This is a genomic window from Streptomyces sioyaensis, assembly GCF_004122735.1.
Classification (GTDB): Bacteria; Actinomycetota; Actinomycetes; order Streptomycetales; family Streptomycetaceae; genus Streptomyces; species Streptomyces sioyaensis.
In genome coordinates this window covers 1-54,690 of the sequence record NZ_SDIF01000041.1, presented here as the reverse complement: position 1 = coordinate 54,690, position 54,690 = coordinate 1, and the positions used below count along the sequence as shown (strand labels likewise).

48 protein-coding genes are annotated in these 54,690 nt (G+C 70.2%); 33 read left to right on the top strand and 15 right to left on the bottom strand.

Features of this window, described 5'->3' with window-relative positions; all coding sequences use genetic code 11:
* The 9 genes from EST54_RS16560 to EST54_RS16525 form a co-directional block, all read left to right on the top strand.
* Positions 1-4,593: toxin glutamine deamidase domain-containing protein (locus tag EST54_RS16560; protein WP_244942537.1), on the top strand; the 4,593-nt coding region annotated here is incomplete at its 5' end.
* Positions 4,594-4,595: 2 nt separating this feature from the next.
* Positions 4,596-4,946: a toxin-antitoxin system YwqK family antitoxin gene (locus EST54_RS16555; protein WP_129248402.1), complete on the top strand. Its 351-nt coding sequence runs from the start codon at positions 4,596-4,598 to the stop codon at positions 4,944-4,946.
* 205 nt (positions 4,947-5,151) lie between these two features.
* Positions 5,152-5,466, top strand: coding sequence for a hypothetical protein (locus EST54_RS16550; RefSeq protein WP_129248401.1), 315 nt, complete (start codon positions 5,152-5,154; stop codon positions 5,464-5,466).
* Between the two features lie 386 nt (positions 5,467-5,852).
* The gene (locus EST54_RS16545) at positions 5,853-7,301 is read left to right on the top strand and encodes an NACHT domain-containing protein (RefSeq protein WP_161989294.1); all 1,449 of its coding nucleotides are present in this window, start codon (positions 5,853-5,855) and stop codon (positions 7,299-7,301) included.
* 343 nt (positions 7,302-7,644) lie between these two features.
* Entirely contained in the window at positions 7,645-7,782 is a 138-nt protein-coding gene (locus EST54_RS34070; RefSeq protein ID WP_154074021.1) for a hypothetical protein, read from the top strand.
* A gap of 202 nt (positions 7,783-7,984) precedes the next feature.
* Positions 7,985-9,244, top strand: a complete 1,260-nt coding sequence (locus EST54_RS16540; RefSeq protein ID WP_129248399.1) for an ABC transporter substrate-binding protein — start codon at positions 7,985-7,987, stop codon at positions 9,242-9,244.
* Positions 9,245-9,303: 59 nt separating this feature from the next.
* Positions 9,304-10,251 carry a carbohydrate ABC transporter permease gene (locus EST54_RS16535; RefSeq protein WP_167511552.1) on the top strand — a complete coding sequence of 316 codons (948 nt, stop codon included), beginning with the start codon at positions 9,304-9,306 and terminating at the stop codon, positions 10,249-10,251.
* Between the two features lie 57 nt (positions 10,252-10,308).
* Complete coding sequence (locus tag EST54_RS16530) at positions 10,309-11,145, top strand: carbohydrate ABC transporter permease (RefSeq protein WP_129248398.1); 837 nt, start codon at positions 10,309-10,311, stop codon at positions 11,143-11,145.
* Between the two features lie 300 nt (positions 11,146-11,445).
* Positions 11,446-12,375 carry a TauD/TfdA dioxygenase family protein gene (locus EST54_RS16525; RefSeq protein WP_129248397.1) on the top strand — a complete coding sequence of 310 codons (930 nt, stop codon included), beginning with the start codon at positions 11,446-11,448 and terminating at the stop codon, positions 12,373-12,375.
* A gap of 56 nt (positions 12,376-12,431) precedes the next feature.
* Here the strand turns inward: EST54_RS16525 and EST54_RS16520 are convergent, their stop codons facing one another.
* The 4 genes from EST54_RS16520 to dusB form a co-directional block, all read right to left on the bottom strand.
* A complete protein-coding gene (locus EST54_RS16520; protein ID WP_129248396.1) occupies positions 12,432-13,277 on the bottom strand; it encodes an ArsR/SmtB family transcription factor in 846 nt (281 codons plus the stop codon).
* A 585-nt stretch (positions 13,278-13,862) separates the two neighbouring features.
* Positions 13,863-16,643: a pyruvate, phosphate dikinase gene (gene ppdK / locus EST54_RS16515; RefSeq protein ID WP_372448102.1), complete on the bottom strand. Its 2,781-nt coding sequence runs from the start codon at positions 16,641-16,643 to the stop codon at positions 13,863-13,865.
* Between the two features lie 543 nt (positions 16,644-17,186).
* Positions 17,187-17,759, bottom strand: a complete 573-nt coding sequence (locus tag EST54_RS16510) for a MarR family winged helix-turn-helix transcriptional regulator (RefSeq protein ID WP_167511551.1) — start codon at positions 17,757-17,759, stop codon at positions 17,187-17,189.
* 265 nt (positions 17,760-18,024) lie between these two features.
* Complete coding sequence (gene dusB, locus EST54_RS16505; protein ID WP_093483130.1) at positions 18,025-19,152, bottom strand: tRNA dihydrouridine synthase DusB; 1,128 nt, start codon at positions 19,150-19,152, stop codon at positions 18,025-18,027.
* Between the two features lie 163 nt (positions 19,153-19,315).
* Between dusB and EST54_RS16500 the strand changes: the two genes are divergently transcribed.
* Positions 19,316-20,797, top strand: a complete 1,482-nt coding sequence (locus tag EST54_RS16500) for an MFS transporter (protein WP_129248393.1) — start codon at positions 19,316-19,318, stop codon at positions 20,795-20,797.
* A gap of 110 nt (positions 20,798-20,907) precedes the next feature.
* Here the strand turns inward: EST54_RS16500 and EST54_RS16495 are convergent, their stop codons facing one another.
* Positions 20,908-21,762, bottom strand: coding sequence for a helix-turn-helix transcriptional regulator (locus tag EST54_RS16495; RefSeq protein ID WP_129248392.1), 855 nt, complete (start codon positions 21,760-21,762; stop codon positions 20,908-20,910).
* 203 nt (positions 21,763-21,965) lie between these two features.
* Here EST54_RS16495 and EST54_RS16490 point away from each other — a divergent pair, with 203 nt between their 5' ends.
* The 3 genes from EST54_RS16490 to EST54_RS16480 all read left to right on the top strand — a co-directional run bounded on the left by EST54_RS16490 (position 21,966) and on the right by EST54_RS16480 (position 25,613).
* Positions 21,966-23,516: an MFS transporter gene (locus EST54_RS16490; protein WP_129248391.1), complete on the top strand. Its 1,551-nt coding sequence runs from the start codon at positions 21,966-21,968 to the stop codon at positions 23,514-23,516.
* A 297-nt stretch (positions 23,517-23,813) separates the two neighbouring features.
* Positions 23,814-24,818: an aldo/keto reductase gene (locus EST54_RS16485; protein ID WP_129248390.1), complete on the top strand. Its 1,005-nt coding sequence runs from the start codon at positions 23,814-23,816 to the stop codon at positions 24,816-24,818.
* Positions 24,819-25,031: 213 nt separating this feature from the next.
* On the top strand, positions 25,032-25,613 hold the full coding sequence (locus EST54_RS16480; protein WP_129248389.1) for a TetR family transcriptional regulator: 582 nt from the start codon (positions 25,032-25,034) through the stop codon (positions 25,611-25,613).
* Between the two features lie 161 nt (positions 25,614-25,774).
* Here the strand turns inward: EST54_RS16480 and EST54_RS16475 are convergent, their stop codons facing one another.
* Both EST54_RS16475 and EST54_RS16470 read right to left on the bottom strand, forming a co-directional pair.
* Positions 25,775-26,413 carry a response regulator gene (locus EST54_RS16475; RefSeq protein WP_129248405.1) on the bottom strand — a complete coding sequence of 213 codons (639 nt, stop codon included), beginning with the start codon at positions 26,411-26,413 and terminating at the stop codon, positions 25,775-25,777.
* Between the two features lie 29 nt (positions 26,414-26,442).
* Positions 26,443-27,669, bottom strand: a complete 1,227-nt coding sequence (locus EST54_RS16470) for a sensor histidine kinase (RefSeq protein WP_129248388.1) — start codon at positions 27,667-27,669, stop codon at positions 26,443-26,445.
* Between the two features lie 175 nt (positions 27,670-27,844).
* On the opposite strand from EST54_RS16470, the gene EST54_RS16465 reads away from it, so the two are divergent.
* Positions 27,845-28,285: a hypothetical protein gene (locus EST54_RS16465; RefSeq protein WP_129248387.1), complete on the top strand. Its 441-nt coding sequence runs from the start codon at positions 27,845-27,847 to the stop codon at positions 28,283-28,285.
* Positions 28,286-28,537: 252 nt separating this feature from the next.
* Here EST54_RS16465 and EST54_RS16460 read toward each other — a convergent pair whose 3' ends face one another.
* Positions 28,538-29,920 carry a glycine--tRNA ligase gene (locus tag EST54_RS16460; protein WP_129248386.1) on the bottom strand — a complete coding sequence of 461 codons (1,383 nt, stop codon included), beginning with the start codon at positions 29,918-29,920 and terminating at the stop codon, positions 28,538-28,540.
* Between the two features lie 210 nt (positions 29,921-30,130).
* Here EST54_RS16460 and EST54_RS16455 point away from each other — a divergent pair, with 210 nt between their 5' ends.
* The 7 genes from EST54_RS16455 (at position 30,131) to EST54_RS16425 (ending at position 35,982) form a co-directional block, all read left to right on the top strand.
* Positions 30,131-31,093 carry a metal ABC transporter substrate-binding protein gene (locus EST54_RS16455; protein WP_129248385.1) on the top strand — a complete coding sequence of 321 codons (963 nt, stop codon included), beginning with the start codon at positions 30,131-30,133 and terminating at the stop codon, positions 31,091-31,093.
* Positions 31,094-31,125: 32 nt separating this feature from the next.
* Complete coding sequence (locus tag EST54_RS16450; RefSeq protein ID WP_129248384.1) at positions 31,126-31,905, top strand: metal ABC transporter ATP-binding protein; 780 nt, start codon at positions 31,126-31,128, stop codon at positions 31,903-31,905.
* On the top strand, positions 31,905-32,804 hold the full coding sequence (locus EST54_RS16445) for a metal ABC transporter permease (RefSeq protein ID WP_129248383.1): 900 nt from the start codon (positions 31,905-31,907) through the stop codon (positions 32,802-32,804). The genes EST54_RS16450 and EST54_RS16445 overlap by 1 nt, the downstream gene beginning before the upstream one ends.
* Positions 32,805-32,935: 131 nt before the next feature.
* Positions 32,936-33,364 carry a Fur family transcriptional regulator gene (locus tag EST54_RS16440; protein WP_129248382.1) on the top strand — a complete coding sequence of 143 codons (429 nt, stop codon included), beginning with the start codon at positions 32,936-32,938 and terminating at the stop codon, positions 33,362-33,364.
* A 389-nt stretch (positions 33,365-33,753) separates the two neighbouring features.
* Entirely contained in the window at positions 33,754-34,110 is a 357-nt protein-coding gene (locus EST54_RS16435; protein ID WP_129248381.1) for a WXG100 family type VII secretion target, read from the top strand.
* Positions 34,111-34,254: 144 nt separating this feature from the next.
* Positions 34,255-35,301, top strand: coding sequence for an NlpC/P60 family protein (locus tag EST54_RS35030; RefSeq protein ID WP_203525293.1), 1,047 nt, complete (start codon positions 34,255-34,257; stop codon positions 35,299-35,301).
* Positions 35,302-35,406: 105 nt separating this feature from the next.
* Positions 35,407-35,982: a hypothetical protein gene (locus EST54_RS16425; protein ID WP_129248380.1), complete on the top strand. Its 576-nt coding sequence runs from the start codon at positions 35,407-35,409 to the stop codon at positions 35,980-35,982.
* Positions 35,983-36,084: 102 nt separating this feature from the next.
* On the opposite strand, the gene EST54_RS16420 is transcribed toward EST54_RS16425, so the two are convergent.
* The 3 genes from EST54_RS16420 to EST54_RS16410 form a co-directional block, all read right to left on the bottom strand.
* Positions 36,085-36,903 carry an isoprenyl transferase gene (locus EST54_RS16420; RefSeq protein ID WP_129248379.1) on the bottom strand — a complete coding sequence of 273 codons (819 nt, stop codon included), beginning with the start codon at positions 36,901-36,903 and terminating at the stop codon, positions 36,085-36,087.
* A 96-nt stretch (positions 36,904-36,999) separates the two neighbouring features.
* Positions 37,000-37,746: a DNA repair protein RecO gene (recO, locus tag EST54_RS16415; RefSeq protein ID WP_093488665.1), complete on the bottom strand. Its 747-nt coding sequence runs from the start codon at positions 37,744-37,746 to the stop codon at positions 37,000-37,002.
* 48 nt (positions 37,747-37,794) lie between these two features.
* On the bottom strand, positions 37,795-38,016 hold the full coding sequence (locus EST54_RS16410) for a hypothetical protein (protein ID WP_129248378.1): 222 nt from the start codon (positions 38,014-38,016) through the stop codon (positions 37,795-37,797).
* A 112-nt stretch (positions 38,017-38,128) separates the two neighbouring features.
* Here EST54_RS16410 and EST54_RS16405 point away from each other — a divergent pair, with 112 nt between their 5' ends.
* From EST54_RS16405 to EST54_RS16370, 8 genes are all read left to right on the top strand, one after another.
* Positions 38,129-38,950, top strand: coding sequence for a helix-turn-helix domain-containing protein (locus tag EST54_RS16405; RefSeq protein WP_129248377.1), 822 nt, complete (start codon positions 38,129-38,131; stop codon positions 38,948-38,950).
* The gene (locus EST54_RS16400; RefSeq protein WP_129248376.1) at positions 38,947-39,159 is read left to right on the top strand and encodes a DUF397 domain-containing protein; all 213 of its coding nucleotides are present in this window, start codon (positions 38,947-38,949) and stop codon (positions 39,157-39,159) included. The genes EST54_RS16405 and EST54_RS16400 overlap by 4 nt, the downstream gene beginning before the upstream one ends.
* A gap of 242 nt (positions 39,160-39,401) precedes the next feature.
* Positions 39,402-40,883, top strand: a complete 1,482-nt coding sequence (locus EST54_RS16395) for an ATP-binding protein (protein ID WP_129248375.1) — start codon at positions 39,402-39,404, stop codon at positions 40,881-40,883.
* Positions 40,880-41,308, top strand: coding sequence for a roadblock/LC7 domain-containing protein (locus EST54_RS16390; protein WP_129248374.1), 429 nt, complete (start codon positions 40,880-40,882; stop codon positions 41,306-41,308). Before EST54_RS16395 ends, EST54_RS16390 begins: the two co-directional genes overlap by 4 nt.
* Positions 41,305-41,667: a DUF742 domain-containing protein gene (locus EST54_RS16385; RefSeq protein WP_006605714.1), complete on the top strand. Its 363-nt coding sequence runs from the start codon at positions 41,305-41,307 to the stop codon at positions 41,665-41,667. The genes EST54_RS16390 and EST54_RS16385 overlap by 4 nt, the downstream gene beginning before the upstream one ends.
* 28 nt (positions 41,668-41,695) lie before the next feature.
* Complete coding sequence (locus tag EST54_RS16380) at positions 41,696-42,274, top strand: GTP-binding protein (protein ID WP_129248404.1); 579 nt, start codon at positions 41,696-41,698, stop codon at positions 42,272-42,274.
* Positions 42,271-43,653 (top strand): cytochrome P450, encoded by a 1,383-nt coding sequence (locus EST54_RS16375; RefSeq protein ID WP_129248373.1) that lies wholly within the window; start codon positions 42,271-42,273, stop codon positions 43,651-43,653. Before EST54_RS16380 ends, EST54_RS16375 begins: the two co-directional genes overlap by 4 nt.
* Entirely contained in the window at positions 43,569-44,804 is a 1,236-nt protein-coding gene (locus EST54_RS16370; RefSeq protein ID WP_129248372.1) for a cytochrome P450 family protein, read from the top strand. Before EST54_RS16375 ends, EST54_RS16370 begins: the two co-directional genes overlap by 85 nt.
* A 73-nt stretch (positions 44,805-44,877) precedes the next feature.
* Here the strand turns inward: EST54_RS16370 and EST54_RS16365 are convergent, their stop codons facing one another.
* From EST54_RS16365 to leuA, 3 genes are all read right to left on the bottom strand, one after another.
* Positions 44,878-45,585 carry a TerB family tellurite resistance protein gene (locus tag EST54_RS16365; protein ID WP_129248371.1) on the bottom strand — a complete coding sequence of 236 codons (708 nt, stop codon included), beginning with the start codon at positions 45,583-45,585 and terminating at the stop codon, positions 44,878-44,880.
* A gap of 260 nt (positions 45,586-45,845) precedes the next feature.
* Complete coding sequence (locus EST54_RS16360; protein ID WP_239012358.1) at positions 45,846-46,913, bottom strand: SGNH/GDSL hydrolase family protein; 1,068 nt, start codon at positions 46,911-46,913, stop codon at positions 45,846-45,848.
* Positions 46,914-47,127: 214 nt separating this feature from the next.
* Complete coding sequence (gene leuA, locus EST54_RS16355; RefSeq protein WP_129248370.1) at positions 47,128-48,906, bottom strand: 2-isopropylmalate synthase; 1,779 nt, start codon at positions 48,904-48,906, stop codon at positions 47,128-47,130.
* 325 nt (positions 48,907-49,231) lie between these two features.
* Between leuA and EST54_RS16345 the strand changes: the two genes are divergently transcribed.
* The 4 genes from EST54_RS16345 to EST54_RS16330 all read left to right on the top strand — a co-directional run bounded on the left by EST54_RS16345 (position 49,232) and on the right by EST54_RS16330 (position 53,468).
* Complete coding sequence (locus tag EST54_RS16345) at positions 49,232-50,317, top strand: M4 family metallopeptidase (protein ID WP_129248369.1); 1,086 nt, start codon at positions 49,232-49,234, stop codon at positions 50,315-50,317.
* 157 nt (positions 50,318-50,474) lie between these two features.
* Positions 50,475-50,741, top strand: a complete 267-nt coding sequence (locus EST54_RS16340; protein WP_129248368.1) for a protealysin inhibitor emfourin — start codon at positions 50,475-50,477, stop codon at positions 50,739-50,741.
* 112 nt (positions 50,742-50,853) lie between these two features.
* Entirely contained in the window at positions 50,854-52,230 is a 1,377-nt protein-coding gene (locus EST54_RS16335) for a GH1 family beta-glucosidase (RefSeq protein ID WP_129248367.1), read from the top strand.
* A complete protein-coding gene (locus tag EST54_RS16330) occupies positions 52,227-53,468 on the top strand; it encodes an MFS transporter (RefSeq protein ID WP_129248366.1) in 1,242 nt (413 codons plus the stop codon). Before EST54_RS16335 ends, EST54_RS16330 begins: the two co-directional genes overlap by 4 nt.
* A gap of 28 nt (positions 53,469-53,496) precedes the next feature.
* On the opposite strand, the gene era is transcribed toward EST54_RS16330, so the two are convergent.
* A complete protein-coding gene (gene era / locus EST54_RS16325; protein WP_372448095.1) occupies positions 53,497-54,444 on the bottom strand; it encodes a GTPase Era in 948 nt (315 codons plus the stop codon).
* Positions 54,445-54,690: the final 246 nt, after the last annotated feature.

Below are 54,690 nucleotides of genomic sequence, written 5' to 3'. Positions count from 1 at the left end.
ACCCCCGAACGCCCTCCGCACAACCCCCGCCTGGACGGCCCTCTCCCTCAGGACACCCGTCCCGACGGCTCCCGTCCTGAGAGCACGGGCCCCGAGGGGACGCACCCGGACGGCACCCGCCCCGACCCATCGGGGCCGGACGCCTCCCGCCCGCACAACGACGCCACCACCACCGACCAGGCCTCGGCACCGCACCAGGACACGCCGCCGTACCCTGCCGACCCGGGTTACCAGCCGCACCCCAACCAGCAGCCCCAGCACCCGAATTACCAGCAGCCGTACGCGCAGCAGCCGACACCCCAGAACCCCTACGCGCAGCAGCCGGCACCGCAGAACCCCTACGCACAGCAGCCGGCACCGCAGAACCCGTACGCGCAGCCGCCCCAACAGCAGGCTCAGACGCCGTACACACAGCCGCAGCAGGCCCCGCAGCAACCCCACAACCAGCAGCCGCACCAGCAAGCCCCACAGCAGCACGCCCAGCAGCAGCCGGTGCAACAGCCACACCAGCAGCCTCAGCACCACCAGAACCAGCAGCACCCTCAGCAGGCCCAACACCAGCAGGCTCCGCCGCCGCCACACGTTCCTCAGCAGCAGTCCAACGGCCTCCCGGCCGACGCACCGCACTCCCTCAACCGCATCCGCCACGACCTCCAGGGCGGCCCCCAGGGCCTGCTTCCGGCCCGCGCCATCGACCAACAACTACTGGCCGATGCCGTACCACGCCACCCCGACGGCACCCCGGTCCGTCACCCGGACCCCTTCCAGCCCTGGGCGCAGCTCCAGAACGACGGCGGCCTCGTCATCCCCGGCCGCTCCAACAACTGCGTCGACTGCAGCCGTTCCTTCCTGGAGACCTGGTTCGGCAATCCGCAGGTGTCCGCCCCGCGTACCTGGGACACCAACCCCGACGGCAGCCTCGACCGCCGTACGGGCGAGCGCAGCGGAATCCACAACATCAACCGCTGGGCCAACACGCCCTTGCGCCACTCCGGGAACACGGCCGAGGGCTACGCCCGCGTCGCCCAGGACCTGCACAACGCCGGGCCAGGCGCCGGAGCCATCATCGTCGTGGCGTGGAAGGACGGCTCGTCCCACGCCTTCAACGCCGTCAACCACAACGGCAAGGTGGTCTGGGTCGACGCGCAGTCCGGTCAGGTCAGCGCCCAGCCCATCCACACTCAGGGCGTAGACGTCTGGCACCTCACCCTCGACGCCAACCGCCAGCCCTACGTCCCCCAGGCCCAGCCCCAGCAACACCCACAGAACCAGCAGCAGAACCCGCAGACGCAGCACGCCCAGCAACAGCAACAGCAACAGCAACAGCAACAAAACCCGTACGCCCAGCAGCAACAGCACCCGCAGTACCAGCAGGCGCCCCACCAGCAGTCGCAGCCCACACCGCACCAGCAGCAGCCCCCGCAGCAGCCCGCGCCCTACCAACAGGTTCCCCACCAGCAGCAGCCGTACCAGCAGGCGCCGCAGCAGCCTTCGCCGTACCAGCAGCAGCCCCCACAGCAGGCTCAGCACCAGCAGCAGCCTGGGCCGTACCAACAGCCCCACCAACAGCAGCCGAGCCCGTACAACCAGCAGCATCCGCAGCAGCCCTCGCCGTACCAGCAGCACCCACAGCAGTACCAGCAGGCGCAACCGCACGCCCAGCAGCAACCTCACCAGCAGGCTCCGCAGCAGCCCCACAACCAGCAGAGCCCCTACGCCCAGCAGCAGCCCGGGCCGTATCAGCAACCCCACCAGCAGCAGAACCCGTACGCCCAGCAACCGCACCAGCAGCCAGGGCCGTACCCGCAGACACAGCAGCCGGGCCCACACGCCCAGCCGCACCAACAACAGCCGAACCCCTACACCCAGCAGCAGTCTCAGCCGAACCCATACGCCCAGCCCCAGCAACCGCAACCGCAACAACAGCCGCAGCAGCAAACCCCCTACACCCAGCCGCCGCAGCAACAGACTCCGCAGCAGCAGCCTGGCCCGTTCCCCCAGCCCCACCAACAGCAGAACCCGTACACCCAACAGCCCCAGCCCACGCCGCAGCCGCCGAGCCCGCAGCAGCAGGCGCCCCAGAACCAGCAGCAGCCACAGCAGCAGGCAGTACCCCAACAACAGCAAGCACCCCAGCAGCAACAGCAACCGCAGCAGCAGCCACAGCAACCGACCCCCAACGCTCAACCCCAGCACCAGCCGCAGCCCCAGCCCCACCACCCGCCGCAGCCGTCGCCGGACGTGCCTTCCCAGGACCTGCCCTCCCAGGACGAGCCGTCCGCCGGGGAAGAGGGCGCGGCGACCCCGCAGAACTCGCAGGAGGATGCCAACAGCCTCGGTGCGATCCGGAACGACCTCGATCAGGACACCGGCGGCCTGCTCCCTCCGCACCCCGACGACCAGGAACTGTTGGAGAACGCGCACCCGCGCAACCCCGACGGCACGCCACAGCAGTTCGCCAACCCCTTCGACCCCTGGGGTCAGCTCCAGAACGACGGCGGCAACACCGTCCCCGGACGCAGCAACAACTGCGCCGACTGCTCCCGTTCCTTCCTGGAGACCTGGTACGGAAATCCACAGGTTTCCGCTCCCCGTACGCCCGACACCGACGAACACGGAAACCCGGACACCTGGTCTCCGGAGAACAACGCAAACGAGAACCAGATCCGCTGGAGCGGCGCCACCCATACCTATGCCGGCGCGGGCAACGACCCCAACACCCCAGCCCGCATCGCTCATGACCTGCAGCAGGCCGGTCATGGAGCAGCAGCGATCGTCCAGGTCGACTGGCCCAACAACGGCGGCGGCCATGCCTTCAACGCCGTCAACTACCACGGCAAGGTCATCTGGATCGACACGCAGACCGGGCAGGTCAGCCACGACCCCCTCCACATCTCCCAGGCAGCGCACGTCTGGCACATCCCCCTCGACGCCAACCGCCAGCCGTTGCACGCCGATCACGTGGTGGCGAAGCCGGACGGCACCCCCTCCGAGCAGACCGACAGCAAGCCGGAACACACCGCAGACCCACAGACCGAGAACAAGCCCGACCACACCGCAGACCCACAGGCAGACCCGCAGACCGAAGAAACGGCTGACGACACTGCGGACGGCACCGCGGACGGCTCTGCGGACGGCTCTGCGGACGGCTCTGCGGACGGCTCTGCCGGCGACCCTGCGGACACCCCCTCAAATCCCACCGACCACACCTCCAGTGATCCGGCGAACCCACCTGTCGACCAGGTGGCGGCGACGCGTCCCGAGCACTCGCCCACCGATCAGCAGCAGTCACCCGCCGCTACGGGCGGACGCGAGAGCACACCCGACAACCGTGGTGCGGACGTCTCCCACCACCTCGCCGATGCGCTCCGCCACGACCAGAACCCATGGCTGTACGGCAAGCCCACCGACGACCCGGCCGCGGACACCCCGGCCGCGGACAGCAGTGATCGCCCTCGCCCGGACGCACCGGCCTCCCCTGCCGGCGACCACCACGATCCCGCACACGAGGCACCGGAACACAAGGCGCCCGCCGACCCGGCAGGGAAGCCGGACCCGTCGGTCGAACACGACGACGCCGACGACGACAGCAACAGCGACAACGACAGCCACACCACCAACGACAGCGACAGCGACAGCCACGAGCATGAGCACGACGCGGGTGATGATCCTGCCGAGCGCTACAAGGCGCCGTCGGCAAGTGATGTCCCCGTCGACGAGCCGCCCCACTTGCCGGACGCGATCGACCCCGGCGACACGCCTGACACCCATGACCTGGACTCCGGCGTGGAGGACAAGAGTCGTGGTGGATTGGTCGAACAGATCGATCTGGACGACACGGACCGCGTGCACGTCGACGACGATGGCCTGATCACCAGCATCGACGGGAAATCCGTCAAGGATTACCTGCAGGAACTCTCCGAGGCGCGGGCAATCAGGCACGCCGAAATGCGGTCGCCGCTTGAGGGGCCCTGTTCGGCCCTGGCGATCGACCGGCGCACCGGAATGATCACTGAGGGTCTCAACGGTGCGCTGACGGACGTCATCGATCTTGAGAACCTGCATCCGCTCCTGCGGGACAATTACCTGGGCCTGGCCACCTGGATGCATCCGATCATGGCGTCGGAGAATGAAATCCGGATGGGCAACAAGCTCGCAGCGGACGGCACCGCGGAGCGGGACGAAAACGGCAAGGTGATCCCGAACTCGGAGATGGTCTTTACCGGGAGGGCCTACTTCGACGATCCGTTGCGGCACGCCGAGGTAAAGGCCGTGAACGAGCTGCTGTGGGCCCGTCAACGTCAGTTGGAGAAGGAATGGCGCGACGCCCACGGGGATGACTCGACCCCGCCCCCGCTGAGCCGTGAGACACTGAATGACATGCGATTCGACCCGCGATGGATCGAAGACAAGCGAGGGAAGGGGAAGAACAAGGGGAACATCATCCACCTGCCCGGCCAATCAGCGCCAGCCTGCCCGAACTGCAACGGGATGCTCAGGGACGTACCGAGCTACGGCGGTCGCCAGCAGTACTCGATTGGGGATTACCGGCGCCAGGACGAGTCAAACCAGATACCTCCCGTAACGGATTAAAAATGCGCATCGAATACGAAGACTCTTACCTGGACGACGACATGCGCGTCCACTACGAAGATGAACTCTTCACGGGCGAAGTCGTCCACCGGGACGGCGCGGGCCGAGTGATCGCAGAAATCTCCTACGTCGAGGGAGTTCCCTCTGGGCCGCAGGCCGAGTGGTATTCCGACGGCACGAAGAAGAACGAAGGTCAGGCCACATTCGGGCTGGCCGTCGGAGACTGGCGCAAATGGCACCCCAATGGCCAGCTGGCCGAGCACTCGGTCTTCAGCCCGCAGGGCAGGCGAACTCATCGCCGGCGATGGGACAAGGACGGAAATCTGACGGAGGACAAGTCGTTCGCGTCTTGACGGAGGGAAAGTCATTCGCGTCTTGACGGAGAACAGGTCGTTCGCGTCTTGATCACCGACTGCTCCAGCCATCCGGTGAGCGAGCCGCCGCGCCGCGAGAATCGCATAGACCTGCATGGATCTGCGTTGGCCTGCATTGACCTGCGTTGACCTGCATTGACTGCATTGCCCTGCGTTGATCTGCATGGATCAGGAGAGAACCGTTATGCCCCAGGACGTTCCCACGCCGCCGAGCACCCCTGAGCAAGCGCTCGCCATCGTCCGCAGCCGCTACGCCCAGCCCAAACTGCCGGACGGCTCGCCCGCTCCCCTGCACGTCCACGAGTTCGACATCGGCTACCTGGTGTACGCCACCTTCCCTCGGGCCACGGAGACCGACGCGGCGGGAAATCCGCTGCCGGCACCGCCGGGTGGGGCGAAGATCGTGGTGTCCAAGGACACCGGGGAAACCGTCACCGTCCCCAACTTCCCCACCGAAGCGGCCATCGCGCTCTACCGACAGCAGCGCCTGAGTTCGTGAACCCGGGGCCCGCCCTGCGCCTGCCGAGACCGGTGCGGCGCCGGCCGAGCGCCGCGGCGTGAACTGCTGGAACGGCCGCTTCCCGCCCGGGAGGGACCGACGCGTCCCCCACCCCTGGAACGCACAGAAAATGTCGGCGAACTCTGTTTCCAACAACGCAAGTTGACCGTACGTGCGTTGCTATCGTCTGCGCTGACGATGAGCACTGTGGGGGCATGATGGGGAGACCTGGACGGCGGCCGGGGCATCGGCGTCTGGCGTGGGGCGCCGGGGGATTGTTCATCGCCTTCGTTCTCTACCTCTGCCTGGAGACGGCGGCGGGGCTGTTTCCGGACGTACTGAAATCCGTCGTGGGGGAAAGTCCGCGGCGGGTGACAGTTGCCTGCGTGCTGGCTCTGATCCTGGCGGGGGCGGCCCTCTACATTCGGCACCTCCGAGCACGGCTGGCGGACTCCTCGGACCGTGCGGAGGCGGATGCCGGGCAATTGCAGCGAGGGCGTAAGGCGCTGATCCACCAAGTGCACCGCACCTGGACGAACGGCCTTCAATTCCGCTTGACCGAAGCCGTCCGCCTCGAAGTCGGTCTGCAGGACTTTCCGTCCGCCGTCCATGACCCATGGGGGTCGGGCGAGCTCACCATCGAGGCCGGCACGCCACTTCCCACCGACACCGCCCTGCGGACCATGTTCGAGCAGCATGACCAGCAACTGCTGGTACTCGGCGCGCCCGGCGCCGGCAAGACGGTGCATCTGCTGGAACTGACGTCCGCTCTTATCGAAGAGGCCCGGGCCGACGCCGAGGCGCCCGTCCCGGTGTTCCTGCTCCTGACCAACTGGCGCGGCGGCCCGCTGGACGACTGGCTGATCTCAGAACTCCACCATCGATACCGGACATCCGCCGGCGTCACCCGCACTCTGCTGGCGCAGGGGAAAATCTGCTTCATTCTTGACGGCTTGGACGAGGTGGACCTGGAGCGGCAAGAGGAATGCGTCTCCAGGATCAACGCCTTCATTTCCGCCGACGGATATCCGCAGTGCGCCATCGCCGTCTCGTGTCGCCTCATCGACTACCAGCTCCTGTCACAGCGGCTCACCGTGAACGGCGCCGTGACGGTGCAGCCGCTGCCGGTCAGCGTCGTGCACGGCATTCTGCGTGAGGCAGGAGCCCGGGTGCGGGGATTACGCGCGGCGGCCGCGGCCGACCCCGACCTCGCCGAGCTGCTCACCACCCCCCTCATGCTCGGCGTCGCCGTGCTCGCCTACTCCGGGGTGGACGAGCACGCGGTCCGCAGCGCCGGCACCCTGGAAGAACGGCGCGGGCTGGTCTACGACGCCTTTCTGACACGGATGGTCACCCGGGACCGCACGCTGCGCGGAGACCACAAACCACCGCGATTCAGCGTCGACCAGGTGGAGGGCCGCCTGCTCCTCATGGCCAGGGAAATGCGCAAGTACCAGGTCACGGTCCTCTACCCGAGCGACCCGTTGCGGGTCATGCTCCAGGCCTCGCCCGAGGTATTGGAGCAAGTGCACAGCGGCAGCCGGCTCTTGCTGACGACTGTGAAGGTGCAGATCGTGTACTTGAAGCTCATCTCCTCCACCTCACCGTCCCGCCTGCTCTACAAAGCCACCCTCCGTCTGGCCCAGTACACCTCCCTCTTCCCCTACCTGCGCAAGGACTTCGTGCGCTTCGCCTGTGAACGTGCCCTCCTGCGACGCTCGGGAGACGGTGTGGCCTTCATCCACAAGACCTTCCAGGACCACCTCTCGCAGCGGGCCGACAGCATGACGCCGCAACAGCGCGGAGCGCTCTACCGGCAGGCCATCACCTCCTGATCCGGGCTCCGCCCCGCGTCCCCGTTACAGCCGGCCGGACCGGCGGGAATTCATCCCGTCGCAGAACCAGCTACTGTCAGCAGAGGGGATACTTCTCGCAGGTCGTGCCGCGTGCGGACGCCGTTCTGTACGGACACCGTTCGGTACGGACGCCGTTCGGCACGGTCCGGACCTCGTTGCGGCAACCCGCCAAGTGCTCCGTCCGCAGCCGGCTTCGTCGCTTCCGCGCCCGGCGGCCGTCCCGCGCCGGACTGCCGCAGGAACCGGGCCGAGGCGGCCGGCAGCGCGGACGGCGCTCCCCCACCACCACCCTGCTGTGTACAGCCACAAGACCGGAGACCGCATGAATCCGTCCCTGCCCCGCCCGGCCAAGCCCGACTACACCTCGGTGTTCATGGAACCCGCGTACTCCGGCGGCGAGCCGTACGAGAGGCCCGAGAACGACGACGAGAAGGGGGACGACGACGAGGACGCCCGGTAGCGGCGGTACGGCAGCAACGCCCCCGCCGGGACAAACCACCGCCCGCCCCCTGCCGGCCGTCCCGGCGGGGCCACTCGGCCGGCCCGGCCGCCGGATTCGTCCGGATGCAATGCACCCGTCACGCCCGTGCGGCAGAGTGGACGGTCGCACCGTCGGTGATCGGTGATCACCGGGAGGTTACGAGCGCAGGGGGCGACGTGCCATGACGGAGATCGACAGACGGCGACTGCTGGCGGCCGGCGGTGGGGTCGCGCTGGCCGCGGCGGTGGCGACGGCCTGCGGGTCCAACACCGGGCGGGGCGGCGGTGGTTCGGGGCCGGGGATCAGCCAGTGGTACCACCAGTACGGCGAGCCGGGCACCCAGCAGGCCGTGCAGCGGTATGCCGCCGCGTACAAGAAGGCCGAGGTGCGGGTGCAGTGGCGGCCGGGCGACTACGACCGGCAGACCGCGGCCGCGCTGCTGACCAGCTCCGGGCCGGATGTCTTCGAGGTCAACGGGCCGCTGCTGGACCAGATCCAGAGCGGACAGGTGGTCGATCTGACCGCCGAGGTCGAGCCGGTGAAGGACGACTTCCACCAGGCCGTACTCACTCCGAAGATCTGGCAGGACAAGGTCTGGGGCATCCCGCAGACCGTCGACATGCAGCTGCTCTACTACCGCAAGAGCCTGCTGAAGGAGGCCGGGGTCCGGCCGCCGCAGACGCTCGATGAGCTGGTGGACGGGGCGAAGAAGCTCAGCGGCAAGAAGACCAAGGGGCTGTTCCTGGGCAACGACGGCGGCGTCGGCGTGCTCGGCGGGACGCCGCTGTTCGCCGCCGGGCTGAGCCTGATCGATGTGGACGGCAAGGCCGGGTTCGACGATCCGGCGGCGGCCCGGGTGCTGGGGAAGATCCGGCAGTTGTACGCGGACAAGTCGTTGCTGCTGGGGGCGCCCACGGACTGGTCCGATCCGGCGGCGTTCCTCCAGGGGCTGACCGCGATGCAGTGGTCCGGGCTGTGGGCGCTGCCGCAGATCAAGAAGGCGCTGGGGGACGACTTCGGGGTGCTGCCGTTCCCGAAGGACGGGAGCGGCGGGGAACCGTCCGTTCCGGTGGGCGCCTACGGCTCGGCGGTGAGCGCGCGGAGCAGCCACATCAAGGAGGCCAAGGCCTTCGCGAAGTGGCTGTGGGTGGACCGGACCGACTTCCAGCAGGACTTCGCGCTGTCGTACGGCTTCCACATCCCGGCCCGGCTCTCGCTGGCGAGGAAGGCCGCGCAGCTGCGGGAGGGTCCGGCGGCGGACGCGGTGCGGTTCGTGACCGATCACGGCCATGCCGAGCCGCTGTTGTGGACGACGGCGGACCGTACGGCCTACCAGGACGCGCTGAGCCGGATCATCAAGGGCGGCGCCAACCCGGAGAGTGAGCTGAAGAGCGTGGTGCGCAAGGTCAATGCCGAGCTCCAGCGGGTCAGGAAGAAGTGACGGAGGGGACCGAAGGGGTGGCGGCGGCGGTCGCCACCACGCGGCGCCCCGCGACCGCCGTGACACCGGCCGTCCCGCGCCCCTCGTTCGGTGCCCGGCTGCTCGGTCCCCAGCGGCGGAATCTGTGGTTCTGGGTCTTCGTCGGACCGTTCGCCCTCGGGTTGGGGCTGTTCACCTACGTGCCGTTGGTGTGGAGCGTCTACCTCAGCTTCTTCGACGCGCACAACACGGTCAGTCCCTCCGGCGCGGACTTCGTCGGACTGGGCAACTACACGGCGATGCTGCGCGATCAGGCCTTTCTCGGCAGCCTGGGGACGTTCGCGCTGTTCACGGCGTTCATCGTGCCGGCCACCTACGCGCTGTCGCTGGCGCTGGCGCTGATGGTGAACCGGCTGCGCTTCGCCCAGGCGTTCTTCCGGTCGGTCTTCTTCCTGCCGACGGCCTGCTCGTATGTCGTCGCGGCGGTGATCTGGAAGCTGTCGCTCTTCAGCGGGGTGCGGTTCGGGCTGGCCAACACCGTGCTGGGGTGGTTCGGCGCGGACCAGACCGCCTGGCTGTCGACCACCGATCCGCCCTGGTACTGGCTGGTCATCGTGACCGTACGGCTCTGGTTGCAGGCAGGGTTCTACATGATCCTGTTTCTGGCCGGGCTGCAGCGGATCTCACCGCAGCTGTACGAGGCGGCGGCGGTGGACGGGGCGCGGCCCGGCTGGCAGACCTTCCGGCACATCACCTTCCCGCAGTTGCGCGCCACCTCCGTGGCGGTGGTGCTGCTGTTGGTGATCAATGCGTTCCAGGCCTTCGACGAGTTCTACAACCTGCTGAGCGATGCGCGCGGCTATCCGCCGTACGCCCGGCCGCCGTTGGTCTACCTCTACTACACGGCGCTCGGCCGGGATCAGAATCTCGGGCTGGGCAGCGCGGGCGCGGTGATTCTGGCGCTGATCATCGCGGTGGCGACGGTGGTGCAGGCCCGCTGGTTCGGCCTCGGCCGCAAGGAGGAGTGAGTACCCGTGGAGCACTCATGGAGCACCGATGCATGACGGAGCACTCAGGGAGCACCCATGCATGACGCGCTGACCAGGGCCGGGCGGGCGCTGCGGGTCGTCGTCCTGATCGCCCTCGCGCTGCTGTTCCTCATCCCCTTCTACCTCCTGGTGCGCAACGGTCTGGCCACGGAGCGGGACATCACGGCGCCCGACTGGACGTTCCTGCCGCACGCACCGCAGTGGTCGAACCTCACCGAGGTCTTCCGGGACCCGAACCTCCCCCTGGGGCGGGCACTGCTCAACTCGACGCTGATCGCGGTGTCGACGACCGTCGGCACGCTGCTGCCGGCCTCGCTCGCGGGATACGGCCTGGCCCGGATCCCGTACCGGCACGCCAACGCCGTCTTCTACGCAATCCTGGGGACGCTGATGGTCCCGGCGGCCGTGACGTTCGTCCCGAGCTTTGTGCTGGTGTCGACGCTCGGCTGGCTCTCGACGCTGCGCGGGCTGGTCATCCCCACGCTGTTCAGCGCCTTCGCCTGCTTCATCTTCCGGCAGTACTTCCTCGGCTTCCCCAAGGAGCTGGAGGATGCGGCGCGGGTCGACGGGCTCGGTTACTGGCGGACGTACTGGCGCATCGTGGTCCCCAACTCCCGCCCGGTGTTCGCCGCCGTCGGCACCATCGTCTTCATCGGCGCGTGGAACGCCTTCCTGTGGCCGCTGGTGATCGGGCAGGACCAGGAGGCCTGGACGGTGCAGGTCGCGCTGTCCACCTTCACCACCGCGCAGAACCTCAATCTGCATGAGCTGTTCGTGGCCGCGGCGGTCTCCATCGCCCCGTTGGTGGTGGTGTTCCTGCTGCTCCAGCGGTACATCGTCGCGGGGGTGGAGCGCAGCGGGATCGACGACTGAGGCGTCGGCGGCCGGCGTATGGGGTACGGTGCGTGGCATGAGCACGCAGTCGGACGTCCGTGAGGTGGAGCCGCGCCGTCGCGCTCCCCACGGCGAGTGCGCGCCCCGCGGTATGAGGTTCCTGCGCCGCCGCGGCCGGGTGGGGTCTCCCCCGGCCTGTTGTTCCTGTACGGCCTGAGGGTCTGACGGGCCGCGCGTCCCACAGCCTGACGCCTGACGGCCTGAGCCCGCCGGCCGGCTGCGCGTTCCTCCCTCCCCTCCCTCCCCTCCCCTCGCCTTCTCGCCTTCCAGGAGGACCCGTTGACGACCACACCCCTGCCCGTCCTGCGCCCCCACCGCATCCCCGCCGACGGCCTGTACGAAGGGCGGCGCATCCTGCGTCGTACGCCTGACGGCTGGGCGGAGCGGCCGTACGAACGGTTCGAGGTCGTACCGCAGGCAGCCACCATCGGGGCCGAAATCCGTGGACTGGACCTGTCGCGGCCGCTGTCCGGGGCGCTGCGCGCGGAGCTGAACCGGGCGCTGCTGGAGTGGAAGGTGCTGTTCTTCCGGGGGCAGCATCTGACCTCCGGGGAACAACGTGAATTCGCAAGCAATTGGGGGGAGTTGGAGAGCAATCCGTTGCTGGCGCAGGGTGATTCGAAGGATGTCGTCCGGTTCGACAAGGCGGCCGGCGGCGCCCCGACCTTCGAGAACGTATGGCACACGGATGTCACGTTCCGGGAACGTCCGGCCATGGGTGCGGTGTTGCAGCTGCGCGAGGTCCCGCCCTCGGGCGGCGACACCCTGTGGGCCGATATGGCGGCGGCATACGACAATTTGCCCAGGCAAATCAGGGAGCGCATCGACGGCGCACGGGCGGTGCACGACTATCTCCCGGGCTTCGCGCGCTTCTGCTCGGCGGTTCAACTCGCGCCATTCCAGGCCACGTTCCCGCCCGTGGAGCATCCGGTGGTGCGCCGGCACCCGGAGACCGGGCGGCGCATGCTGTTCGTCAATGCGTCGTTCACCACCCGGATCACCGGCCTGGAAGAGGCGGTGAGCGACCGGCTGTTGCGGCTGTTGTTCCAGCAGGCGCAGGTGCCGGAGTTTCAGGTGCGGTGGCGCTGGCAGGCCGGGGACATCGCGTTCTGGGACAACCGCGCCACCCAGCACTATGCGGTCAACGACTACGGGACGCACCGCCGGGTCGCCGAACGGGTCGCCATCGCGGGCGATCGTCCCCATTGAGCGGGCGCGGCACAGCTACCGCGCCCGACGCCCGCGTCACGCCCGGCCCGCGCGCCTCACGTCAACCGCTCGTACGCCGCCTCCTCCACCGAGCGCGCGCCGCGCAACAGGGCCGCGCCCAGCGGGGTGAGGGTGTGCAGCACGGCGTTGCCCTGCCGCAGGGTGAGCAGCAGCCCGGCGTCGCGCAGCACGGTCGCGTGCTGACTGGCGGAGGCCAGCGAGACATCGGCCCGGCGGGCGAGTTCGCTGGTCGTGCAGCCGACGCCGATGCGCTGGAGGATCGCGGAGCGGGTCTGGCCGACCAGTCGGCCCAGGGAACGCTCGGGCGCGACCTGCGGGGTGAGCCGCGGCGCCGGGTGCTCCACGGGGTAGACCAGGACCGGCGTCAGCTCGGGGTTGTGGAAGGTGACGGGCGTGCGCCGGCAGAAGTACGACGGCAGCAGCAACAGCCCCCGGCCGTTGAGATGGAGGTCGCGGTCCACCGGATAGTCGCACTCCAGGACGGGCGAGCGCCAGCGCATCATCGGCGGCAGCGAGGCCAGCAGCCGGTCCGCGCCGCCGTCGAGCAGCGCCCGGCCGCGGGCGGCCCGGTCGGCCTCTATTCGGCCCTGGACGCGCGCCCAGTACGGGGCGACGGCCGCCTCGTAATAGCGCTGGAGAATCCCGGCGAGCCGGCCGAGGACACGGGTGTCGCCCTCCGCCATCTCCCGCATCCACGAAGGGAACGGGCGGGAGGCCGCGGCGAGCCGGGTGAGTTCCTCGTGCAGCCGGCCGGCCGGCGTCTCGCGCAGTGCGGCGAGCGCGTCGGTCATGCCGAGCAGCCCTTCGGCGGGCGTCAGGAAATCCGGAAAATAGCCGCGCGTGGGCACCAGCGGTGCCAGCAGCCGCGCTTCGCCATTCAACCTTCCCCGTGTTTCCGATCGCCATTTGCCGAACGCCGAATCGTCCCGTCTGTCACGTAGCCGGTGAAAGCTTAAGACGGTCTCCCACAGTGCGTCCGGGCGTGCCGCAATGCGCACACGGGCCAGATCGAGTCCACTGAAATGGACGCGTAACACCGAACCCCCACCTCTGGTTTCTCAGTCGGCCCCCGGCACGCCTGAGTATGCACGCCAACACGCGCGGTTACCATGCCCTTTTGGCCAGACTTGAAAGTGCTCGCGCCACCGGGCACCGGCAGGAATGCTTGTACTCAATTCGACGGCGGCACGGACGGACCGGATTGCTCGATCCCGTGGGGGGTGATGGGCAAGGAACCGGCCGCTCGGCAGCCCCGTTGAAGGCCGCACCCCGCGCCGACCGGGGTGACGGCAGCTCCCGAGGGGGGAGTCCGGAGAAAAGCGAGGGCGGCACCTCCGCACAGGTGCCGCCCTCGTTGGGGTTCCGGAGCCGCCGGCCAGGCGGCTGAGGGTTGGTGCCCCGCCGACGGCTCCGGTGGTCAATTCCGGCCACCGCGGGCGCACTGGCGCCCACGGTGACCGCTCGGATCAGCGGCTGTCGCTGCCCTTCGACTCGGCGGCCGCGCGGCCCGCCTCCAGCCGTGCGACCGGGATACGGAACGGCGAGCAGGAGACGTAGTCCAGGCCGGCCTCGTGGAAGAAGTGCACCGACTCCGGGTCACCGCCGTGCTCACCGCAGACACCGAGCTTGAGGTCCGGGCGGGTGGCCCGGCCGGCTGCCGCGGCGTTGCGGACCAGCGAGCCCACGCCGTCCTTGTCGATGGTCTCGAACGGGCTGACGCCGAAGATGCCCTTCTCCAGGTACGCGGTGAAGAAGCTCGCCTCGACGTCGTCGCGGGAGAAGCCCCAGACGGTCTGCGTGAGGTCGTTCGTACCGAAGGAGAAGAAGTCGGCGGACTCCGCGATCTGACCGGCCGTGAGGGCGGCGCGGGGCAGCTCGATCATCGTGCCGAGGGTGAGCTTGAGGTCGACGCCGTGCGCCTTCTCGACCTCGGCGATGACCTGCTCGGCCTCCTCGCGGACGATCTCCAGCTCCTGGACGGTGCCGACCAGCGGAATCATGATCTCCGCGCGCGGGTCGCCCTTGGCGTTCTTGCGCTCGGCGGCCGCCTCGGCGATCGCCCGCACCTGCATCGCGAACAGACCGGGGATGACCAGGCCCAGGCGTACGCCGCGCAGACCCAGCATCGGGTTCTGCTCGTGCAGCTTGTGCACGGCCTGCAGGAGGCGCAGGTCGTTCTCGTTGGCGTCCTTGCGGGCCTCGGCGAGCGCGACCCGGACCGACAGCTCGGTGATGTCGGGCAGGAACTCGTGCAGCGGCGGGTCCAGCAGCCGAACCGTCACCGGGAGTCCGTCCATCGACTCGAACAGCTCGATGAAGTCGGACTTCTGGAGCGGCAGCAGCTCGCTGAGCGCGGCGTCCCGGTCGGTCTCGGTGTCGGCCAGGATGAGGCGCTCGACCATCTCGCGGCGCTCACCGAGGAACATGTGCTCGGTGCGGCACAGGCCGATGCCCTGGGCGCCGAACCGGCGGGCGCGGCCGGCGTCCTCGGCGTTGTCGGCGTTGGCCCGTACGCGCAGCCGGCGCACCCGGTCCGCGTACGCCATGATCCGGTGGACGGCCTTGACCAGCTCGTCCGCGTCGTCGGCGCCGGCGTGCATCCGGCCCTCGAAGTACTCCACGACCGGGGACGGCACGACCGGCACCTCGCCGGCGTAGACCTTGCCGGTGGAGCCGTCGATGGAGACCACGTCGCCCTCCTCGATGACGTGCCCGTCCTGAGTCGTCATCCGGCGGGACTTGGTGTCGACCTCCAGCTCCTCGGCGCCGCAGACACAGGTCTTGCCCATGCCGCGGGCGACGACGGCGGCGTGCGAGGTCTTGCCGCCGCGGGAGGTGAGGATGCCCTCGGCGGCGATCATGCCGTTGAGGTCGTCGGGGTTGGTCTCCCGGCGGATCAGGATGACCTTCTCGCCGGAGCGCGACCACTTGACGGCGGTGTACGAGTCGAAGACGGCCTTGCCGACCGCCGCGCCCGGGGAGGCGGCGATGCCGCGGCCGATCATCTCGGACTTCGCGCCCAGGTCGAAGCGGGGGAACATCAGCTGCGCCAGCTGCGCGCCGTTGACCCGCTGGAGGGCCTCGGCCTCGTCGATCAGGCCCTGGTCGACGAGCTGGGTGGCGATCCGGAAGGCGGCACCGGCGGTGCGCTTGCCGACCCGGGTCTGCAGCATCCACAGCTTGCCGCGCTCGATGGTGAACTCGATGTCGCACAGGTCCTTGTAGTGCGTTTCGAGCGTCTCCATGATCTGCATCAGCTCGTCGTACGACGCCTTGTCGATCTGCTCCAGGTCCGCGAGCGGGACCGTGTTGCGGATACCGGCGACGACGTCCTCACCCTGCGCGTTCTGCAGGTAGTCGCCGTAGACGCCCTGCTGGCCGCTGGCGGGGTCGCGGGTGAAGGCGACGCCGGTGCCGGAGTCGGGACCGAGGTTGCCGAAGACCATGGAGCAGACGTTGACGGCCGTGCCGAGGTCGCCGGGGATGCGCTCCTGGCGGCGGTAGAGCTTGGCACGGTCGGTGTTCCACGAGTCGAAGACCGCGCGCACCGCGAGGTCCATCTGCTCGCGGGGCTCCTGCGGGAAGTCGCGGCCCGTCTCCTTGGAGACGATGTCCTTGAAGTGCGCGACCAGGCCCTGGAGGTCCTTGGCGTCGAGGTCGATGTCGACGCGGACGCCCTTGGCCTGCTTGGCCTCCTCCAGCGCCTCCTCGAAGAGCTCACCGTCGACGCCCAGCACGGTCTTGCCGAACATCTGGATGAGGCGGCGGTAGGAGTCCCACGCGAAGCGCTCGTCACCGGCCTGCGCGGCGAGGCCGGAAACCGATGCATCGGACAGGCCGATGTTGAGCACGGTGTCCATCATGCCGGGCATGGAGAACTTCGCCCCGGAACGGACCGATACCAGCAGCGGGTCATCGGCCTGACCGAGCTTCTTGCCCATCTTCTTCTCAAGGGCCTCAAGGTGCTCGGAGACCTCGGCACGCAGTGCCGCGGGCTCACTGCCGCTGTCGAGGTAGACCTTGCAGGCTTCGGTGGTGATGGTGAAGCCGGGAGGGACGGGAAGTCCCAGGTTGGTCATCTCGGCAAGGTTCGCTCCCTTGCCACCCAAGAGGTCCTTGAGGTCCTTGTTGCCCTCGGTGAAGTCGTACACGAACTTCGCGGAGGAAGGCTGGGATACGTGGGGATCTTGTGTTTCCGGCACGGCACTGACTCCTCGCCGACGGGCTGCCCTGACGGCGAGGAACATACCCAGATCGAAGGCGTCTGGGTACGTCCACTTGGTCGACATACCCGTGTAACCAGTCGTCCGCCAGCAGATCGAAAGTGATCATGCGTTTGGACCACACTTCATTACCTGAATGCACCATTCCAATGCGTAGCGAAACTGAGGACCCATGCTACGCAACGCGACGATTGGGTTCATTATTCGAACAGATGGAGCGTGGCACCGGGTGCCACCATTGGAGAGATGGAGCCCCTTGTGGGGTGCTCATCTGAGCGCACCCTCTATCAGGGGTGGCGAGAATCACGCGCTCATGTGTGACCAGGTTCCATCATTTGGACCCTCCGCGACTGTGTGATCAAGGAATGCGTCCACCAGCTCGCGTGCCCGTTGCCGACCACGGAGCACCGAGCGTCAGTATCAGGCCATAGTCCTCGGCCGCCCGGGAACTCCACCTCGGCATCCGGGTTCGTATACCGCTCGGCCGGCACGACGAGCGATTCGTCGAGCTCAAAGGCAGTTCCCGGACGGCGCGGGCCGCGACCCGGCCGGCCCGTATGACCCGCTCTACCTCTTGGCGCGCCGGCCGCTGCGCCGTGGCCGGGGCTGGGCGCCGTCCAGCAGTTCCAGGCGCCGCTCCGCGCCGCGGGTCTCGACCTGGACGACGACCCGGCGCAGCAGATCCGCCAGGTCCAGGGCCTCGTCGTCGCTCAACGCCTCGGTGACGAAGACCTCTTCGGCGTTGAACTCCGGGAGGATCCGGGCCATCAGCCGCTCCCCCTCGGGCGTCGGCGCGAGCAGGGCGAGCCGCCCGTCGGCCGGGTGGACCTTGCGTTCCAGCAGGCCACGGCTTTGCAGGGTGCGGGCCACGCCGGTGAGCGTGCCCTTGGAGATGCCGGCCTCCTCGGCGACCCGGCGGGTCTCCCGCTCGCCCCCGATCCAGACCACCCACAGCACGACGAAGGCGGTCCAGGTCAGCTCGGCGTCGCGCAGGACGGAGTTCTCGAAGTGCTGCCGTACGGCGGCCGCGGCGCGGTAGAGGTTCGCGACCGCGGCCATCTGCTCATGGTGGAGCGGGGTCTCGCCGAGTTTGGCCTGGACCGCCTTCTCCGTGTCCGCAGGGGAACGGTGCCCGCTCACCACAGCTTCTCCCTCGGTGTCGTCGCGCTCCACACGCTGCCGTGCCGGGCGTCGCCCGCGGCCGTGGGTGGGGCCGGCCGCGGGCGGTATCCCGTACGGAGCCAAACGGTAGCGCGGTTCCACCGGTCCGCCCGCGTTCCGTACTGCGACACGCCCTGGACTGCGCCGAAGGCACGGGGGGTGAACCGGGGGCCGGGGCGGCGAGTCGGGCAGGACGACCGGTCAGCCGCCGATCATGCCGTCTGCCGGTCTGCCGGTCGGCCCGTCAGCCGCCCGACGTGTCCAGTTCGGCGTCCGCGTCCACGCCCGCGCAGTCGTACGGGTCGTCCAGCCAGCCGTCCGGCAGGACGACGCGGTTGCGGCCCGACGTGCGGCCCCGCGGGCCGTCCGCGCCCAGCGGCCACGGCTGGTCGAGGTCCAGCTCCGACAGCAGCGCGTCCAGCTCGTCGAGGGAGGAGGTGACCGCGAGACTGCGGCGCATCTCGGAGCCGATCGAGAAGCCCTTGGTGTACCAGGCGACGTGCTTCCGGAAGTCGATCACGCCGCGGGTCTCGTCGCCGATCCACTCGCCGAGCAGCGTGGCGTGCCGCAGCATCACCGCCGCGACCTCCTTGAGGGTGGGCTGCGCGTAGGTGCCCGTGCCCTCGAAGGCCGCCACCAGATCGCCGAACAGCCACGGCCGTCCCAGGCAGCCGCGGCCCACGACCACCCCGTCGCAGCCGGTCTCGCGCATCATCCGCTGCGCGTCGTCGGCCGACCAGATGTCGCCGTTGCCGAGCACCGGGATCTCCGGGACGTGCTCCTTGAGACGTGCGATGGCATCCCAGTCGGCGGTGCCGCCGTAGTGCTGGGACGCCGTCCGGCCGTGCAGTGCGATCGCCGTGATGCCCTCCTCGACCGCGATCCGCCCCGCGTCGAGGTAGGTGAGGTGATCGTCGTCGATGCCCTTGCGCATCTTCATCGTCACCGGCAGTGCCCCCGCGTTCGCCACCGCCTCGCGCAGGATCGAGCGCAGCAGATTCCGCTTGTACGGCAGCGCCGAGCCGCCGCCCTTGCGGGTCACCTTCGGGACCGGGCAGCCGAAGTTCAGATCGATGTGGTCGGCGAGGTCCTCCTCCGCGATCATGCGGGCGGCCTTGCCGACGGTGTCCGGGTCGACGCCGTACAGCTGGATCGAGCGCGGCTTCTCCGTCTCGTCGAAGTGGATCAGCTGCATGGTCTTCTCGTTGCGCTCGACCAGCGCCCGCGTCGTGATCATCTCGCTGACGAACAGCCCCTTGCCGGCGCTGAACTCCCGGCACAGCGTCCGGAACGGGGCATTCGTGATCCCGGCCATCGGCGCGAGGACCACGGGCGGCTGCACCGCGTGCGGACCGATCTGCAGGAGAGTCATGGCGGCGATACCTTCGGCTTTCTTCGGCTTCCGTTGGCGGGACGGGCGGGGCGGGCGGGCCGCGGCCGTACGGGGCGAGCGGCCGCTGCGACCTCCCATTGTCGCGCACCTCGCGAGTGGCCCCGCCGGGACCGGGCGACCGGGATGGTTGTAACGTTCAAGAATGTCTGAGCTCGGCCGTCGACGGCGTCTTCTCGTGCTGGCGATCTGCTGTATGAGCCTGCTGATCGTCAGCCTCGACGCCACCATCCTGAATGTCGCCCTGCCCTCCATCCAGCATGATCTGCACGCCTCGGTCTCCGGTATGCAGTGGACGATCGACGCCTACACCCTGGTCATGGCGTCGCTGCTGATGCTGTCCGGCTCCATGGCCGACCGGCTGGGCCGGCGCCGGGTCTTCATGGTCGGGCTGGTCGTCTTCGCGCTCGGCTCGCTGCTGTGCAGTCTGGCGCCCGGCCTGGGGTGGCTGGTGGTCTTCCGGATGGTGCAGGCGGTCGGCGGCTCGATGCTCAACCCCGTCGCGATGTCGATCATCACCAACACCTTCACCGAGCCGCGGGAGCGGGCGCGCGCCATCGGCGTGTGGGGCGGGGTCGTCGGCATCAGCATGGCGGCCGGGCCGGTGGTCGGGGGGCTGCTGGTGCAGAGCGTCGGCTGGCGCTCGATCTTCTGGATCAACGTCCCGATCGGTGCGCTCGCGCTCTTCCTGACCCTGCGCTACGTCCCCGAGTCGCGCGCCCCCAGGCCGCGGCGGGTCGACCCGGTCGGCCAGTTGCTGGTGATCACGCTGCTCGGCTCGCTGACGTACGCGATCATTGAAGCCCCGAACGCCGGCTGGACATCCCCGCAGATCCTGGTGTTCGTGCTGGTGGCACTGGGATCCCTGGCCGGTCTGCTCGCTTATGAGCGGCGCCGCGAGGAACCCCTCCTCGATCTGCGGTTCTTCCACAGCGCGCCGTTCAGCGGGGCCACGGTCGTGGCGGTCTGCGCCTTCGCCGCGCTCGCCGGCTTCCTCTTCATCAACACGCTGTATTTGCAGAACATCCGCGGGCTGTCCGCCTTGGACGCCGGGCTCTACATGCTCCCCATGGCAGGGATGACGCTGATCTTCGCACCGGTGTCGGGCCGGCTGGTGGGCAGCCACGGGCCACGGCCGTCGCTGCTGTGCGCGGGTACGGCGATGGGGGCCAGCGGGGTGCTCTTCGCGGCCTTCGGCGCCCAGTCGACCAATGCGCTGATGTTCACCGGCTATGTCCTGTTCGGCATCGGATTCGGCCTGGTCAACGCGCCGATCACGAACACCGCGGTGTCCGGTATGCCGCGCACCCAGGCCGGCGTGGCCGCCGCCGTCGCCTCCACCAGCAGGCAGGTCGGGCAGTCGCTCGGCGTCGCGGTGATCGGCGCCGTACTGGCGGGCGGGGCGCATGCCACCGCCACTACGGACGCCTTCCTCGCGGCCGCCCGCCCGGCCTGGTGGATCATCGCCGGCTGCGGCGCGGCCGTACTGCTGCTGGGCGTGCTGACGACGGGACGGTGGGCGCAGGAGACGGCCCGCCGCACGGCGGCACTGTTCGACGACGGCGTGACGCGGGGGCCGGGGCAGGGGCAGGGGAAGGGGCAGGGGGCGACGGACGCTCGGCCGTAGTGGCGCACGGCCGTGGAGACGCACGGCGTGGAGACGCACGGCGTGAAGACGCACGGCCGTAGGCGGGCACAGCGCCCTCTTCTCCCCCACGGCGAGCGCCTCCCCCGTACTCACCCCACAGCGAGCGCCGTCAGCTCCGCCAACTGCTCCAGCCGCTCCCGGGACGTCTCGTCCACGGGGGTGTAGGAGAGCAGCTTGGGGCCGGGGTTGGGTCCCGTCCACAGGCTCGTGGCGGACAGCTGGAGCACGCCCACCCGGGGATGCCGGAAGACCTTGACCGCGCTGACCGGGCGGAGGACCTCGTGCTGCGCCCAGATCTCACGGAACTCCGGCGACGCCTCCGTCAGCCGCGCGACCAGCGCCTTCCACGCCGGCTCCGCGACATGCTCGGCCATCGACGCCCGGAACTTGGCGGCCATCACCCGCATCGTGGCGTCCAGATCGACCACGCTCGCCCGCCACTCGGGGTGGGTGAACGCCAGCCACATGCAGTTGCGGTCCTCTTCGGGCAGCGCGTCGAGATCGCACATCAGGCGGCTGTACGTGCTGTTGTAGGCGAGGATGTCGAACCGGCTGTTCTGGAGGACCGCGGGGAACGGTTCGAGCTGGCGCAGGACCTGCCGCAGCGCGGGCGTCACGGTCGTGCACTCCCTGCCGGGCGTCGGGTCCACCGCCCCCGCCAGCGCGAACAGATGGCTGCGCTCGGCGCGGTCGAGCAGCAGCGCCCGGGCCACCGCGTCCAGGACCTGCGGCGACACATGGATGTCCCGGGCCTGTTCGAGCCAGGTGTACCAGGTGACCCCGACCGCCCCCAGGTGCGCGACCTCCTCGCGGCGCAGGCCGGGGGTACGGCGGCGGGCGCCCCGCGGCAGCCCGACCTGTTCGGGGGTGATCCGCTCCCGGCGGCTGCGCAGAAAGGCGGCCAACTCGGCCCGGCGGGCGGTGTTGTCCCGCGGGGCGGTCACGGGAACGGGACCAGCGGCAGGCCGCGTCGCGGTCACGGGGCCCGAGCCGGGGCCGGAACCGAGGCCTGTGGCAGGCTGCGTGGCGGTCACATGCAGGGTCATGGGTCCAGCGTGCCGCAGGCCCAAGCCGGTTGCCAGGTAGAGCTGGTACCAGGATAAGAACACTCTGGTACCCGGCTGGGCGGTCGACGATCGTCGAGTCCGTGAGCACTACGCCAGCACAGACGACCACCACGGAAGCCCCGTCCGCCACCCCCGGTGCGCCGGCCGCGGCCCTTGCCGCCACCGCGGCCGAGGCCGCATCGCCTCCGGCCGCGGCCGCTCCGGCGGCGCCGACCACACCCCGGCCCGCCCCGCAACAGCACCGCACCCCGCCCGTATTGACCCCGCTCGGCCTGCTGACGGTGCTGCTGGGGGCGGCGCTCCCGATGATCGACTTCTTCATCGTCAACGTCGCCCTGCCGACCATCGACCACGATCTGCAGGCAGGCCCGGCGATGCTGGAGATGGTGGTGGCCGGTTACGGCGTCGCCTACGCCATGCTGCTGGTCCTCGGCGGCCGGCTCGGCGACATGGTCGGCCGCCGCCGGCTGTTCCTGTGGGGGCTGGCCGCCTTCGGCGTGACCTCGCTGGCCTGCGGCCTTGCTCCGGACGCCTGGACGCTGGTGGCCGCCCGGGTCGCCCAGGGCGCCGCGTCCGCGCTGCTGCTGCCGCAGGTCCTGGCCACGATCCAGGCGACGACGACGGGCAAGCAGCGGGCCAGGGCCGTCAGCCTGTACGGCGGTACGGCGGGGGTCTCCAGCGCCGTCGGCCAGGTACTCGGCGGTCTGCTGGTCTCCGTGGATCTGGCGGGCACCGGCTGGCGCGCGGTGTTCCTGGTGAACGTCCCGATAGCCGCCGCGGCCTGGCTGCTGGCCGCCCGTACGGTCCCCGAGACCCGCTCCCCGCACCCGTCCAGGGTGGACGGCCCCGGCACCGCACTGCTCGCCGTCACGCTGCTCACCCTGCTGCTGCCGCTGACCGAGGGCCGGGCGGCCGGCTGGCCGCTGTGGTCCTGGATCCTGCTGGCCGTCTGCCCCGTCGCCGCCACCGCGTTCGCGCTCGTCGAGCGCCGGGCCGAGCGCCTCGGCCGTACGCCGCTGGTCCCGCCGTCGCTGCTGCGCATCCCCTCCGTGAACAGCGGTCTCACCATGATCGTGCCGTTCACGCTGGGCTTCGGCGGCTTCATGTTCGTCATCGCCGTCGCGCTCCAGAACGGCCTGCATTACGGTCCGTTCGCGGCCGGGCTGTCCCTGGCGCCGCTGTGCCTCGCCTTCTTCCTCGCCTCGCTCGCCGGTCCGCGGCTGGTGCTGCGGTTCGGGCGGCGGGTGGTGCTCGCCGGTTCGCTGATCCAGGGCGCCGGGCTGATCACCCTGGCCCTGACCGTCCAGGCGGGTTGGCCGGAGATCTCGGTGGCCGGACTCGCGCCGAGCATGACGGTACTGGGCTTCGGACAGGGCCTGTTGCTGCCGGTCCTGCTGCGCATCGTGCTGAGCGAACTGCCGGTGGCGCAGGCGGGCGTGGGCGGCGGGGTCATGGTCACGACCCAGCAGTCCGGCATGGCCCTGGGCGTGGCCACCCTCGGCACCCTCTTCCTTTCGCTGCTGCCGTCCGCCGGCATCCGCGACGCCCTGCTCACCGCCCTCCTGACACAGCTGGCGATCGTGGCGGGCACGACCCTGCTCGCACTGCGTCTGCCGCGGACGGTGCGCTGATCCGCTCGCGCCTGCGCTGGCCTGTCTGACCCGTACTGACCCGTACTGATCCGCGCTGATCCGCGCTGATCCGCGCTGATCCGCGCTGATCCGCGCCGACCTGCGCGAAGGCGGGAATCGGGGGCGGACGACGGAAGCCGGATTCACGCATGACGGCTGACAGATATTGAAATCTGTCAGCCGTCATGTCATGGTGAATACACGGCGGCACTCGGCGGGATGGTGGCCAAGCTCCCCATTCCGCCCCCATTCCGCTCCACTCGTCCCCACATCCACTCGCCCCTCCAGGAGCACGCAGTGCAGACCCGCACCCTGGGCACCAGCGGCCCACAGACCTCCGCCCTCGGCCTCGGCTGCATGGGCATGTCCGCCCTCTACGGCGACAGCGACCGCGCCGAGTCCATCGCCACCATCCATGCCGCCCTCGAAGCGGGCATCACCCTGCTCGACACCGGCGACTTCTACGGCATGGGCCACAACGAACTGCTGATCAACGAGGCGCTGCGCACCGCCCCCGCCGCGGCCCGCGAACGGGCGCTGACCAGCGTCAAGTTCGGCGCCCTGCGCACCGTCGAAGGCGGCTTCAACGGCTACGACGGCCGACCGAACGCGGTGAAGAACTTCGTCGCGTACTCCCTCCAGCGCCTGGGCACCGACCACATCGACATCTACCGGATCGCCCGGATCGACCCGGACGTCCCGGTCGAGGAGACCGTCGGCGCCCTCGCCGAGCTGGTCGAGGCCGGGCACGTCCGGCACATCGGCCTGTCCGAGGTCGGCGCCGAGACGCTGCGCCGGGCCGCGGCCGTCGCCCCGATCTCCGACCTCCAGATCGAGTACTCCCTCATCTCCCGCGGCATCGAGGAGGCGATCCTGCCCACCGCCCGTGAGCTGGGCATCGGCATCACCGCGTACGGCGTCCTGTCCCGCGGCCTGATCAGCGGCCACTTCAGCCGCGACCGCAAGCTCGCCCCGAATGACTTCCGCGGCATGAGTCCGCGCTTCCAGGGCGAGAACCTCGACCGAAATCTCGATCTGGTGGACGCCCTGCGCAAGATTGCCGAGCAGAAGGGAGTCTCGGTCGCACAGACTGCCATCGCCTGGGTGCTCTCCCGCGGCGAGGACATCGTCCCGCTGGTCGGCGCCCGCCGCCGCGACCGCCTGGCCGAGGCGCTCGGCTCCCTGGACGTCACGCTGGATGCCGACGATCTGACCGCGATCGAGCACGCCATCCCGGCCGGCGCCGCCGCAGGCGACCGGTATCCCGCCGGGCAGATGGCCCATCTGGACAGCGAGCGCTGAGCACCGGCCCGAGGTCCGCCTGGCCAGCGCCCTCCGGGCCGGCGTGCGGACCACCCAGGCCAGGTGGCCGACAGGCGCTCGGCAACGCCGGACACCGAGTGAGCGGCGGAGCGGGTACGGGCAACGGCCAGGTACCGTCCGTACAAGTCGTCGGGTCCCGTCCTTCCGCCCGCCCGTCCTTCCGTCCGCTCTCCTCGAAAGGCCGCCCGCCCCATGCCCCCCGAAACGCTGACCCCCGAGCGCATCCTCGAAGCCACCGAGGAGGTGCTGCGCCGCTACGGACCCGCCAAGGCCACGGTCGTGGACGTGGCGCGCGCGCTGGGTGTCAGTCATGGCAGCGTGTACCGCCACTTCCGCACCAAGGCGGCGCTGCGGGAAGCGGTCACGGCGCGCTGGCTGGACCGTACGAGCCAGGAGCTGTCGGTCATCGTCACCGAAGAGGGCCCGGCTCCGGAGCGGCTGGACCGCTGGCTGACCGCCCTCTTCGAAGCCAAGCGTCACAAGGCCGGTGACGATCCCGAACTCTTCGCCACCTATATGACGTTGATCGGCGAGGCCGGCGGCGTGGTCGACCGCCACATCACCGATCTCGAAGCCCAGCTCACCACCCTCATCGAAGCCGGCGTCAGCCAAGGCGCGTTCCACACCCCGTCCCCCGCCACCACGGCCCGCGCCGTGTTCGACGCCACCGGCCGTTTCCACGACCCGTGTTACGCCGCCGAGTGGTCCCGCCCCGAGATCGCCGACGACTTCGACGCCGTCCGCCACCTGGTCCTGCGGGGCCTGCGCGGCTGACGCAGTGGGCACAGCTGCGTCAGCTGTGGCAGCTGCGCAGTTGGCGATGCGCCCTCCGGGGCCACGCCGGAGCCCGCGCTGCGTCAGGGCCGCGCCGGAGCCCGCCCTACCTCGGGGTCGCGCCGGAGCCCGCCCCACCTCGGAGCCGCCCGGTGCCCGCCCTACCCGCCCACCCCCAGGAAGTGCAGCACCGCCAGCACCCGGCGGTGGTCGGCGTCCGCCTTCGGCAGGTCCAGCTTGGCCAAGATGTTGTTGATGTGCTTGGCCACCGCGCTCTCGCTCACCACCAGCTGGGCGGCGATGCCCGCGTTGGAGCGGCCCTCGGCCATCAGGGCGAGGACGTCCCGTTCACGGGCGGTCAGCCGTTCCAGCGGATCGCTGGCCCGGCGTACCAGCAGCTGGGCGACGACCTGGGGGTCCAGCGCGGTGCCGCCGTCCGCCACCCTCCGTAGGGCCTCGATGAACTCCTCGACGTCCGCGACCCGTTGCTTGAGGAGATAGCCGACGCCGCTGGTGTTCGTCGCGAGCAGATCGGCCGCATACCGCTCCTCGACGTACTGGGAAAGGATCAACACCGCGGTGTCGGGCCGTTGCCGGCGGATCGACAGGGCCGCACGCACCCCCTCGTCGGTGAAGCCGGGCGGCATCCGGACGTCCACCACCGCGAGCTCGGGCCGGTGCTCCTCCACCGCCGCCAGCAGCTCCTGCGCGTCCCCCGCCTCGGCCACCACCTCGAACCCGGCCATCTCCACCACCTTGACCAGCCCGATCCGCAGCAGCACGGAGTCCTCGGCGATCACGGCACGCCGCACCTCGGGCACAGCACGCTTCACATCAGGCACGGCAGCTCCACGCTCATCATGGTCGGGCCCCCCACGGGGCTGCTCATCCGGAAGGTTCCGTCCACGGACCACACGCGTTGGGCGAGCCCCTTCAGACCGCTCCCCTTGGACGGATCGGCGCCGCCCACGCCGTCGTCGGCGACCACCACCCGGAGTATCTCGCCGAGCCGGGTGACCGTCACCTCGGCCCGGGTCGCTTCCCGCGCATGCTTGGCGATGTTCGTCAGCGCCTCGGAGACGACGAAGTAGGCCACCGCCTCCACCGCCGGCGCCGTCCGCTGCGGCAGATCCGGCGGCAGATCCACCCGCAGCCGTACGGGCAGCGGCGCGCGGGCCGCGAGCCCCGACAGCGCGGCATCCAGCCCCAGTTCGTCCAGTACGGCCGGATGGAGCCCGCGCACCAGGCTGTTGAGCTCCTCGATGGCGTCCTTCGCCTCGCGGTGTGCGGCATCGATGACCTCTCGTACCTCCGGCGGCAGATCCGTCAGCGTCGCCTTGGCCAGCCCCAGGTTCAACGCCAGGGAAACCAGCCGCTGTTGTGCGCCGTCATGCAGATCGCGCTCGATGCGCCGGCGCTCCGCGTCGGCGGCGTCCACCGCTCCGGCCCGGCTCGCGGTGAGGTCCTCGACCCGCCGCGCCAGCTCGTCGGACCGGCTCACGCCCAGTACCGCCCGCCCGACCAGGATCTCCAGCCGGACGAGCCCCGCGGCCAGACCCGGTACCGCGGCGAGCGCCACCAGGCCCGCCACGGTGAGGTAGGCGGCCGTGGTGGTGTAGCCGCGATGCTCGACCCGCCACTGCCACGGGACGAGCCAGACCCACACCAGGACCAGCGCTGCCGCCAGCGCCGCCAACAGCAGTGCCAGCAGCAGGAATTCCAGCACTCCGAGCAGCGGACCGATCAGCAAGTTGTAGCCGAACTGCCGCTTGGCTCCCGTGAACCGCAGCCGCGGCAGCTCCACACCGCACAGCGTCCGGAACCGCCAGCGCTGCGGCTCGGTCAGTCCCACGCCCGCGACGATCAGCAGCGGAACCGAGAACGCCAGCACCACCGGCGTCTCGGGATCCGGGTCGTAGACGGTGCCGAGGAGCAGCATCACCACCCAGAAGTGCAGCAGCAGCGGGACGAGATGCAGCGTCAACCCGGCAGCTGTGAAGGCGATGTCACGTCGCAGGCGAACGAGAGCCCGGCGCAGCCGGGGTGGGATGGTCATGATCCAACCGTATGGCGCCCTTCCCGCGGCGGCCATGACAACAGGGTCCGTCGTGGGGGTGTAGCTGGTGCCACCCCGAGTCGGACAGCGGCGTTACTGACGGTGGCCCGCGAAATCCGGAGTGTTGACGACGAGCCCGACGGCCGGGTTCACGACTCCGGAAGAGACCCGATCCATGACCCTCGTTGCCTTCAACTCCCCTCCCGGCAAGGGAAGTTACCTGACCGTCCGGGCGGCCCGCGGCGCCGTACGGCGTGCCGCGCCGGCCCGCTGGCAGGGCCGGATCCTGACCGGCGCCGGACTCGCCCTCCTCCCCTGGCTCGGTTACCTCGCCGGCACCCTCCCGCCCGCCGAGGCCGCCGCCTGGGTCGCCCTCGACGCCCTGGAGGCCGCCGCCCTCCTCGCCGCCGGCCACCGGCTGCTGCGGGGCGACACCCGGCACCGGGCACCCGCAGCCGCCGCGGCGGCCCTCCTCCTCGCTGACGCCTGCATCGACCTGGCCACCGCCGCCCCCGGCCAGGAACTGGCCACCGCCATAGCCATGGCCGTCGGCGCGGAACTCCCCCTGGCGGCCCTGTGCGCGGCGCTCGCCGTACGCCCGACGCCGGAGCATTAAGGGCGGCCACGGAACCTAGGGCACGGCCGAACAGAACCCGTAGGGGTCGCGACGGCCCCCTCGGGGCCCACAACGTGCAGGCTCACCGGGGATATTCCGGCAGGCAAGGGACCCCACAACGCCCCGCCCCCACAAAGCCCTCGCCCTCGCCCCCACCCCGCGCCACCCTCACACAAAGCCGATGCCGGGCCCCCTCAAAGGGGACCCGGCATCGGTCAGAAATTCAGCTGCCTACAGCCGACGACCACTACCTCAGCAGCCGAGCAGCCGCGCGCCCAGGTAGGCCTGGATCTGGTCCAGGCTGACCCGCTCCTGCTTCATGGTGTCGCGCTCGCGCACGGTCACCGCGTTGTCGTCCAGGGTGTCGAAGTCGACCGTGACGCAGAACGGGGTGCCGATCTCGTCCTGGCGGCGGTAGCGGCGGCCGATCGCGCCCGCGTCGTCGAACTCGATGTTCCAGTTCTTGCGCAGGTCCGCGGCGAGGCCCTTGGCCTTCGGCGACAGCTGCGGGTTGCGGGACAGCGGCAGCACCGCGACCTTGACCGGCGCCAGGCGCGGGTCGAGGCGCATGACGGTGCGCTTCTCCATCTTGCCCTTGGCGTTGGGCGCCTCGTCCTCGATGTACGCGTCGAGCATGAAGGCGAGCATCGCGCGGTTCACACCGGCGGCCGGCTCGATGACGTACGGAGTCCAGCGCTCGCCGGCCTCCTGGTCGAAGTAGGAAAGGTCCTGGCCGGAGGCCTTGGCGTGCGCCGAGAGGTCGTAGTCGGTGCGGTTGGCCACGCCCTCCAGCTCGGAGAACTCGGTGCCGCCGAAGTTGAAGCGGTACTCGATGTCAGCGGTGCGCTTGGAGTAGTGCGAGAGCTTCTCGGCCGGGTGCTCGAACCAGCGGATGTTCTCCTCGCGGATGCCGAGGTCGCGGTACCAGTTCCACCGCTCGGCCATCCAGTACTCCTGCCACTTCTCGTCCTCGCCCGGCTTGACGAAGAACTCCATCTCCATCTGCTCGAACTCACGGGTCCGGAAGATGAAGTTGCCGGGCGTGATCTCGTTGCGGAAGGACTTGCCCATCTGCGCGATGCCGAACGGCGGCTTCTTGCGGGAAGTCTGCTGCACCTGGGCGAAGTTGGTGAAGATGCCCTGCGCGGTCTCGGGGCGCAGGTACGCGACCGAGGCGGTGTCCTGGGACGGGCCGAGGTGCGTGGAGAGCAGGCCGGAGAACTGCTTGGGCTCGGTGAAGCCGCCCTTGTTGCCGCAGTGCGGGCAGTTGACGTCGGCGAGACCGTTCTCGGGGAGCCGGCCGTGCTTGGCCTCGTACGCCTCCTCCAGGTGGTCCGCGCGGAAGCGCTTGTGGCAGGAGGTGCACTCGGTCAGCGGGTCGGTGAACGTGGCGACGTGGCCGGACGCCTGCCAGACCTCGGGGGCCAGGATCACCGACGAGTCGAGACCGACGACGTCCTCACGGGAGGTGACCATGGCGCGCCACCACTGACGCTTGATGTTCTCCTTGAGCTCGACGCCCAGCGGGCCGTAATCCCAGGCAGCGCGGGAGCCGCCGTAGATCTCACTGCAGGGGTAGACGAAGCCACGGCGCTTGCTCAGGCTGACGATGGTATCGATCTTGTCGGCGGCCACGGTGCTCTCTTCATTACGACGACGAACGATGGACGGGCGGCGCCCTGGCGTCTCGACGGAGGGTGGTGGTCGGGAGACGGGTGGGCGAATAGTTCAGGGTACCGGCGGCCGTACCCCCTGGATCAAATCGGTTCGGGCCCACTGTCGGCCCGCTCACACCGCCCCGGCTCTTGTTGACAACCGTTTCCACTTTTGTTGAAAATGAGTGTCATGAACATACGCCGTCATATCATCACTGCGGCCCTCGCCGGGGCCTCGGTGCTCGGCCTGCTGGCCCTCTCCGCCTGCTCCCCCGCGAGCGGTGCGCGCACCGAGGACGGCAAGCTGCGCGTGACGGCGTCCTTCTATCCCATGGAATTCCTCGCCCAGCAGATCGGCGGGAAGCACGTCGAGGTGACCGACCTCACCAAGCCGGGCGTCGAGCCGCACGACCTGGAGCTCACCCCGAAGCAGACCGGCCAGCTCGGCGAGTCCGGCGCGATCGTCTACCTCAAGGGCCTGCAGCCGGCCGTGGACGCCGCCGTCGCCCAGTCCGGCGCCAAGCACGTCGCCGACGCCGCCGCCCTCACCTCGCTGGAGAAGCACGGCACCGAGGTCGACGGCCACCACCACACCACCGGCGACAACCACTCCCACTCCGAGTCCGAGGGCGGCAAGGACCCGCACATCTGGCTCGACCCCGTGAAGTACGCCGAGGTCGCCAAGGGCGTCAACAAGACCCTCGCCCAGGCCGACCCGGCCCACAAGGCCGACTTCCAGAAGAACACCGACGTACTGGTGAAGAAGCTGGACGGCCTGAACAAGGAATTCCGGGACGGGCTGAAGAAGCGCTCCTCGGACACCTTCCTGACCACCCACGCAGCCTTCGGCTACCTCGCCGAGCGCTACGGCCTGACCGAGGAGTCCATCAGCGGCCTCGACCCGGAGGCCGAGCCCAGCGCCCACCGCATCAGGGACCTGCACACCCTCGCCGCGGAGCACCACGTCTCCACCGTCTTCTTCGAGACGATCGCCAACCCGGCCACCGCCAAGGCCCTGGCCGGCGATCTCCATCTGAAGACCGATGTCCTCGACCCGCTTGAGGGGATCACCGGCAAGAGCCGCGGCCGGGACTACTTCGGTGTGCAGCGGGCCAACCTCGCCGCGCTCCAGAAGGCGCTGGGCAGCAAGTGACGCACCCCGTACCGCACGCGACGGAGGTCACCATGAACCATCCGCTCCCCGAACCGGTCATCGACCTGCGCCGGGCCACCGCCTCGCTGGGCGCCCGGCCCGTACTGCGCGGCGTCGATCTCACCGTCCGCACGGGCGAGGTCGTCGCGCTGCTCGGCGCCAACGGCTCCGGCAAGTCCACCGCCGTCCGGTCCGTGATCGGCCAGGTTCCGCTCACCGGCGGCGAGCTGGCCCTCTTCGGCACCGAGTTCCGGCGCTTCCGCGACTGGGCCCGGGTCGGCTATGTCCCGCAGCGCACCACCGCGGCCGGCGGGGTGCCCGCCACCGTCCGCGAGGTCGTCACGGCCGGCCGGCTGGCCCGTACGAAGCTGGGCATCCTGCGCAAGGCCGACCGGGCCGCGGTGCACCGCGCCCTGGAGCTGGTGGGCATGGCGGACCGCGCCAAGGACTCCGTCAACGCGCTCTCCGGCGGCCAGCACCAGCGGGTGCTGATCGCCCGGGCGCTGGCCGGCGAACCGGAACTGCTGATCATGGACGAGCCGATGGCCGGCGTCGACCTGGCCAGCCAGGAGGTGCTCGCCGCCGCACTGCGCGAGCAGGTCGGCCGCGGCAGCACGGTCCTGCTGGTACTGCACGAGCTGGGTCCGCTGGAGCCGCTGATCGACCGCGCGGTGGTGCTGCGCGACGGCTGCGTGGTCCACGACGGCCCGCCGCCCGAGGCCGTGGGCCAGCACGCGCTGCCCGGCCATGACCATGTCCACCCGCACGCCGACGCGGCCGCGGAACCGATCCGGACGGGGCTGCTGAGCTGATGGAGATCCTCGACTACGCCTTCATGCAGCGGGCGTTGATCGCCGCCCTGATCGTCGGCATCACCGCCCCCGCCATCGGCATCTACCTCGTCCAGCGCCGCCAGGCCCTGATGGGCGACGGCATCGGCCATGTCGCGCTCACCGGCGTCGGCCTGGGCTTTCTGCTCAACACCAGCCCGGTGTGGGTCGCCACCGCCGTCGCCGTCGCCGGTTCCGTCGTCATGGAGCTGATCCGCTGGTACGGCAGGACCCGCGGCGACCTCGCACTGGCCATGCTGTTCTACGGCGGCATGGCGGGCGGTGTGATGCTGATGAATCTCTCCGACGCGGGCTCCAACGCCAACCTCGGGACGTACCTCTTCGGCTCGATCACCACCGTCTCGCCGCAGGACATGACGACGATCTACGTACTGGCCGCCCTGGTACTGGCGATCACGGTCGGGCTGCGCCGCCAGCTGTTCGCCGTCTGCCAGGACGAGGAGTTCGCCCGGGTGACCGGCCTGCCGGTGCGGCTGCTCAACCTGCTGGTCGCGGTCACCGCCGCGGTCACCGTCACCGTCGCCATGCGCGTGGTCGGCCTGCTGCTGGTCAGCGCGCTGATGGTGATCCCGGTCGCGGCCGCCCAGCAGATCAGCCGCAGCTTCGCGGTCACCTTCGCCACGGCCGTCGCCATCGGGGTCGCGGTCACCGTCACGGGCACCACCACCTCGTACTACGTCGATGTGCCGTCCGGCGCGACGATCGTGCTGTTCGCCATCGGGCTGTTCGTGGTCTTCACCGCGCTCGCCGCGCCGCTCGCGAAAAAGCGCGCAAGGGATGCCGCACAGGCCTCCCGCGGGTGCACCCTGGAGGTACCCGGCAGCCGCGGCGCCACGGACGATGTGAGCGTGGCCGGATGAGTTCGGCAAGGAGGCGTCGGCGGGCGCAGACAGATGTGCGTGTAAGCGTCCCCCCAGGGGGCCGGTCATCACCTGGCACAATGGCAGGACGCACGTGCAGGGGGAAGTCCTGACGTCCTAGGGAGGCAACGGTGGCGACGAGCGCGGGATCTCCGGTACGCGGCCGGTCGACGCGGCAGCGGACCGCGGTGTCGGCCGCACTCGACGAGGTCGACGAGTTCCGCAGCGCACAGGAGCTGCACGACATGCTCAAGCACCGTGGCGACTCGGTGGGGCTCACCACCGTCTACCGCACGCTGCAGTCGCTCGCCGACGCCGGTGAGGTCGATGTGCTGCGCACCAGCGACGGCGAGGCCGTCTACCGCCGGTGCAGCACCGACGATCACCACCACCATCTGGTGTGCCGGAGCTGCGGCAAGGCCGTCGAGGTCGAGGGCCCCGCGGTGGAGAAGTGGGCCGACCAGATCGCCGCGGAGCACGGCTTCCGGGACGTCGCGCACACCATCGAGATCTTCGGGACCTGCGGGGAGTGCGCGGAGGCGTCCGGCGACAAGCAGTAGACGACCCGGACCCGCAGAAGCCCAGGGGCCGACCCCCTGGAGCCGATGACCAGCCGATCGAGCCGCTTCCTTACGGAGGCGGCCCGTTCGGTGTTCCGGTGCGCAGGCGGCTCTCTCGATGTCTCGGTGCGGAGGCCCGGTCGGTGTCTCGGACGTCCGGCGGGCGGCCGCGCCCGGTTCCGTGAGCTGCCCGGCCGGCTCCGCCCACCACTCGTGGCACCCGTCCCGACCTGCACGGCAATGCCGCCCCGGCCTGCCGGGTGAGGCCGCCTGGGCCGCCCGCTCCGGCTTCCGTTTCACCCCGCGCGAGAAAAGCTGTCAGGTACACGCTGGTGGTATTCTCGGCGAGCCATCAGCGCGGCTGTACGCGCACACCACGGGGGGTAGGAATGGGCGTTCTCGGCGAGCTCTGGGACGACGGCACGAAGCTGGTCGGCGATGTGGTCGAGGTCGGCAAGGACGTCTTGATGGCGCCGGCCGAAATCGCGCACTGGGCGCTGACCCAGATGTTCGGCGGCGGCGAGGCGGATCTGCAGAAGATTTCGGCCGAGCTGAAGGCGCTGAGCAAGGAGCTGGACGTCCTCACCAAGGACATCAACTCCACCCTCGGAAAGCTCTCCTGGCACGGCCCGGCCTCCGACGCCTTCGTCGCCGTCGCGCACAGCCGCGTCAAGGAGATGAACCAGATCTCCGACGATCTGACCACGCTGGGCGAGTCGGTCGACCGGCTCTCCAAGGTCTACTGACGGACCGTCACTCTCTTACGGGCCCGGCCCTGCCGGAGCCCGCATTCACAGGGCTCACCTTCACGGAGCCGGCGCCCCCGGAACACCCGGGCCCGGCATGCCGGATTCTTCGCGGTTCACCACCACATCACGGGGGTTGTTCGGATGGCAGGCGACACATTCGGTGTCGAGATGGCGGAGCTCGCCAAGATCGAGAAGGACTGGCACTCGGTCAGCCGGCGCATGGCGGAGCTCAACCAGCACCTGGGGGAGATCAAGGAGACGCTGATCACCGCGGCCTCGATCGACCTCGCCGCGGCACCGCTCGCGTCACTCCCCGGCTTCGGGATCGCCTACCAGGTGCTCGCGGACGTGAAGGAGATCGCCGAGGTCAGCAAGCGCCTTGAGGAGAGCAAGAAGAAGCTGCTCGGGGAGCTGGCGGGGGACGCCGAGAAGATCAAGAAGGTCAAGGCCGAGTACGAGGCCAACGAGAAGAAGATCGAAGACGCGCTGAAGAAGATCAAGGACCGCACGCGGCACGACTCCCCCGCCTCGCCCGGCCACACCGGCGGCGGAGGAGGCGGGAACGGCGGTGGCGGCGGAGGCGGCGCAGGCGGTGGCGCTGGCACAGGCGGTGGCGGCGGCAGCACCGGCGGCGGCGCCGGCGGCCCGGCCCCCGCCCAGGGCCACGGCGACGGCAAGTGGGACACCAAGGGCGACTGGGACGCCTGGTCGCCGGGCAAGCACCACACCACCACCGGCGCGGGCGTCGAGACGGCCCCCGACACCTCCGGGCTGCCCGGCGAGCGCAAGGACATCATCGACCGCGCCCTGGAGCGGGTGAACCACCGCATCGGCTACAGCCAGTCGGCCACCACCAACGGCTACCGCGACGACTGCTCGGGCTTCGTCTCCGCCGCCTGGGGCCTGGAGCCGCCGGGCCTGAACACCTACGGCCTGATGGGCAACGACACCGCCCACGTGATCACCAAGGACGATCTCCAGCCGGGCGACGCGCTGATCGCCGGCGACCACACCGTCCTCTTCGGCGGCTGGGCCGACAAGGAGCACACGAAGTACATCGCCCTGGAGGACAACGGCTCCCAGGGCACCGTCTCCCACGTCATCCCGTACCCGTACTACTCGGGCGACGCCGCCCACGAGAGGTCGATCGGCAAGCCGTACGTCCCCTACCGCCGCAACGGCCTCTGACCCGCACGGATTCCGCTCCGGGCGGCGGCCGGCCCGCACGGCCCCCGGCCCGTACGGCGTCCGTCCCGCACGGCCTCCGATCCGCACACGAGAGAGAACGCCTGTATGTTCACCCGCCGACTGCTCACCGCGGCCGTCCTTGCCGCGTCGCTGGCCACGCTCACGTCCTGCAAGGGCGAGGACCCGGCCGCTTCCTCCCGGGCGAGCGCGCCCTCCGCCCCGTCACCGGAGTCCACCCCGGCCGACGCGCCGAGCGACAAGCCGTCCCCCACGGCCTCCGCCGCCGGGCAGAAGGACCTGCCGATCGACCCGGAACCGTCGTCCGACTGCACCCCGGCCAAGCTGGCCAACGGGCACCGGATGGTGCAGGTCACCCGGGCGCCGGCCGGGGACCGACTGTCCGTCAAGGAGGCGCAGTTCGCCTGCGACCCCAACGGCGGCGGATACGCGGGAACGGGCAAGGCCGGCCGGTACCGGCTGGCCGCGGGAGCCACGGCCGAGCTGACCACGAGCGCGACCGGCCACCGCACGGTGTCCCTCGCCACGCTCTCCGGGCACCTCACCGCCTGCCTGAAGCACGACCAGGTCAAGCCGCCGCTCGCCTGCTCGGGAGACATCTACGAGCTCACCCTGAACGGCTCCGGCGCCGTCTCGCACCTCCGCGAGATCTGGCACTCCTGACGGGTACGGCTACGGGAAAGGGGGCCGGTGGCGTTCGCCCGAACACCACCGGCCCCCTTCTCATGAGCCTCACGAGCCTCATGGGCCCGTTACCCGCCGTCCTTACGTCGCGGACTCGCCCTCCACCACCGGCGCCGCCCCGAACCGGCGGTCCCGCTTCGCGTACTCCAGGCACGCCTCCCACAGGTTCCGCCGGTCGAAGTCCGGCCACAGGATGTCCTGGAAGACCATCTCGGCGTAAGCGCTCTGCCAGATCAGATAGTTCGAGGTCCGCTGCTCGCCCGACGGCCGCACGAAGAGGTCCACATCCGGCATGTCCGGGTAGTACATGTACTTCGCGACGGTCTTCTCATTGACCTTCGACGGGTCCAGCTTTCCGGCCCGTACATCCGCCGCGATGGCGGCCGCCGCATCCGCGATCTCCGCACGCCCGCCGTAATTCACGCAGAAATACAGCGTCATCGCGTCATTGTTCTTGGTCTGCTCCTGGGCGATCTGGAGCTCCTGCACCACGGACTTCCACAGCTTCGGCATCCGCCCGACCCATCGGATACGAATACCCAGCGCGTCCATCTCGTCACGGCGCCGGCGGATCACATCGCGGTTGAAGTTCATCAGGAAGCGGACCTCCTCGGGCGACCGCTTCCAGTTCTCCGTCGAGAAGGCGTAGAGCGAAAGATTCTTCACGCCCATTTCGATGCAGCCCTTGAGGACGTCCAGGACGACGCCCTCGCCGACCTTGTGACCCTCGGTGCGCGGCAGCCCGCGCTCCTTGGCCCACCGGCCGTTGCCGTCCATGACGACCGCGACATGGTTCGGGACGAGCTCACCGGGGATCTTCGGCGGCCGCGCACCGGAAGGGTGCGGCTCCGGCGTCACGTACTCACGTCGATTACGGCCCAGAATCCCGCGTCGTGCCATGCGGCCCACGTCTCCTATGTGTCTTGTGCGGTCGAGCTGTCTTGAGGGGGTCGGGTGTTCGGGGTGTCTTGAGGGGGTCGGGGGGTGTCGCTTGCGTTATTTCTCTACGTACCGGAGGGAACGCAGGCCCCGCTCCAGATGCCAGTGCAAATACGCCGTGACCAGTCCGCTGCCCTCGCGGGCATGGCGGGCCTCACAGGCGTCCGCAGTCTCCCAGTCGCCGGTCAGCAGCGCGCTCAGGAGCGCAATGGCTTCAGAGGAGGGTACGACGCTCCCCGCCACCCGGCAGTCACCGCAGGTCACACCGCCCGACGCAACCGAGAAGAACCGGTTCGGACCGGGCATTCCGCACCGCGCACAGCTGTCGAAACTCGGCGCATAACCGTTCACCGCGAGCGAGCGCAGCAGGAAGGCGTCCAGCACCAGATGCGGCTCGTGCTCCCCGCGGGCCAGCGTCCGCAGCCCGCCGACCAGCAGCAGATACTGCTGCACGGCGGGCTCGCCCTCGTGATCGGTGAACCGCTCCGCGGTCTCCAGCATCGCGGTACCGGCGGTGTAGCGGGCGTAGTCGGTGACGATCCCGCCGCCGTACGCCGCGATCGTCTCGCTCTGCGTGCACAGCGGCAGCCCGCGCCCGATCAGCTCGCTGCCGCGCGCATAAAACTGCACGTCGACGTGCGAAAACGGCTCCAGCCGCGCCCCGAACTTCGACTTCGTCCGCCGCACCCCCCGGGCCACGGCACGAACCCGTCCGTGGCCTCGGGTGAGCAGCGTGATGATCCGGTCCGCCTCGCCCAGCTTCTGGGTGCGCAGCACGATGCCGTCGTCGCGGAACAGACTCATGGCGTCATTCTCGCGCATCGGCGGGACCGGGTGACCCTCAGCCCGTCCTCAGACCCGGTCGCCCCGGGAGGGCTCGGCCAGCGCGGCGGTGAGCTTGCGGGCGACGTCCATCGAGCATCGCCCCAGCTCAACGAGTGGCGGCAGATAGCGGTGGGCGATCGACACGGGGTCCGGACGCAGCGACGGGAGGACCACCCCCGCACGGGCCAGCGCCTCCCGCAATTCCGTCGTCACGTCTTCCACTTCCTTGAACTGCTGCTGCATGAGCATCCGCACTTTCCGTGAGGGGTTTCACTGTTCGCAGTCAGAGAGTGACGCTACGGAACTAGGCTGGGCAAGGGGGCCGACACTGCAACGGGCGCGCAGAGAAAGGACGAATGCCATGGCCAACGCATCACGTCAGGCCGCGTGGGAATTCTGGGGCACGGAACTCAAGCGGCGACGGGAGGACGCGGGCTTAACCCAGGAGGCACTTGGGGGGATGGTCTTCGTGTCCGGCGGCTACATCGGCCAGTTCGAGCAGGCGATCCGGAAGCCGCAGCTGGATGTGGCGATCCGGATCGATGGCGTCCTGCAATCCGATGGCTTTTTCGAGCGGATGTGGCGAAAGCTGATCAACGCATCCAACTTCACGGACTACTTTGCAGCCGCCGCGGAGCTGGAAGCCCTCGCGATCAAGATCTGCGAATTCGACTCCGTGCTGGTGCCGGGCTTGCTACAGACGGCGGCGTACATCCGCGCAGTGATGCTGGCGGACAACCCCTTCGTTGCCGACGACGAGCTGGACGGATGGATTGCCGCACGACTGGAACGAGCCAAAGTCCTGAAGGGCCCTGCGAATCCCACCTACTGGGCGATCATCCACGAGCATGCGCTGCGAACACCGGTCGGCGGAGCGGCCTGCATGGCCGAGCAGTTGGACCACGTCGCAGCCCTCGCGCACAGCCGCCGGGTGCTGATCCAGGTGATTCCCTACGCGCAAGGCGCTCATGCAGGCATGTCCAAGTCCATGAGGCTCATGGACTTCGAGGACGCACCGCCAACCCTCTATACGGAGGGGATGTTTTGGGGCCAACTAGTTGACGAACCCACCACGGTGAAGCGGGCACAGGCAACTTACGATCTCATCAGGGCCGCCGCATTGTCGCCGGAGGCATCCCTAGCTCTGATCGAGTCGGCGGCAGAGAGCTACAGGAACTCATGAGCCGATACGACCTGGCCACCGCCCAGTGGCGCAAGAGCAGCTACAGCAGTGGTCAGCCGGACAACTGCCTTGAGGTCTCCGACACCCACCCCGGCGTAGTCCCCGTCCGCGACAGCAAGTCCCCCCAAGGCCCCGCCCTGGTCTTCCCGGCCGCCGGGTGGAGCGCCTTCGTCGACGCCGTCAAAGGCGGGCAACTCGGGGACGCCTGACCGTCTTTCACCGGGTACACACAACAGGCACACAAAGGCCCCGCCATCGCCCTGGATGACGGGGCCACATCACGTTATGGTCCGGGTCAACATGGGCGGAAGGCGACCTTCCGCGCTTCTCAGTCCCCCACGGGAAGCGCCCCTCACAGCACGTCAGCTCCCCGGTAGCATCCGGTGATGATCGGCAACACGACGCCCGTGCAGGCCGGCCGACCCCGTCAGTACCCCACTTGAGGATCTCGATGACATCCATACCGGAGGCGCTGTTGTGGTGCCTCAGCGCAGGTACGGCCGCCGCCGTGGTCCTGGCGGCGCTCTCGATCCGAGCGCGCGGACAGCGCGCGGACCTGAGATCACGCCTCACCGCCGCTGAGGAACAGAACAGCGCCACGCTCCACAGCAATACGGAGCTGACGGCCCGGCTGCGCGCCACCGAGGCCGAGATCCGGCACCTGGCCGAGACCCGGCTCCCCGATCTGACGACGGCGCTGGCGCACCCGCATGTGCCCGTACCGGGGCTGCTGGACACCCGGTTCGCCGGGACGGACGCCGACCGGGCGCTGAGCGCCGTACTGGAGCAGGTCAGCGACGCCATCACCAAGGAGCGGGCGCGGGTCGACGCCGCGGCGCAGTCCACGCTGCGCGGGGCGACCACCACCATCCAGGCGCTGCTCTACCGGCTCCAGACGGCGCTCCAGGAGATGCAGCACCGCTACGACGACCCGGACGTCGCCCAGGACCTGCTGAACGCGGACTTCCTCAACGAGCAGGCGCTGCGGCGCGTGCAGGCCACCGGCGTCGTGTGCGGTGCCTGGCCGGGGCTGACCCGCGAGGACTCCTACCTCGCCGAGCTGGTCGTCGGCGCCACCTCCCGGCTGCGCGGCTACGACCGCGTACAGGTCAGCAACCAGCTGCGCGACCCGGTCGCCGTCGTCGCGCGGGCCGTCGAGCCGGTCGCGATCGTCGTCACCGAGCTGCTGGCGAACGCGCTGCACCACTCGCACCGTGAACTTCCGGTCACCATCACCCTTCAGCAGGGCAACCGCGGTGCGTCGGTCCTCGTCGACGACTACGGCGTCGGCATGCACGACGACGAGATCAAGGCCGCGATGGAGCTGCTGGCGGGCGACGAGGACGTGCTGCTGACCCAGCTCGGCGACCCGCCGCGGTCCGGCTTCGCCGCCGCCGGCCAGCTGGTGCGCCAGTACGGCTTCGGCGTGCATGTCGAGCCGTCGCCGTACGGTGGCGTGCGCGCGGTCGTGTACATCCCGGGCGACCCGCTCCTGACCGTCCTCGACGAGAGCGCCCAGCCCATGTCGGTGATGGCTCCGATGCCGCACCGTCCGGGGGTGCCGGACCGGTCCGCGTCCGTGCTGCCGACCGGCACCGCGTCGCCGGCCGCCGCCGCGCCCGCCCCGTCCGCCGCCGCCGCACCGGCGGCTCAGGCTCCCGCTCCGGCTTCTGCTCCGGCTCCGGCTCCGCAGCGGGACGACCGGCCCGAGGCCGCGCCGCCCGTCCAGAAGGAGGGCGAACTCCCGCGCCGGCGCCGCCGTAAGCCCGTATCCGAGAGCGAGGAGAGCGCCGAGCGCACCGCCTCGCCGCCCCTGCGCTCCCCGGAGGAGACCGGGTCCCGCTGGGCCGCACTCCAGCGCGGCACCGAATCCGGCCGGGCAGCCGTCCAGTCAGAACCCCCTCGCAGTCCCGAAGGGAACGCTCAATCATGAACAGCCCCACCCGCCGCCGTGTCGCCGAGGACAAGTCCTGGGTGCTCACGCCCCTCCTGGAGTTGCCGCATGTTATTCACGCGGCCGTCATTTCCGGTGACGGCTTCATCGAGGGCTCCTCGCCGGGGCTGAAGCGGGACTCCGCCGAGGGTGTCGCCGCCATGATGTCCGCGCTCCAGGGCGCGGGACGTGCCGTCACCGCGGCGTTCGCCGAGAAGGACGACACCAGGCTGCGGCAGACGGTCATCGAGTCCGATGAAGGTTTCGTCTTTGCGATACCGGCCGGCGAGAACACCTGCCTGGCCGTCTTCGCCGGCCCGGAGGTGAACATGGGCGTCGTCGCACACCAGATGCAGATCCAGGTCACCACGCTGGGCAACAAGGTCATGAACAGCCCGGCCCGGGACCTCGGTAACCCGGCATGACGCCCCGCCAGAGCAGCGGCAGGCGCCTCGTACCGGCCTATCTGGCGACCGGCGGACGCGCCCGGCCGAGCCGCAACACCCTCGACCGGCTGACCCTGCTGCACGGCGTGGGGATGCCGATCACGAGTGAGGTACGCCCGGAGGAGCAGCGCATCCTGGAGCTGCTCCAGCCCGGGGCGCTGTCTCTGGCCGAGGTCGCCGCCCATCTCCACCTCCCCGTGAGCGTGGTGAAGGTGCTGGTGGCCGATCTCGTCGACGCCGGGCGGCTGCACGCCCGGCCCCCCATTCCCGAAGCCGAGCAATTCGACCGACAGATCCTGGAGAGGGTTCTCGATGGACTCCGCTCTCTCAAGTGCTAGCGCCGACACGGCCGCGGGCACCGGCAACATGTACCTCTCCGGCGAGCACCAGACCCTGGTCAAACTGCTGGTCGCGGGACCGTTCGGGGTCGGCAAGACCACGCTCATCCGGGCGTTGTCCGAAACCCCGCCGCTGCACACCGAGGAGGTCATGACCCAGACCGGCGCCGGTGTCGACGATCTCGCCGGTGTCCGGGAGAAGACCACCACCACCGTCGCCATCGACTTCGGACGGCTGACGCTGCCCGGGGACCTGGTGCTGTATCTGTTCGGCACGCCCGGGCAGAAACGATTCCGGCCCCTGTGGCAGGACATCGCCCGCGGTGCGCTGGGCGCCCTCGTCCTCGCCGACACCCGCCGGCTGGCGGACTCCTTCGAGGTGATGGACATCGTCGAGGAGGCCGGGCTGCGCTACGCGGTCGCGGTCAACACCTTCCCCGACGCGCCCCACTACGACGCCGAGAAGCTCCGCGACGCCCTCGATCTGCACCCCGACACACCGCTGGTGATGTGCGATGCCCGCGACCGGGAACAGTCCGTCGACGCGCTGATCGCGCTCGTCGGGCACGTCCTGGCCCACACCCCCGAGGAGAACCCGAACCCGTGACTTCCCCGCACCAGCCGGGAGCCGCGCCGCCACCGGGCTGCCCGGCGCACGCCGCCCCTCCGCAGCAGTACGCGCCGGCGCAGCCCGACGCCCAGACGCCGGTGAAGCTCTACGGACCGGACTTCGCCGCCGATCCGCGCCGTATCTATGCGCAGTTGCGCCAGTACGGCGCGGTGGCACCGGTCGAGATCGCGCCGGAGGTGACCGCGATGCTGGTCACCGACTACCGGGCGGCGCTCGATCTGCTGCACGACGACGCCACCTGGTCCAAGGACTCCCGGGAGTGGATGACGACCGTCCCTCCGGACTCCCCCGTCATGCCGATGCTGATGTGGCGCCCCAACGTCTTCTACGCCGACGGGCCGGCGCACGTGCGCTACCGGGACGTCATCGTCGACAGCTTCAAGCTCGTCGAGCCGCATGAGCTGCGGGCCCGCGTCCACCACGCCGCGGACATGCTGATCCAGCGCTTCGGTGCGCACGGCGAGGTCGATCTGATCGCCGACTATGCGCGGCTGATCCCGCTGTTGATGTTCAACAACCTCTTCGGGCTGCCGGATTCGTACAGCGAACGGCTGATCGCGGCCATCGCGGGCATGCTGGACGGCAACTCCCCCGAGGAGGCCGCCGCCGCCAACGACGCGTTCACCACCTACATCATGGAGCTGGTGGGCGCGAAGAAGGCGCAGCGCGGGCCGGACCTGACCTCCTGGTTCATGGACCACCGCAACGGCCTGAACGACGAGGAGCTGATCCACAACATCATCCTCACGATGGGCGCGGGCAACGAGCCGCTCGCCAACCTCATCGGCAACGCGCTGTCGCGGATGCTCTCCGACGACCGCTACTACAGCACCGTGACCGGCGGTGCGCTCACCGCGCACGACGCGATCAACGAGGTGCTGTGGAACGACCCGCCGCTGACCAACTACTCCGCCCACTTCCCGGTCCGTGACGTCTTCTTCCACGGCACCTGGGTGCGCAAGGGGCAGCTGGTGATGGTGTCGTACGCGGCCGCCAACAGCCAGTTCGACACCACGGGTCAGCCGGGGCCCGGCTCGGGCGGCGGTTCGCACCTGGCCTGGGCGGCCGGTCCGCACGCCTGCCCCGTGAAGCGGCATGCGCTGCTGATCGCCACCACCGCGATCGAGCGGCTCACCGCCTGGCTCTCCGACATCGAGCTCGCCGTGGACGCCTCCACGCTGCAGTGGCGCAACGGCGCGTTCCACCGGGCCCTGGTCTCGCTGCCGGCCCGCTTCACGCCCATCACCCCCGACCAGGCAGGAGCAACTCCATGGCACAACAGGGACAGCGGCCCTACGTCATCGACCCGGTCGGAAGCGACATCCACGGAGAGGCAGCCCGCCTCCGCGCGCTAGGCCCGGTGGCCCGGACCGAACTGCCGGGCGGCATCGAGGCATGGACGGTGACCAGCCACACCCTGCTCAAGCAGCTGCTGACCGACGACCGGGTCTCCAAGAACCCCCGGGACCACTGGCCGGCCTGGCAGCGCGAGGAGGTCCGCAACAGCTGGCTGCAGTCCTGGATCGGCGTCACCAACATGTTCACCGCGTACGGCGCCGATCACCGGCGGCTGCGCAAGCTGATCGCCCCGGCGTTCACCGCCCGCCGCACCGAGGCCATCCTCCCGCGGGTGGAGAGCATCACGCAGGCCTTACTGGCCGACCTCGCCGCCCACCCGGCGGGCGAGCCCCTGGACCTGCGGGCGCGCTTCAACCACCCGCTGCCCATGCAGGTCATCTGCGAGCTGTTCGGCTTCCCGGAGGGCGCGCCGCGCGCCGAACTCGCCCGTCTCGTCACGGCCATCATGGACACCACGGCCACCCCGGAACAGGCCGGCGCCACGGCCGCGGGCGTGTTCGCCCTGCTCAGCGAGCTGGTCGCCGCCAAGCGTGCGCACCCGGGCGAGGACCTGACGAGCCTGCTGGTCTCCGCCCGGGACGACGAGGGCCAGCGGATGACCGAGCAGGAGCTGCTCGACACCCTGCTGCTGGTCATCGGCGCCGGCCACGAGACCACCGTCGACCTGCTGGGCAATGCCGTCCACGCCCTGCTCACCCACCCCGACCAGCTCCAACTGGTGCTCGCGGGCGAGGTCTCCTGGAAGGACGTCATCGAGGAGACCCTCCGCTGGGCCCCGAGCATCGCCAGCCTGCCGCTGCGCTTCGCCGTCGAGGACATCGGCATCCCGGGCGGCCCCACCATCCGCAAGGGCGAGGCGATCCTGCCGGGATACGCCGCGGCCGGCCGCGACCCCGCCTTCCACGGTGACACGGCCGCCGACTTCGACATCCGGCGCACCGACCCGGAGCACCTCGCCTTCGGCCACGGCGTCCACCACTGCCTGGGCGCCCCGCTGGCCCGGATGGAGGCCCGGATCGCCCTCCCGGCCCTGTTCGCCCGCTTCCCCGACATTCAACTGGCCGTTCCGGCCGAGGAGTTGGCGGCAACGGACGGCTTCATCTCGGGTGGCCTGCGCAGTCTGCCGGTACGGCTGACCGCGGGCTGATCCGGCCCGGCCGCCGCCGGTTACCCGGCCCCGTCATCCGCTTTCGGAGGGCGGGGCCGTTGCCGCTTCGGGCTCAGGACGGCGTACGTGCCGCCGCCAGCAGGCGGTGGGTGTCGGCGGGGCGGAGCATCAGCGCGCTGCCGACGGTGCTGAGCACCTCACGCTCCGCGGGCGTGTAGGCGCCGTCGGCGAGCGCGATCCGGGCACCCTGGAGGAGCAGCGCCTCCCGGCCCGCCGGGGCGAGGTGCGGGGCCAGCGGCTCCAGCGACTCGTGGAGCTCTATGGCCAGCGCTGTGCCGCACGGGTCCATGCCCTGGTGGGCACAGCCACCGGCGGCCGCCCCGTCGTAACTCCCGGTCACCCGGCCGGTGTCGGCGGCGAGCGCGGCGAGCAGGGTCAGCAGCTGGTCCTCGGAGCAGTCCGCGAAGCCGGCCGCGCGGACCGTGGCGACGGCGGTGTCGCGGACCGCACGCGACGAGGTGCCGCCCGCCGCCAGCAGCGCCAGGGTGAGGGTGTGGACGGCGTCCCTGAGCATCGCGGAGAAGCGGACGGTGGTGGGGTGGTCGAGGGCGTCCGGGCCGAAGTGGCCGCGGCAGGCGGAGCACTCCAGGACGGGTCCGGCGGCGCCGCGGGAGAGCAGCGGGACGCCGAGGACGGTGAGCCGGCGGCGGCCGGTCCGGCGGAGGTAGTTGCGGTCCCCGCCGCAGTCCGGACAGAAGAACTCGCCGTCGGCGACGGTACGCCAGGACGTGCGCACGCCCATCACACACATCTTGTGCATCTCGTCAGCCCTCCGTAACTGCCCCGTAGCCCTCACAGCACGGAAGACACCCCATGGCCCCGTCGCCGTATGGGACGTGATGTTAGCCACATGTGTGATGTGGCGTCAGCATCTCGTATCGGACAACTGGCCGGATGACTGAAGGCCCCGTCCTGCCCCGGAGGGGCGGGACGGGGCCTCGTCGGCGCCCTGGAGGGACCCGGCCGCCGCGCGTCGGCCGAGGTCGCCGGGCGTACGGGGTCAGCAGCGCTCCGGCGGCGTCAGCCTTGCGGGGCCGTCAACAGCCCGGGGTGCGTGCCCCCTCCGCGCTGGAGGACCTTGGCCACTTCCCGGGCCTGGTTGTCCAGTCCGCGGGCGTTGGGGTGGACCAGGGTGCAGGCCTCGCCGGTGCCGGGGATGTCGTTGCACAGCTCCGTCGGCGGGTCGGTCTGGTCGCCGTCACCGGTGAGGTTGTCCCTGATCCCGTACATCCACTTCGCGTCCCCGCTCTGGCAGACGCCGTGGCCCACGCTGGACTCGTAGGTGTCGGCATAGGTCGCGTTCTGGTGGCCGGCGTGCCGGTGCAGCAGGTCGTTCAGGCGCCGTTCGAGCCCGTCCAGCCAGGGCATATCGCCCTTCTTGACGCTGCCGAGCTGGTTCCAGTGCAGGAAGCTGCAGCCGGAGTTGTCCGGAACGATGGCCGGATAGCCGACGACGACGACCCTGGCATGCGGCGCGGCCTCGTGGATCGCCGTCATCATGCGGCCGAAGTCGGCGTCGACCTGCGCGAAGCGGTCCTGCAGCCAGTCCGCCCCCGCCCCGCTGCCGGTGTAGTAGTCGGTACAGGGCTTGGTCTTCAGGGGCTGAGTGAGCCCGAGTTCGAGGCACTTGCCCAGGATGCCCCCGAAGCCGAGGGAATTGCCGCCGATGCCGATGGTGACGAAGTCGGTGTCCAGGGACAGGGCCTCCAGCTGCGGAGGCAGCTCGGGCCAGCCCCCCTCGGGCGGGATCGTCGGCGGGCCGAGGATCTTCTCGGACGGCTGGGGCTCCAGAATCCCGTCGACGATCTCGGCCGCTCCGCAGGTCACGTCTCTCAGCCGGTAACCGAACCGCTCCGCCACCTGGTGGGGGTAGTTGCGGTACGAGCGGCCGCAGCCGTCGCCGGCGTCCCAGGGGCGGACGAACACACCGGCGCTGTACGAGTCGCCGAGCGCGACGTACTCCGGACGGTCGGCCGCCGGGACCGGTGCTCCGGTCGCCGCCGGTGCGAGGGCTGATGCCACCACGGCGAGAGCGGCGGCTCCCGCCAGAGCCAGCCGGGAGAGTGCGGGCATGCGAAATCTGGTCATCTGCACGTCCTTGGCGTACGCGCCGCGGCCTGTCCGACCGGCGCTCATCACCAAAAGTACCAACTCAATTACGCAGAGTTACTCCCGCGGATTCCAAACCCCACCTTCAGGTGGCAGTGCCGCACCACGGCGCGCCCCCGCAGCCCGGTGGGGGCTGCGGGGGCGCCTTGAGCAACTCAGTGCTCGGGTCCGCTGGTCGGGGCCGTCCGGCAGGTCAGCGCGCGGCGCGGTTGACCGCCGAGGCGACCGCCTTGATCGAGGCGCGGACGATGTTGGCGTCGATACCGACGCCCCACAGCACCTTGTCGCCGATCGCGCACTCGACGTACGCGGCGGCCTGGGCGCCGGCGCCCTCGCTCATGGTGTGCTCGACATAGTCCAGTACGCGCACGTCCGCGTCGATCGCGGCCAGCGAGTCGATGAACGCGGCCAGCGGACCGTTGCCGGTACCGGTCAGCACGGTGTCCGCGCCGTTGACGACCGCCTCGACGGTGAGCGCGTCGGTGCCCTCGGTCGTGGTCGAGGTCTGGGCGGAGCGCAGCGCGATCCGGCCCCAGGCGTTCTCCGGCGTGGGCAGGTACTCGTCCTGGAAGGCGGACCAGATGGCGGCCGGCGTGACCTCGCCGCCCTCGGTGTCGGTCTTCTCCTGGATGATCCGGGAGAACTCGATCTGCATCCGGCGCGGCAGGTCCAGCTTGTGGTCGTTCTTCAGGACGTAGGCGATACCGCCCTTGCCGGACTGCGAGTTGACGCGGATGACGGCCTCGTAGGAGCGGCCGACGTCCTTCGGGTCGATGGGCAGGTACGGAACCGCCCACTCGATGTCGTCGACGCTCTTGCCGGCGGCGGTGGCCGCGGCCTCCATGGCGTCGAAGCCCTTCTTGATGGCGTCCTGGTGGGAGCCGGAGAAGGCGGTGTAGACCAGATCGCCCGCGTAGGGGTGGCGCGGGTGGATCTCCATCTGGTTGCAGTACTCGCTGGTGCGACGGATCTCGTCGATCTGCGAGAAGTCGATCTGCGGGTCGACGCCCTGGGAGAACAGGTTCATGCCCAGCGTCACCAGGTCGACGTTGCCGGTGCGCTCGCCCTGCCCGAACAGGCAGCCCTCGATGCGGTCGGCGCCCGCCATGATCGCCAGCTCGGCGGCAGCGACCGCGGTGCCCCGGTCGTTGTGCGGGTGCACCGACAGGCATACGTGCTCGCGGCGGGACAGGTTGCGCGACATCCACTCGAAGCGGTCCGCGTGCGTGGACGGCGTCGAACGCTCCACGGTGGCGGGCAGGTTCAGGATGATCTCGCGGCCCTCCTCGGGCTGCCAGACATCACAGACCGCCTCACAGACCTCCAGGGCGAAGTCCAGCTCGGTGTCGGTGAAGATCTCCGGGCTGTACTGGTAGCCGAAGATCGTCTCGTCGCCGAGGATCTTGTCGGCGTACTCCATGACGAGCCGGGTGCCGTCCACGGCGATCTGCTTGACCTGCTCCTTCGTGCCGCGGAAGACGACGCGGCGGAAGGTGGGCGCGGTGGCGTTGTACAGGTGCACCGTGGCGCGGTGGGCGCCGCGCAGCGACTCGACGGTCCGCTCGATCAGCTCCTCGCGGGCCTGCGTCAGGACGGAGATCGTCACGTCCTCGGGGATCGCGCCCTCTTCGATGATGGAGCGGACGAAGGCGAAGTCGGTCTCACCGGAGGACGGGAAGCCGACCTCGATCTCCTTGTAGCCCATGCGCACCAGCAGATCGAACATCTCGCGCTTGCGGGCCGGCGACATCGGGTCGATCAGCGCCTGGTTGCCGTCCCGCAGGTCGGTCGACAGCCAGCGGGGCGCGGCGGTGATGCGGTTGTCCGGCCAGGTGCGGTCCGGGATGTCGACCGCTTCGTAGCGGCTGTACCTGTGGACCGGCATGCCGGAGGCCCGCTGCAGCTGCGTCGCGTTCGTCACCGGGGTGCGGCGGCCGACGGCATGATCTGCGGGGTTCGACGGATTCGACATGGTGCGTGGGGCTCCTCGTATTCCGCTGGGGTCCCTCTGCTCACGGGGAGTCAGGAGGGGGCCGACGGGGCGACAAGATCGCAACACCGAACTCCGCGGGGAGGGGGTCGGCCTACGACTACAGGCCCTCGCCGCGGCAGCTAAGGAGAAGCAGCCCGAAACGCATGATGCACAGCACCCTAGCTGAGGTATGTCATGTATGGCGGTGGCGTATCAGTATGCGGGACGGGACGCCCCGGAGGACATAAATGCGACTAACCACACTTTTCCGGGAATTTCAGCCGCAGGCAGTGACAGCTGCATTACACAGTGCCACCGTCTAATCATGGACCTCAACAACGCGACGTCAGAGGCGGCCAGCTGCGGCTCGCCCGTGTTCTGCACGATCATCCCTCCGCACATTCTCGACAACCTGGCCCAGTCCGACGACCCGGCCCGGCACGAGCCCGCTCGCCGCACCCTGGAACACGACCACGTGCAGCGCGCCCAGCGCCGCGAGATCGCCGCCCGCGACCTCACCCCCGGCGAGCCCGGGGCCGCCGCCGACAAGCCGAAGCGCACCATCTACGACGCCCGCCACGGGACGACCCTGCCCGGCCACAAGGTGCACTCGGAGTCCGACGGCCCCGCCAAGGACGCCTCCGTCAACCGCGCCCACGCCGGCCTCGGCGCCACCTTCGAGCTCTACCTCAAGGTCTACGGCCGCAAGTCCATCGACGGCGCCGGCCTGCCGCTCAATGCCACCGTCCACTACGGCCAGCGCTACGACAACGCCTTCTGGGACGGCGAGCGGATGGTCTTCGGCGACGGCGACAACGACCTTTTCAAGGACTTCACCATCCCCGTCGACGTCATCGGCCACGAGCTGACCCACGGCGTCACGCAGTACACCGCCAACCTCGATTACGAGAACCAGCCCGGCGCCCTCAACGAGTCCGTCTCCGATGTCTTCGGCGTGCTGATCAAGCAGTACGCGCTGGGCCAGACCGCCGACCAGGCCGACTGGCTGGTCGGCGCCGAGCTGCTCGGCCCGAACGTCACCGGCAAGGCCCTTCGCTCGATGAAGGCCCCCGGCACCGCGTACGACGACGACGTCCTCGGCAAGGACCCGCAGCCCGCCACGATGAAGGGCTACGTCCACACGACCGGCGACAACGGCGGTGTGCACATCAACTCCGGCATCCCCAACCACGCCTTCTATCTGGCGGCCTCCGCGCTCGGCGGCAAGGCCTGGGAGCGGGCCGGCCAGGTCTGGTACGACGTCCTGACCGGCGGCAAGCTCGCCAAGAACGCACAGTTCGCCGACTTCGCCGGGCTCACCATCAAGGCCGCCCAGGCCCGCTTCGGCGCCGGCGCCGAACACGACGCCATGGTCAAGGCCTGGAACCAGGTCGGCGTGACCCCCAAGTAGCACGGCGCGGGTACGAGGTCCGCGGGGCGGGGACTCGGCAGCGGGTCCCCGCCCCGCGCACGCGCGCGGAGCCGCCCCGCGCCCCGCCCGCGCACGCATACCGTGCCCCCGCGGGGTAGAAGTCCGGGTAAGACGTCTGTCGTCCAAGGAGCCCGTTATGCGCATCCACGTCCATCGCACCGGCGGTTTCAGCGGCGTCGACCGCCGCGCCGAGATCGACACCACGGGCCGCGACGACGCCGCGGACTGGCGGACCCTGGCCGACAAGGCCGTCGCCACCGCCCGCACCGAACCCCCCGTCGGGGTCCCGGACGGCTTCAGCTACCAGATCACGGTCGACGGCCGGACGGTGTACTGCTCCGATCCGCGGCTCACCGAGGAACAGCGGACGCTGATCACCAAGGTGATGAAGGAAGGCTCGTAGGCGGCATCGGCCGGCTCCGCAGCACCGGCCGCCGACCGGCCCGCCCTGAGCCCAACTCCCCTGCACCGCCGCCCCCTTGACACTGTTACCGGCGGTTACAAGGATCTCGTCCATGACGACGGTGCCGGACCACTCGCTGCCCCTGCCCCGCTTCCCCCGTGACTTCGTGTGGGGGGTGTCGACGTCCGCCGCGCAGATCGAAGGGGCGGTGGGCGAGGACGGGCGGGGACGGTCCGCGTGGGACGTGTTCGCGGCGGAAGCCGGGAGGATCAAGGACGGGTCCGATCCGCGGGTGGCGACCGATCACTACCACCGGTACCGCGAGGACGTGGCGCTGCTGGGGGAGCTCGGGGTCGGGGCCTACCGGTTCTCGGTGGCGTGGCCGCGGGTGGTGCCGGACGGGAGCGGGGCGGTCAACGGGGCCGGGCTGGACTTCTACGACCGGCTGGTGGACGAGCTGCTGGCGGCGGGGGTCGCCCCCGTGCCGACGCTGTTCCACTGGGACACTCCGCAGGCGCTGGAGGAGCGCGGCGGCTGGCTCGTCCGGGAGACGGCCGAGCGCTTCGCGGCGTACGCGGAGGTGGTGGCGGGGCGGCTCGGGGACCGGGTGGAGCGATGGATCACGCTCAACGAGCCGGCCGAACTGACCCTGCTGGGTTACGGGTTGGGGAAGCACGCGCCGGGGCGGCAGCTGCTGTTCGAGGCGCTGCCGGCGGCGCATCACCAGCTGCTGGGCCACGGGCTGGCGGTCCAGGCGCTGCGGGCCCAGGGGGCGAGGAACATCGGGATCGCCAACTCACACGGGCCGACCTGGCCGGCGAGCGCGGCGGAGGCGGACACCGCGGCGGCCGACCTCTACGACCTGCTGCTCAACCGGCTGTTCGCGGAGCCGCTGCTGCTCGGGAGGTATCCGGACGAGGAGCTGGCGGGGCTGCTGCCGGGGCCGGTCGCCGAGGATCTGCGGATCGTCTCGCAGCCGCTGGACTGGTACGGGATCAACTACTACCAGCCGACGCTGGTGGGTGCCCCGGCGGCCGAGGGCTCCGGACCGGCCTCCTTCGGCGGGATCCGGCTGCCCCCCGAGCTGCCCTTCGCGCCCCGTGAGATCCCGGGGTATCCGCGGACCGACTTCGGGTGGCCGGTGGTGCCTCAGGCGCTGACCGAGCTGCTGGTGTCGTTCCGGGAGCGGTACGGGGACCGGCTGCCGCCCGTCGTGATCACCGAGAACGGGTGCGCGTACGAGGGCATCGAGGACGGGGAGCGGATCGCGTTCCTGGACGGGCATCTGCGGGCGCTGCACGCGGCCATGGACGCCGGGGTGGAGGTCCGCGGGTACTTCGTCTGGTCGCTGCTGGACAACTTCGAGTGGGCGGAGGGGGTCGCGCGGCGCTTCGGGCTGGTGCACGTGGACTACGCGACGCTGCAGCGGACGCCCAAGGCCTCGTACCACTGGCTGCGGGACGCCCTGCGGGAGCAGGCCCGGGGGTGAGCGCACCGGCGGCTCCCCAGGCGCCGTCGGAGCCGGTCGGGCCGGGCTGGACGGCCGCGCTGTCGCTGGCCAACGGGGCGATCTGGGCCGGGTGGTACGGGCCGCTGCAGATCCTGCTCGCCCTGCAGGCCGCGGAGCTGGCGCCGGCCGGAGTGCCGAAGGAATCGGTGCTGGCGTGGGTGACGGGGCTGGGGGCCGCCGTCTCGATGGTGTGCAATCCGCTGGCCGGGGCGTTGTCGGACCGTACGGCCTCACGGTTCGGGCGGCGCAGGCCGTGGATCCTCGCGGGCGTGCTGGGCGGGGCCGGCGCGCTGGTGCTGCTGGCCGGGGCGGGCACGGTGGCGGGGATGACGCTGGGGTGGTGCCTGGTGCAGCTCACCCTGAACGCGGCGTTCGCGGCGATCACGGCGGCGGTGCCCGACCGGGTGCCGTACCGGCAGCGGGGCGCGGTGGGCGGCTGGCTGGGGGCCGCGCAGATCCTCGGGGTGGTGGCGGGTACGGGGCTGGCGACGGCCGCGGGCGGGGTGCGCGCGGGCTATGCCGCCTGTGCCGGCTTCACGCTGCTGGGGGCCCTCCCGTACGTGCTGCTGCACCGGGACCCGGTGCTGCCGGCCGCGCGGAGGCCGGCGCTGACCCCGCGGACGCTGCTCGCATCGTTCTGGATCGGCCCGCGCCGCCATCCCGATCTGGGGTGGGCCTGGCTGACGAGGTTCCTGATCAACCTCGGCAACGCCCTGGCCCTGCTGTATCTCCTGTACTACCTGCGGGATGTGCTGCGGCTGCCGGACCCGGGCGGTGGGGTGCTGGTGCTGACCGCGGTCAACGGGGTGACCTTGCTGGGCACGGTGGTGGCCGGGGGGTTCTGGTCGGACCGGGTCGGGCGCCGGCAGCCGTTCGTGCTGGGGGCCGGCGTGCTCATGGCGGTGGCGACCGCGATGCTGGCCGGGTGGCAGACGTGGGCGGGGGCGCTGTGCGCGGCGGCGCTGCTCGGCGTCGGGTTCGGCGTCTTCACGTCCGTCGACTTCGCGCTGATGACGGATGTGCTGCCGGCCGCCGCCCACCGCGGCAAGGACATGGGCGTCCTCAACATCGCCAACTCGCTGCCGCAGGTGGCCGCCCCCGCGCTGGCCGGGCCGCTCGTGCACGACCTCGGTGGCTACCGGGTGCTGTACTTCACCGCCGCGGCGGTCGGGCTGCTGGGGGCGCTGCTGGTGCGCAGGATCCGGGGCGTGCCGTAGGGGGACCGCCCGCGGGGCCCGGCGGGGCTCAGAAGCCCAGCTTGCGCAGTTGCTTGGGGTCGCGCTGCCAGTCCTTGGCGACCTTGACGTGCAGATCGAGGAAGACGGGCGTGCCCAGCAGGGCCTCGATGTGCTTGCGGGACTTGGTGCCGACCTCCTTCAGGCGCTTGCCCTTGGGGCCGATGATGATGCCCTTCTGGCTGGGGCGCTCGATGTAGACGTTGGCGTGGACGTCGAGGAGGGGCTTGTCGGCGGGGCGGTCCTGGCGCGGCAGCATCTCCTCGACGACCACCGCGATCGAGTGCGGCAGCTCGTCGCGTACGCCCTCCAGCGCGGCCTCGCGGATCAGCTCGGCGACCATGACCTGCTCGGGCTCGTCGGTGAGGTCGCCCTCGGGGTAGAGCGGCGGACTCTCGGGGAGCATCGGGACGAGCAGGTCCGCGAGGAGCGACACCTGGGTGGCCCCCACCGCCGAGACCGGGATGATCTCGGCCCATTCGATGCCCAGCTCCTTGCCGAGCTGGTCGATGGCGATCAGCTGGGCGGCCAGCGCCTTGGAGTCGACCAGGTCGGTCTTGGTGACGATGGCGACCTTGGGGGTCTTCTTGATGTCGGCCAGCTCGGCCGCGATGTAGCGATCGCCGGGGCCGATCTTCTGGTCGGCGGGCAGGCAGAAGCCGATCACGTCGACCTCGGACCAGGTGGTGCGGACCACGTCGTTCAGCCGCTCGCCGAGCAGGGTGCGCGGCTTGTGCAGCCCCGGGGTGTCGACGAGGACCAGCTGGGCCTCGGGGCGGTGGACGATGCCGCGCACCGTGTGCCGGGTGGTCTGCGGGCGGTTGGAGGTGATGGCCACCTTCGTGCCGACGAGAGCGTTCGTGAGGGTGGACTTGCCCGCGTTGGGGCGACCGACGAAGCAGGCGAAGCCGGCGCGGTGCGCGGCGGAGGACTCTGTACGAACGCTCATGGCGCCCATTCTCCCCGATCCCGGGCTCGGCTCCGACCACCAGACGAGTAAGTCCTATCTCCTTTCGTCCGCCCGTAGGGCGGGGCCCGCGGCGTCTGGTGCGTGCGATCGCAAGGCGGAGGGTCGTCCCGGTACTGGGTGTACCGGGATGATCCCGACAACGCAGCGAGCGTGCGTGCCAGACGCCGCGGGCCCCGCCCTACGGGCGGACGAAAGGAGATAGGACTTACTCGTCTAGGCGCACCGTGCCCGGCG

Excerpts from the sequence above, each read along its gene's own strand:
- EST54_RS16405 (WP_129248377.1), top strand. The coding sequence starts at position 38,129 with ATGGCCAACGCATCACGTCAGGCCGCGTGGGAATTCTGGGGCACGGAA.
- EST54_RS16450 (WP_129248384.1), top strand. The coding sequence starts at position 31,126 with ATGAACCATCCGCTCCCCGAACCGGTCATCGACCTGCGCCGGGCCACC.
- EST54_RS16445 (WP_129248383.1), top strand. The coding sequence starts at position 31,905 with ATGGAGATCCTCGACTACGCCTTCATGCAGCGGGCGTTGATCGCCGCC.
- EST54_RS16360 (WP_239012358.1), bottom strand. The coding sequence starts at position 46,913 with ATGACCAGATTTCGCATGCCCGCACTCTCCCGGCTGGCTCTGGCGGGA.
- era (WP_372448095.1), bottom strand. The coding sequence starts at position 54,444 with ATGGGCGCCATGAGCGTTCGTACAGAGTCCTCCGCCGCGCACCGCGCC.
- recO (WP_093488665.1), bottom strand. The coding sequence starts at position 37,746 with ATGAGTCTGTTCCGCGACGACGGCATCGTGCTGCGCACCCAGAAGCTG.
- EST54_RS16410 (WP_129248378.1), bottom strand. The coding sequence starts at position 38,016 with ATGCTCATGCAGCAGCAGTTCAAGGAAGTGGAAGACGTGACGACGGAA.
- EST54_RS35030 (WP_203525293.1), top strand. The coding sequence starts at position 34,255 with ATGGCAGGCGACACATTCGGTGTCGAGATGGCGGAGCTCGCCAAGATC.
- EST54_RS16530 (WP_129248398.1), top strand. The coding sequence starts at position 10,309 with ATGCATGACGCGCTGACCAGGGCCGGGCGGGCGCTGCGGGTCGTCGTC.
- EST54_RS16555 (WP_129248402.1), top strand. The coding sequence starts at position 4,596 with ATGCGCATCGAATACGAAGACTCTTACCTGGACGACGACATGCGCGTC.
- EST54_RS34070 (WP_154074021.1), top strand. The coding sequence starts at position 7,645 with ATGAATCCGTCCCTGCCCCGCCCGGCCAAGCCCGACTACACCTCGGTG.
- EST54_RS16470 (WP_129248388.1), bottom strand. The coding sequence starts at position 27,669 with ATGACCATCCCACCCCGGCTGCGCCGGGCTCTCGTTCGCCTGCGACGT.
- EST54_RS16380 (WP_129248404.1), top strand. The coding sequence starts at position 41,696 with ATGTACCTCTCCGGCGAGCACCAGACCCTGGTCAAACTGCTGGTCGCG.
- EST54_RS16435 (WP_129248381.1), top strand. The coding sequence starts at position 33,754 with ATGGGCGTTCTCGGCGAGCTCTGGGACGACGGCACGAAGCTGGTCGGC.
- EST54_RS16540 (WP_129248399.1), top strand. The coding sequence starts at position 7,985 with ATGACGGAGATCGACAGACGGCGACTGCTGGCGGCCGGCGGTGGGGTC.
- EST54_RS16500 (WP_129248393.1), top strand. The coding sequence starts at position 19,316 with ATGTCTGAGCTCGGCCGTCGACGGCGTCTTCTCGTGCTGGCGATCTGC.
- EST54_RS16480 (WP_129248389.1), top strand. The coding sequence starts at position 25,032 with ATGCCCCCCGAAACGCTGACCCCCGAGCGCATCCTCGAAGCCACCGAG.
- EST54_RS16455 (WP_129248385.1), top strand. The coding sequence starts at position 30,131 with ATGAACATACGCCGTCATATCATCACTGCGGCCCTCGCCGGGGCCTCG.
- leuA (WP_129248370.1), bottom strand. The coding sequence starts at position 48,906 with ATGTCGAATCCGTCGAACCCCGCAGATCATGCCGTCGGCCGCCGCACC.
- EST54_RS16465 (WP_129248387.1), top strand. The coding sequence starts at position 27,845 with ATGACCCTCGTTGCCTTCAACTCCCCTCCCGGCAAGGGAAGTTACCTG.
- EST54_RS16385 (WP_006605714.1), top strand. The coding sequence starts at position 41,305 with ATGACGCCCCGCCAGAGCAGCGGCAGGCGCCTCGTACCGGCCTATCTG.
- EST54_RS16550 (WP_129248401.1), top strand. The coding sequence starts at position 5,152 with ATGCCCCAGGACGTTCCCACGCCGCCGAGCACCCCTGAGCAAGCGCTC.
- EST54_RS16390 (WP_129248374.1), top strand. The coding sequence starts at position 40,880 with ATGAACAGCCCCACCCGCCGCCGTGTCGCCGAGGACAAGTCCTGGGTG.
- EST54_RS16370 (WP_129248372.1), top strand. The coding sequence starts at position 43,569 with ATGGCACAACAGGGACAGCGGCCCTACGTCATCGACCCGGTCGGAAGC.
- ppdK (WP_372448102.1), bottom strand. The coding sequence starts at position 16,643 with ATGTTCCTCGCCGTCAGGGCAGCCCGTCGGCGAGGAGTCAGTGCCGTG.
- EST54_RS16340 (WP_129248368.1), top strand. The coding sequence starts at position 50,475 with ATGCGCATCCACGTCCATCGCACCGGCGGTTTCAGCGGCGTCGACCGC.
- EST54_RS16395 (WP_129248375.1), top strand. The coding sequence starts at position 39,402 with ATGACATCCATACCGGAGGCGCTGTTGTGGTGCCTCAGCGCAGGTACG.
- EST54_RS16400 (WP_129248376.1), top strand. The coding sequence starts at position 38,947 with ATGAGCCGATACGACCTGGCCACCGCCCAGTGGCGCAAGAGCAGCTAC.
- EST54_RS16425 (WP_129248380.1), top strand. The coding sequence starts at position 35,407 with ATGTTCACCCGCCGACTGCTCACCGCGGCCGTCCTTGCCGCGTCGCTG.
- EST54_RS16365 (WP_129248371.1), bottom strand. The coding sequence starts at position 45,585 with ATGCACAAGATGTGTGTGATGGGCGTGCGCACGTCCTGGCGTACCGTC.
- EST54_RS16420 (WP_129248379.1), bottom strand. The coding sequence starts at position 36,903 with ATGGCACGACGCGGGATTCTGGGCCGTAATCGACGTGAGTACGTGACG.
- EST54_RS16345 (WP_129248369.1), top strand. The coding sequence starts at position 49,232 with ATGGACCTCAACAACGCGACGTCAGAGGCGGCCAGCTGCGGCTCGCCC.
- dusB (WP_093483130.1), bottom strand. The coding sequence starts at position 19,152 with ATGACTCTCCTGCAGATCGGTCCGCACGCGGTGCAGCCGCCCGTGGTC.
- EST54_RS16335 (WP_129248367.1), top strand. The coding sequence starts at position 50,854 with ATGACGACGGTGCCGGACCACTCGCTGCCCCTGCCCCGCTTCCCCCGT.